43 protein-coding genes are annotated in these 46935 nt (G+C 70.3%); 10 read left to right on the forward strand and 33 right to left on the reverse strand.

Annotated elements, in window-relative coordinates; translation table 11 throughout:
• From IPV09_RS09905 to rimP, 4 genes are all read right to left on the reverse strand, one after another.
• Positions 1-615: translation initiation factor IF-2 N-terminal domain-containing protein (locus IPV09_RS09905; protein ID WP_207475082.1), on the reverse strand; the 615-nt coding region annotated here is incomplete at its 3' end.
• A gap of 176 nt (positions 616-791) precedes the next feature.
• Complete coding sequence (locus IPV09_RS09910) at positions 792-1049, reverse strand: YlxR family protein (RefSeq protein WP_207475083.1); 258 nt, start codon at positions 1047-1049, stop codon at positions 792-794.
• Complete coding sequence (gene nusA, locus IPV09_RS09915; RefSeq protein ID WP_207475084.1) at positions 1046-2038, reverse strand: transcription termination factor NusA; 993 nt, start codon at positions 2036-2038, stop codon at positions 1046-1048. Before nusA ends, IPV09_RS09910 begins: the two co-directional genes overlap by 4 nt.
• Positions 2038-2628: a ribosome maturation factor RimP gene (gene rimP, locus IPV09_RS09920; RefSeq protein WP_207475085.1), complete on the reverse strand. Its 591-nt coding sequence runs from the start codon at positions 2626-2628 to the stop codon at positions 2038-2040. Before rimP ends, nusA begins: the two co-directional genes overlap by 1 nt.
• Positions 2629-2750: 122 nt before the next feature.
• On the opposite strand from rimP, the gene IPV09_RS09925 reads away from it, so the two are divergent.
• Positions 2751-3710: a hypothetical protein gene (locus IPV09_RS09925; RefSeq protein WP_207475086.1), complete on the forward strand. Its 960-nt coding sequence runs from the start codon at positions 2751-2753 to the stop codon at positions 3708-3710.
• 35 nt (positions 3711-3745) lie between these two features.
• On the opposite strand, the gene IPV09_RS09930 is transcribed toward IPV09_RS09925, so the two are convergent.
• The 8 genes from IPV09_RS09930 to dxr form a co-directional block, all read right to left on the reverse strand.
• On the reverse strand, positions 3746-4519 hold the full coding sequence (locus IPV09_RS09930) for a sulfite exporter TauE/SafE family protein (protein WP_370590279.1): 774 nt from the start codon (positions 4517-4519) through the stop codon (positions 3746-3748).
• A 2-nt stretch (positions 4520-4521) separates the two neighbouring features.
• The gene (locus IPV09_RS09935) at positions 4522-6282 is read right to left on the reverse strand and encodes a proline--tRNA ligase (protein ID WP_207475119.1); all 1761 of its coding nucleotides are present in this window, start codon (positions 6280-6282) and stop codon (positions 4522-4524) included.
• 74 nt (positions 6283-6356) lie between these two features.
• A complete protein-coding gene (locus IPV09_RS09940) occupies positions 6357-6836 on the reverse strand; it encodes a VOC family protein (RefSeq protein WP_207475087.1) in 480 nt (159 codons plus the stop codon).
• A gap of 104 nt (positions 6837-6940) precedes the next feature.
• Entirely contained in the window at positions 6941-7774 is an 834-nt protein-coding gene (locus IPV09_RS09945; protein ID WP_207475088.1) for a GNAT family N-acetyltransferase, read from the reverse strand.
• A 1-nt stretch (position 7775) separates the two neighbouring features.
• The gene (gene ispG, locus IPV09_RS09950) at positions 7776-8918 is read right to left on the reverse strand and encodes a flavodoxin-dependent (E)-4-hydroxy-3-methylbut-2-enyl-diphosphate synthase (RefSeq protein ID WP_207475089.1); all 1143 of its coding nucleotides are present in this window, start codon (positions 8916-8918) and stop codon (positions 7776-7778) included.
• An 84-nt stretch (positions 8919-9002) separates the two neighbouring features.
• Positions 9003-12254, reverse strand: coding sequence for an ExeM/NucH family extracellular endonuclease (locus tag IPV09_RS09955; protein ID WP_207475090.1), 3252 nt, complete (start codon positions 12252-12254; stop codon positions 9003-9005).
• Positions 12255-12468: 214 nt separating this feature from the next.
• Complete coding sequence (locus IPV09_RS09960; RefSeq protein ID WP_207475091.1) at positions 12469-13755, reverse strand: RIP metalloprotease; 1287 nt, start codon at positions 13753-13755, stop codon at positions 12469-12471.
• Complete coding sequence (dxr, locus tag IPV09_RS09965) at positions 13752-14981, reverse strand: 1-deoxy-D-xylulose-5-phosphate reductoisomerase (protein ID WP_207475092.1); 1230 nt, start codon at positions 14979-14981, stop codon at positions 13752-13754. The genes IPV09_RS09960 and dxr overlap by 4 nt, the downstream gene beginning before the upstream one ends.
• Before the next feature lie 109 nt (positions 14982-15090).
• Here dxr and IPV09_RS09970 point away from each other — a divergent pair, with 109 nt between their 5' ends.
• From IPV09_RS09970 to IPV09_RS09980, 3 genes are read left to right on the forward strand one after another with little or no spacing between them, the layout of a single operon-like run.
• On the forward strand, positions 15091-15657 hold the full coding sequence (locus tag IPV09_RS09970) for a rhomboid family intramembrane serine protease (protein ID WP_207475120.1): 567 nt from the start codon (positions 15091-15093) through the stop codon (positions 15655-15657).
• 10 nt (positions 15658-15667) lie between these two features.
• Positions 15668-16843, forward strand: coding sequence for an LOG family protein (locus tag IPV09_RS09975; RefSeq protein ID WP_370590280.1), 1176 nt, complete (start codon positions 15668-15670; stop codon positions 16841-16843).
• Positions 16840-17415: an NUDIX domain-containing protein gene (locus IPV09_RS09980; protein ID WP_207475093.1), complete on the forward strand. Its 576-nt coding sequence runs from the start codon at positions 16840-16842 to the stop codon at positions 17413-17415. Before IPV09_RS09975 ends, IPV09_RS09980 begins: the two co-directional genes overlap by 4 nt.
• Here the strand turns inward: IPV09_RS09980 and IPV09_RS09985 are convergent.
• The 13 genes from IPV09_RS09985 to rpsB all read right to left on the reverse strand — a co-directional run bounded on the left by IPV09_RS09985 (position 17402) and on the right by rpsB (position 31814).
• Complete coding sequence (locus IPV09_RS09985; RefSeq protein WP_207475094.1) at positions 17402-18094, reverse strand: SDR family oxidoreductase; 693 nt, start codon at positions 18092-18094, stop codon at positions 17402-17404. The two genes, IPV09_RS09980 and IPV09_RS09985, sit on opposite strands and share 14 nt — an antisense overlap.
• Positions 18091-20031 carry an FAD/NAD(P)-binding protein gene (locus tag IPV09_RS09990; RefSeq protein WP_207475095.1) on the reverse strand — a complete coding sequence of 647 codons (1941 nt, stop codon included), beginning with the start codon at positions 20029-20031 and terminating at the stop codon, positions 18091-18093. Before IPV09_RS09990 ends, IPV09_RS09985 begins: the two co-directional genes overlap by 4 nt.
• Positions 20028-20945 carry a uroporphyrinogen decarboxylase gene (locus IPV09_RS09995; protein WP_207475096.1) on the reverse strand — a complete coding sequence of 306 codons (918 nt, stop codon included), beginning with the start codon at positions 20943-20945 and terminating at the stop codon, positions 20028-20030. Before IPV09_RS09995 ends, IPV09_RS09990 begins: the two co-directional genes overlap by 4 nt.
• Positions 20942-21670 (reverse strand): ABC transporter ATP-binding protein, encoded by a 729-nt coding sequence (locus tag IPV09_RS10000; protein WP_207475097.1) that lies wholly within the window; start codon positions 21668-21670, stop codon positions 20942-20944. The genes IPV09_RS09995 and IPV09_RS10000 overlap by 4 nt, the downstream gene beginning before the upstream one ends.
• Positions 21663-22535, reverse strand: coding sequence for an ABC transporter ATP-binding protein (locus tag IPV09_RS10005; protein WP_207475098.1), 873 nt, complete (start codon positions 22533-22535; stop codon positions 21663-21665). The genes IPV09_RS10000 and IPV09_RS10005 overlap by 8 nt, the downstream gene beginning before the upstream one ends.
• Positions 22532-24484: an ABC transporter permease gene (locus IPV09_RS10010; RefSeq protein WP_207475099.1), complete on the reverse strand. Its 1953-nt coding sequence runs from the start codon at positions 24482-24484 to the stop codon at positions 22532-22534. Before IPV09_RS10010 ends, IPV09_RS10005 begins: the two co-directional genes overlap by 4 nt.
• Complete coding sequence (locus tag IPV09_RS10015) at positions 24481-25650, reverse strand: ABC transporter substrate-binding protein (RefSeq protein WP_207475100.1); 1170 nt, start codon at positions 25648-25650, stop codon at positions 24481-24483. The genes IPV09_RS10010 and IPV09_RS10015 overlap by 4 nt, the downstream gene beginning before the upstream one ends.
• Before the next feature lie 524 nt (positions 25651-26174).
• Positions 26175-27395, reverse strand: a complete 1221-nt coding sequence (gene rlmN / locus IPV09_RS10020) for a 23S rRNA (adenine(2503)-C(2))-methyltransferase RlmN (protein ID WP_207475122.1) — start codon at positions 27393-27395, stop codon at positions 26175-26177.
• A gap of 156 nt (positions 27396-27551) precedes the next feature.
• On the reverse strand, positions 27552-28442 hold the full coding sequence (locus IPV09_RS10025; protein WP_207475123.1) for a phosphatidate cytidylyltransferase: 891 nt from the start codon (positions 28440-28442) through the stop codon (positions 27552-27554).
• Positions 28443-28463: 21 nt separating this feature from the next.
• On the reverse strand, positions 28464-29027 hold the full coding sequence (gene frr / locus IPV09_RS10030; protein WP_242681485.1) for a ribosome recycling factor: 564 nt from the start codon (positions 29025-29027) through the stop codon (positions 28464-28466).
• 125 nt (positions 29028-29152) lie between these two features.
• Positions 29153-29863: a UMP kinase gene (pyrH, locus tag IPV09_RS10035; RefSeq protein ID WP_207475101.1), complete on the reverse strand. Its 711-nt coding sequence runs from the start codon at positions 29861-29863 to the stop codon at positions 29153-29155.
• A gap of 147 nt (positions 29864-30010) precedes the next feature.
• Positions 30011-30820 (reverse strand): translation elongation factor Ts, encoded by an 810-nt coding sequence (gene tsf / locus IPV09_RS10040; protein WP_207475102.1) that lies wholly within the window; start codon positions 30818-30820, stop codon positions 30011-30013.
• Between the two features lie 43 nt (positions 30821-30863).
• Complete coding sequence (gene rpsB, locus IPV09_RS10045; RefSeq protein WP_207475103.1) at positions 30864-31814, reverse strand: 30S ribosomal protein S2; 951 nt, start codon at positions 31812-31814, stop codon at positions 30864-30866.
• A 342-nt stretch (positions 31815-32156) separates the two neighbouring features.
• Between rpsB and IPV09_RS10050 the strand changes: the two genes are divergently transcribed.
• Positions 32157-33125 (forward strand): peptidoglycan DD-metalloendopeptidase family protein, encoded by a 969-nt coding sequence (locus IPV09_RS10050; protein ID WP_207475104.1) that lies wholly within the window; start codon positions 32157-32159, stop codon positions 33123-33125.
• A 21-nt stretch (positions 33126-33146) separates the two neighbouring features.
• Here IPV09_RS10050 and IPV09_RS10055 read toward each other — a convergent pair whose 3' ends face one another.
• The gene (locus IPV09_RS10055; RefSeq protein ID WP_207475105.1) at positions 33147-34097 is read right to left on the reverse strand and encodes a tyrosine recombinase XerC; all 951 of its coding nucleotides are present in this window, start codon (positions 34095-34097) and stop codon (positions 33147-33149) included.
• On the opposite strand from IPV09_RS10055, the gene IPV09_RS10060 reads away from it, so the two are divergent.
• Genes IPV09_RS10060 through def form a run of 3 tightly spaced genes read left to right on the forward strand, consistent with a single transcriptional unit; the run spans position 34096 to position 36976 of the window.
• A complete protein-coding gene (locus tag IPV09_RS10060) occupies positions 34096-35115 on the forward strand; it encodes a beta-propeller fold lactonase family protein (protein WP_255521334.1) in 1020 nt (339 codons plus the stop codon). The genes IPV09_RS10055 and IPV09_RS10060 overlap by 2 nt on opposite strands.
• Positions 35116-35165: 50 nt before the next feature.
• Complete coding sequence (locus tag IPV09_RS10065; RefSeq protein ID WP_207475107.1) at positions 35166-36407, forward strand: amidohydrolase; 1242 nt, start codon at positions 35166-35168, stop codon at positions 36405-36407.
• Positions 36404-36976, forward strand: coding sequence for a peptide deformylase (gene def / locus IPV09_RS10070; protein ID WP_207475108.1), 573 nt, complete (start codon positions 36404-36406; stop codon positions 36974-36976). The genes IPV09_RS10065 and def overlap by 4 nt, the downstream gene beginning before the upstream one ends.
• A gap of 17 nt (positions 36977-36993) precedes the next feature.
• On the opposite strand, the gene IPV09_RS10075 is transcribed toward def, so the two are convergent.
• Together IPV09_RS10075 and IPV09_RS10080 are read right to left on the reverse strand one after the other, a co-directional pair.
• Complete coding sequence (locus IPV09_RS10075; RefSeq protein ID WP_207475109.1) at positions 36994-38352, reverse strand: hypothetical protein; 1359 nt, start codon at positions 38350-38352, stop codon at positions 36994-36996.
• Between the two features lie 34 nt (positions 38353-38386).
• A complete protein-coding gene (locus IPV09_RS10080; protein ID WP_207475110.1) occupies positions 38387-39187 on the reverse strand; it encodes an RNA methyltransferase in 801 nt (266 codons plus the stop codon).
• Between the two features lie 92 nt (positions 39188-39279).
• Here IPV09_RS10080 and IPV09_RS10085 point away from each other — a divergent pair, with 92 nt between their 5' ends.
• Positions 39280-40551 carry a citrate synthase gene (locus IPV09_RS10085; RefSeq protein ID WP_207475111.1) on the forward strand — a complete coding sequence of 424 codons (1272 nt, stop codon included), beginning with the start codon at positions 39280-39282 and terminating at the stop codon, positions 40549-40551.
• A gap of 6 nt (positions 40552-40557) precedes the next feature.
• Here the strand turns inward: IPV09_RS10085 and IPV09_RS10090 are convergent, their stop codons facing one another.
• Genes IPV09_RS10090 through IPV09_RS10100 form a run of 3 tightly spaced genes read right to left on the reverse strand, consistent with a single transcriptional unit; the run spans position 40558 to position 43259 of the window.
• Positions 40558-41898, reverse strand: coding sequence for an SPFH domain-containing protein (locus IPV09_RS10090; RefSeq protein WP_207475112.1), 1341 nt, complete (start codon positions 41896-41898; stop codon positions 40558-40560).
• A 9-nt stretch (positions 41899-41907) separates the two neighbouring features.
• The gene (locus IPV09_RS10095) at positions 41908-42414 is read right to left on the reverse strand and encodes an NfeD family protein (RefSeq protein ID WP_207475113.1); all 507 of its coding nucleotides are present in this window, start codon (positions 42412-42414) and stop codon (positions 41908-41910) included.
• Between the two features lie 11 nt (positions 42415-42425).
• Positions 42426-43259: an ABC transporter ATP-binding protein gene (locus IPV09_RS10100; RefSeq protein ID WP_207475114.1), complete on the reverse strand. Its 834-nt coding sequence runs from the start codon at positions 43257-43259 to the stop codon at positions 42426-42428.
• A gap of 62 nt (positions 43260-43321) precedes the next feature.
• On the opposite strand from IPV09_RS10100, the gene IPV09_RS10105 reads away from it, so the two are divergent.
• Positions 43322-44077: a hypothetical protein gene (locus IPV09_RS10105; RefSeq protein ID WP_207475115.1), complete on the forward strand. Its 756-nt coding sequence runs from the start codon at positions 43322-43324 to the stop codon at positions 44075-44077.
• Here IPV09_RS10105 and IPV09_RS10110 read toward each other — a convergent pair.
• On the reverse strand, positions 44018-45613 hold the full coding sequence (locus tag IPV09_RS10110; RefSeq protein ID WP_207475116.1) for a gluconokinase: 1596 nt from the start codon (positions 45611-45613) through the stop codon (positions 44018-44020). The genes IPV09_RS10105 and IPV09_RS10110 overlap by 60 nt on opposite strands.
• 5 nt (positions 45614-45618) lie before the next feature.
• The coding region (locus tag IPV09_RS10115; RefSeq protein WP_207475117.1) for a mannitol dehydrogenase family protein at positions 45619-46935 on the reverse strand (1317 nt) is incomplete at its 5' end.

A 46935-nucleotide genomic window follows, 5' to 3' on the forward strand; every position in this document is an offset into this window, starting at 1 on the left:
ACGCGGGGCCGGACGACCACCGGTCGCCGGTCGCTGCTGCTGGGTGCCGCGGGCCTCTGCGGCCCCGGGACGGGGTGCGGCGGCCGGGCGCGGGGTGCCCGGGCGAGGTGCCGAGGCGGCACCGGGACGGGGGGCTGCGCCGGGACGCGGCGGGGTCGGGTTGTCACCGGCACCCTGGGGGGCAGCGGGACGTTCGACCTCGACGGGTTCGGCATCAGCAACCGGAGCGACCGGGGCTGAGGCCTCGGGCTGGGCGACAGGTGCCGGCTCGGCGGCGACGGGGGTCGCTGCAGCGGGCTTGGCGCCACCGGGACGCGGTACCGAGGCACCGGGACGCGGCGCGGCAGACGGCCGAGCACCGGGACGGGGTGCACCGGGGCGGGCAGCACCAGCAGGGCTGGGGCTGGGCTTGGTGTCGGTGGAGGAGGATTCCTTGGCGCCAGTGGCGCCCTTGCCCTCGGTGTCCACGGCGTCCTTCAGACGCCGGACGACCGGGGCTTCAACGGTGGAGGAAGCGGAGCGGACGAACTCGCCCATGCCCTTCAACTTCTCCAGTACATCCTTGCTTTCGAGTCCGAGCTCTTTCGCGAGCTCGTAGACGCGGACCTTGGCCACTACTCTCCTTCAGGTCCGGGTCTTTGGGTCACCGAACCAGTTAGTTGTTGTTCTTGCTCATTGCTGGGTACTCATCGAGTGGTCATGAGCGTGAGCCCACCTTCTGGTTCACGTCGCCTGGCGGCGACGAGGTCGGAAAGCTCCGAGCACAAAGAAACTCGGATGCATCGGTCAGTTTAGCGCCCCGGGGCCCCATCCGGCCAATGGGAGTCCTGCAGGACACTCGCATCGACGCTGCGGCGGAAGCTTCGGGCGAACCCGCCGCGCTTGATCGCCAGCTCCAGGCAGTCGCCGCGGGGGTGCAGCCAGGCCCCGCGTCCCGGCTGCCGGTGGTCGGGGTCGGGCAGCAGCCGACCCTCGGCCAGGACGAAGCGGGACACCTCGGCCTGGTCCACGACAGCGCGGCAACCGACGCAGGTGCGCTGGGGTGTCACTGCGCCCCGGCGGGGCCGTCCTGCGGCTCGGTGTCGGGGCGGATGTCAATGCGCCATCCGGTCAGGCGGGCCGCCAGCCGGGCGTTCTGGCCCTCACGACCGATGGCCAGCGACAGCTGGTAGTCGGGGACGACCACCCGGGCCGCCCGGGCGGCCGGGTCGACCACGGTCACGCTGGACACCTTGGCCGGGGACAGGGCCTGGCCGACGAACTCGGCCGGGTCGTCCGACCAGTCGATGATGTCGATCTTCTCCTCGTTCAGTTCGTGCATCACCGCCCGCACCCGCTGGCCCATCGGGCCGATGCAGGCACCCTTGGCGGACACGTCGGGGCGCTTGGACTGGACCGCGATCTTGGTCCGGTGCCCGGCCTCCCGGGCGATCTCCATGATCTCGACGATGCCCTGCTCGATCTCGGGCACCTCCAGCGCGAACAGTTTGCGGACCAGGCCGGGGTGGGTCCGCGAGACGGTGACCTGGGGACCCTTCAGCTCCTTGCGGACCGCCACCACGTAGACGCGCAGACGCTTGCCGTGGCTGTAGTCCTCACCGGGCACCTGTTCAGCGGCCGGCATGATCGCCTCGATCTCGCCCAGGTCGACGCGCACCACCCGGGGGTCGCGGTCCTGCTGGATGACACCGGTCAGGATGTCGCCCTCCGACGCCATGAAGCGGCCGTACTTCTGGTCGTCCTCGGCCTCGCGCAGCCGCTGGAAGATCACCTGGCGGGCGGTGGCGGCGGCGACCCGTCCGAAGTCGGCGGGGGTGTCGTCGTACCAGCCGATGACCGCGCCCGATTCGTCACGCTCGGGGGCGAGCACGCTGACCTTGCCGGTCTTGCGGTCGAGTTCCACGCGGGCACCGGCGGCATGGTGCTCGGTCTTGTCGTAGGCATTGAGCATGGCGTCCTCGATCGCCCGGACCAGGTAGTCCAGGGGGATCTCCTTGTCCCGCTCGATCGCCCGCAGTGCACTCAGGTCGATGTCCATCAGTGGGTCTCCTCGTCATCTGCGTCGTCAGCGGCATCGGCGTCGTCGGCGTCGCTGTCGTCGTCGGCGTCGCTGTCGTCGTCCAGCTCGGGGTCGAAGGGACGGTTCAGCTCCACCTGGATGACCGCCTTGGTGATGTCGTCGAGGCCCAGCTCGCGCAGCTCCGGCTTGGGGTGCTTGACCTGCTTGGTCTGCTCGGGGGTGAACTCGACGGTGATGGTGGCGTCGGTGACGCTCTTGATCCGGGCCGTCAGCGACTCGCCGTCGACCAGGACCAGCTTGACCAGGCGTCCCCGGTTGCGACGGAAGTGCTTCAGTTCGGTCAGCGGGGTGCTGGTGCCGCGGCTGGACACCTCGAGGGTGTAGGGGTTGTTGCCGACGGCCGGGGACTCGTCCAGGGCCTCGGAGATGGCGCGGGTCGCGCGGGCAATGTCGTCGAGCAGCGGCCCTCGGCCCTTGGGGCCCTCACCGTCGACGGCGATGCGCAGCACGGAGCGGCGACCGGCCGCGATGATGGACAGGTTGTCCAGTTCCAGCCCCGCGGCGTCGAGCAGGGGCTCCAGCAGCGCCCGGATGGCGTCTTCCTTCATCACAGTCGGGTGCCCTTCATTCGTTTGTGTGTTGTGTTGTTGTGCAGTTGTGAATGACCAAGCATAGCCGCGCAGAGCGCCTCGGGACTGCCGGTCGGCGCCCACTCGCTAGGCTCGGGGTCATGTCGATGACGCGCCTGAACCGGCGCCACCTGCTGGGCCTGCTCGTCGCGGCACCCGCCGGTGCGGTGCTGGCCGGTTGCACCCGGCTGACCGACCCGGTGGTGCACGGGACCGCCGGTGGCACTCCCCCGCCGGTGCCCTCCCCCGACCCGGCGTTCGTGCGGGCGGCCGATGAGGTGGCCGCCGTGCAGCGCTTGGCCGCAGGGCTGCCGACCAGTGTCGGGGCGCCGTGGCTCCAGGGCGTCACCACCATGCTGTCCGCCCACCTGGCCGTGATCAGCGCGCGTCATCCGCTGGCCGGCCGGACGAGCCCGGCCCCGTGGTTCACCCCCCGGGCAACGCCCGCCTCCACACCCGTCGCGACAGCGGGGCCAGCCGGCTTCCAGCAGGCCGCCGCCGCGCTCGCCGCCGCCCACGCGACCAGGTCGCGGGACGCGGCGACACCCGCGCTGGCGATGCTGTGGGGGTCGATGGCCGTGGCCACCGCCCTGCACGAGGCGCCGGGGGGCCCGGCGCCGGTCGCCGGGCCGCCACCTGGCGAAGTGGCCATCGGCAGCGAGGTCGCGGCACGCAATGTGGTACTGGCCCACCTGCACTCGCTGGCCCAGTTGTTGGAGGTCGGCATCGGCGTCAACGAGGGTGAGGCCCGCACCCCGTACCGGAACCGGCTGGCCCAGGTGCGCACCCTGGTGACCGCCCAGCAGGCGCTGGTCCGCAGCCTGGGCGGTGACCCGGTGGGGCCGCTGCCGGGCTACGACCTGCCGGGGCCGTCGGTCACCGTCTCCGACGTCGCCGGCACCTGGACGCTGGTCGAGCACCAGGTGTTCACCGCCGCGGCGCCGGTGATCGGGGCCAGTGCCCCGTCGCGCCGGGTGCAGGCGATCACCGACATGGTGGGCCAGGGCAGGGTGGTGGCGTCGCGGGGGGCGGCAACCACCTTCTTCCCTGGCTGGGCGTGACCCGGCTCGGTCTGACCCCGGACGGCGGCGGACCCTCAGACCAGGATGGTGAGGGTGTCCCAGCCCAGGCGCACCACCAGGATGGCGATCACGACCAGGAAGACCTTGCGGACGAACGCATTGCCGAACCGCACCGCCATCTGCGCCCCGAGGAAGCCGCCGGTCAGGTTGGCCGCGGCCATCGCCAGCCCGATCGTCCAGTCAATGTCGTGGCGCAGCACGATGATGGCGGCCAGGTTCGTGGTGAGGTTGGCCAGCTTCGCCATCGCCGAGGCCTGCAGGAAGCCGTAGCCGAGCAGTGCCACCATCCCGATGACGAAGAAGCTGCCGGTGCCGGGCCCCAGGAATCCGTCGTAGACGCCCACCACGATGCCGATGGCCACCAGCAGGGCCACCATCTTCGCGCCGGAGTGCCGCGGCTGGTGCTCCAGACCCATCTGCTTCCTGCGGACCGTGTAGGTGCCCACCGCGACCAGGGCCACCAGCACGATCGGGGTGAAGGCCTCGCGCGGCATCAGGGTCACCAACCCGGCCCCGATGGTCGAGCCGACGTAGGCCGACCCCACCAGCGGCAACGCCAGCGCCCAGTTCACCTTGACCTTGCGCAGGTAGACCCCGGTGGCCATCAGGGTGCCGGCGAACGATGAGATCTTGTTCGTGCCACTGATCGTCGGAACCGTGGCCTCGGGCAGCCCGATCAGCAGGGAGGGCAGCTGGATCAGCCCCCCGCCGCCGACGACCGCGTCCACCCAGCCAGCCACCAGCGCGGCCACCACCAGGAAGGTGATGACCTGCCAGGCCAGGTCCACCCTCAGCGTCCGATCTCGGCGAGCACCTCGTCGACGGCTGCCTCGACGGGGACGCTGCGCGCCACCCCGGTCGCCCGGTCCTTGATCTCGAGGGTGCCCTCGGCCAGTCCGCGGCCGACCACCACGCTGGTGGGCATGCCCAGCACTTCGGCGTCGGCGAACTTCACCCCGGGCGAGGCCTTGCGGTCATCCAGCAGCACGGCCACGCCGCGCGCATCCAGGTCGGCGGCGAGCTTCTCGGCGGCGGCAGCGATCTCCTCACCCTTGCCGGTGGCCAGCACCACCACGTCGAAGGGGGCGACCTCGCGGGGCCAGGCCAGCCCCTTGTCGTCCGCGGTGCCCTCGGCAATGGCGGCCACGGCGCGGGAGACCCCGACCCCGTAGGAGCCCATGGTGACGGTGACCAGCTTGCCGTTCTGGTCGAGTACCTGCAGGCCCAGGGCGTCGGCATACTTGCGGCCGAGCTGGAAGATGTGGCCCATTTCAATGCCGCGGGCCAGGGTCATCGGTCCCGAACCGTCGGGGGCCGGGTCTCCCTCGCGCACCTCGGCGACGTCAATGACGCCGTCGGCGGTGAAGTCGCGGCCGGCGACCAGGTCGTAGACGTGGCGGCCCTCGACGTTGGCGCCGGTGATCCAGCGGGTGCCCTCGACCACGCGCGGGTCGAGCAGGTAGCGGACCTTGCTGGTGCCTGAGGCGCCGAGCACGGCGCCGTCCGCGTCGACCGGCCCGATGTAGCCCTTGACCAGCGCCGGGTGGGCGGCGAAGTCGTCGTCGGTGAACGGCAGCGCCTCGGCGGGGGCGACGGCGACCTCGAGGCGCTTGGCGTCGACCTCACGATCACCCGGCAGCCCGATCACCAGGGCCTCGGTGCTGCCGTCCAGGTGGCGCAGCGTGAAGACCACGTTCTTGAGGGTGTCGGCGGCCGACCAGGGCTGCTCGGGGCGCGGGTAGCGCTGGTTGCTGAGCGCGACCAGGGCGTCGATGGTGGTGGCGTCGGGGGTGTCCTCGACGTGCGCGGCGGGCTGGCCGTCGATCGGCACCGCGTCCGGCACCGGGGTCTGGACGGCCTCCACATTGGCGGCGTAGCCGCCCGGCGATCGGACGAAGGTGTCCTCACCGTTGTCGGCGACCGCCAGGAACTCCTCCGATGCCGACCCGCCCATGGCGCCGGCGTCGGCGCGGACGATGACGTAGTCGAAGCCCAGCCGGTCAAAGATGCGGATGTAGGCGTCGCGGTGGGCCAGGTAGCTGGCCTCCAGGCCGGCGTCGTCGACGTCGAAGGAGTAGGAGTCCTTCATCACGAACTCGCGGCCACGCAGCAGTCCTGCCCGGGGACGGGCCTCGTCGCGGTACTTGGTCTGGATCTGGAACAGGCTCAGCGGCAGGTCCTTGTAGGAGCGGTACAGGTCCTTGACGAGCAGGGTGAACATTTCTTCGTGGGTCGGGCCCAGCAGCAGGTCGTTGCCGCGGCGGTCCTTCAGGGTGAACAGGTTGTCTCCGTACTCGGTCCACCGGTTGGTCTGCTCGTAGGGTTCGCGGGGAAGCAGGGCCGGGAAGGCGACCTCCTGGGCCCCCATGGCGACCATTTCCTCACGCACGATGGTCTCGATCTTGTGCAGCACCCTCAGGCCCAGCGGCAGCCACGAGTAGATGCCAGGGGCGGCGCGTCGGATGTAACCGGCGCGCACCAGCCAGCGGTGGCTGGGCACCTCGGCATCGGCAGGATCCTCGCGCAGGGTGCGCACGAACAGGGACGACATCCGCGTGATCACGAGTGGTGCCTTTCAACGTAGCCGGGTGGGCATGGGTCACCCTATCGAACCGGTGTCCCTGCTCAGTCCAGGCAGAACTCGTTGCCCTCGGGGTCGGTCATCACGATGAAGGCCTCACTGCCCATCTCCGCCGGCATCACGCCCACCAGGAACGCGCCCTCGGCCTCGAGCCGGTCGGCCTCGGCCCGCAGCGCCGCCATCCGCTCGTCCCCGCGCAGACCCGGAGCGGCGCGCACGTCCAGGTGCACCCGGTTCTTGAAGTGCTTGCCCTCCGGCACCCGCTGGAAGAACAGGCGCGGCCCGACCCCGGTGGGGTCGGAGCAGGCGCTGCGCGCATTCCACATGTCCTCGGGGACGTGCCGCGCCACCAGGAACGTGTCCCAGGAGTCGAAGCCGGGCGGCGGGGGGTCCATCTCGTAGCCCAGTGCCACGCACCAGAACTGGGCCAGCAGGTCGGGGTCGGCGCAGTCAAAGGTCACCTGGACAGTGCGCACCCGGGGGGTCGGTGCCGTCTCGTCACTCGGTCTCGTCACGTCACTCATGGGCACAGCGTGCCACTCGTCGGTCCCGGTTGCAGCCACTGGTGCGGTCCCGCCGGTCGGGCACACCCCTGCGGTGCCGGCCGGCTCAGTACAGGGCCGCTGGCTCAGTACAGGACGGTGGCGAACTCGCCCACGGTGTCGAAGCCGACGGTCTGGTACAGGCGCCGGGCGCGGGTGTTGAAGTCGTTGACGTAGAGCGACTGGATCGGGTACCGGGGCCGCACCAGCCGCACCACTGCCGCCATGGCAGGGACCGAGGCCCGCTTCCCGCGCAACTCGGGTGCCAGCCACACCCCCTGGATCTGGCAGAACGGCCCGAAGACCGCGCCCACGTCCGCCTTGAACAACACCTTGCCGTCCTCGACGATGCCGAAGGCGCGTCCGCTGGTGACCAGTTCGGTCACGTACCGACGATAGGAGCCGGAGGCCTCCAGCGGTGAGACCCCGACCTCCTCGGTGTACATCGCCACCGCGGCCTCGAAGTAGGCGCCGAAGTCGGCCATGGTGATGGTCCGGACCCGGGGGTCGCCCTCGACCAGGGGTTCGCCGCGGATGGCCATCAGCGGTTGGCGGGCGCGCACCTCGCGCACCCGGGCCCAGCTGCCGCCGCGGGCGCTGAGCGCCTCCCACAGCCAGCGGACCTGGGCGGCGGGACCCATGATGGACGAGGCGACCCGGTGGGGGCCGAGTTTCTCGGCGAACAGCCGCGTCGCCTCCTGGTCGGCGCTGACGGGCACGACGTTGGAGCCGGCGTGGCACAGCGAGACGAGTTCGCCGTCACGCTCCAGTCCGAGCACCTCGCAGCCCAGCACCAGCCGCTCCAGGCCGAAGGCGCCGACCCGGGCCAGCACGAAGAGGTTCTCGATCGGGTTGGCATTGAGCAGGGCCATCGCCTGTTCCATGTCGGGTCTGCCGAGCACCCGAACCCGGGTGCGCATGTCAGCCGACCGTCACGTCGGGTGCGCCCACCTCGGGCATGTCTGCTGCCAACCGGTTGGCCTCGGCGATCAGGGTCTCGACGATCTCGGCCTCGGGCACGGTCTTGATGACCTCGCCCTTGACGAAGATCTGGCCCTTGCCGTTGCCGCTGGCCACGCCCAGGTCGGCCTCGCGTGCCTCGCCCGGGCCGTTGACGACGCAGCCCATGACGGCCACGCGCAGCGGGACGGTCATGCCCTCCAGACCCTTGGTGACCTGTTCGGCCAGGGTGTAGACGTCGACTTGGGCGCGCCCGCAGCTGGGGCAGGACACGATTTCGAGGTGGCGGGGGCGCAGGTTGAGCGACTCCAGGATCTTGATGCCGACCTTGACCTCTTCGACGGGCGGGGCCGACAGTGAGACCCGGATGGTGTCCCCGATGCCCTGGGACAGCAGCGCCCCGAAGGCCACGGCGCTCTTGATGGTGCCCTGGAAGGCCGGGCCGGCCTCGGTGACGCCCAGGTGCAGCGGGTAGTCGCACTTGCTGGCGAGCTCTTCGTAGGCCTGCACCATGACGACCGGGTCGTGGTGCTTGACCGAGATCTTGAAGTCGCCGAAGCCGACGTCCTCGAACAGGCTGGCCTCCCACAGCGCGGACTCGACCAGCGCCGCCGGGGTGGGGGCGCCGTACTTGGCGAGCAGACGCTTGTCGAGGGAGCCGGCATTGACGCCGATGCGGATCGAGACGCCGGCGTCGGCGGCGGCCTTGGCGATGTCGGCGATCTTGTCGTCGAACTGCTTGATGTTGCCGGGGTTCACCCGGACGGCCGCGCAGCCGGCCTCAATGGCGGCGAACACGTAGCGCGGCTGGAAGTGGATGTCGGCGATCACCGGGATCTGCGACTTCTTGGCGATGATCGGCAAGGTGTCCGCGTCGTCCTGGCTGGGCACCGCGACCCGCACGATGTCGCAGCCCGAGGCGGTGAGCTCGGCGATCTGCTGCAGGGTGGCGTTGATGTCGGTGGTCTTGGTGGTGGTCATCGACTGCACCGACACCGGTGCGTCCCCGCCCACCATCACCTTGCCAACCTTGATCTGGCGAGTCCTGCGACGGGGGGCCAGTACTGGAGCCGGGCGCGCGGGCATGCCGAGATCAATGCTCATGGCTCCACCCTACTAGCACGACGACCCCGCCACAGAAGTGGCGGGGCCGACGTGGGCGACGCGGGCGTCGCTCAGTTGCTGGGGTCAGGCGAACAGCTTGTCGGTGGCAAAGCCGTCAGCCAGTTGGCGCTGGTAGGTCCAGCCCCCGTTGCCATTGTTGAGGTAGCCCCACATCCGGCCGGAGCCGTCGACCCCGACCAGGTCGAAGCGACCGTCCTTGTTCAGGTCGCCGGGTGAGAAGGCGGCCTTGAAGCCGTCCCAGTGGCGACCCACCTGGCGGGCGTAGCCGATCCGGCCGTCGCGCTGCCCGAGGTAGAGCCACAGGGTGGCGTCGGAGGCGCGGATGCCCATCAGGTCGGCCAGTCCGTCACCGTTGAAGTCGCCCACCGAGAACAGGTGACTCATCGAGTCCCAGTTCTGGCCGATGATGGCGGCGCGGGTCAGACCGTTGGTGGTGAGGGTGTAGCGGTAGAGGCGGTGGTTGTCCTTGTTGCGGGCCACCACGTACCTGGCGCTGGAGCCGTCGAGGGAGCCGACGTAGGTGATGATGTCCATCCCCTGCCAGTTCTGCCCGACCTGCTTGTACGCCACCAGCGCGCCGGAGGCGTCCGAGGTGTAGAGCCACAGGTTGCCGTCGGCAGGACGGACCAGGGCGTCGGAGCGCCTGTCGCCGTTCCAGTCGCCGATCTGGGCGATGGCCACCACGTTGGCCAGGCCCTTGCCGCGGGTGCCGAGCAGGCTCGCCGAGGTCGCCGAACCCTTCCACAGCTCCAGGGTGCCCGAGGCGGTGATCACGTAGATGTCGGCGACGCCGTCACCGTCGTGGTCGCCGAAGACGCCCGAGGCCGGGTAGGTCGGCAGCGGGGTGGTGTCCGGGGCCGTGATGCCGACGACCACCGGGTCGTGGTCGGAGGAGGCGAACTCGTCGTCGGCATGGAAATCGGTGATGTTGTAGTTGCGACGCGAGTACTGGAAGGCGATGGACTCATCACCGTTGATCTCCCACACCGCGGCATCGCTGATGAGCGCCCGGGCGGCGTCGTTGGCGAGGATGTGGTCGAGCGAGCCCAGACGTCCACTGAACTGGTAGGTCGCCTGCCAGTCGGTGATGACGTTGGCGTAGCCAGCCTCGTAGAGGATCTGCATGGGCTCTTCCATGGTGTAGGCGTTGAAGTCGCCGGTCAGGAAGACGGCCTGGTTGGCGAACACGCTGTCGGCCCAGGCAGCCAGGGCGGTGGCCTGCTCCTTGCGGGACTGGTTGGCATTGCCCTGGCCGGTGCCGTCGTCGTCACCGGAACCCTTCGACTTGAAGTGGTTGGTGATCACCACGAACTCGACGTCGGAGCCGTTGACGGAGAACTTCTGGGCCAGCGGCTGGCGGGCATTGGCGAAGGCCGGGTCCTGCAGGATCAGCGAGCCGTCGACGGGGGTGACCTCGGCGGCCCGGTAGATGAACGCCAGCCGAATGTTGTCCTCGTTGGAGGGCACCTGGCCGGCGTTGGTCGGCACGTAGGCCCATCCCTTGGTCGGGTCGTCGGCGTTCAGGGCGTCGACGAGCTTCGAGAGGGTGTAGTCGCGGGGGTGGCCGAAGTTGGCCGAGTTCTCGATCTCCATCAGCCCGACGACCTCGGCGTCCATGCCATTGATGGCAGCCACGATCTTGGCCTGCTGGTCGGCGAACGCCTCGGGGCTGTAGGCGCCACGGACCTGGCAGTTGTTGGCCCCCACCGGGTTGCCCTCACGGTCGGTGTAGGCGCGGCAGCCGGCCTCGTCCTGGCCCAGGCTGGTGAAGTAGTTCAGCACGTTGAAGTTGGCGATCTGGATGTCGCCGCCGACGGCAGGCACGGTGGACGGACGGTCGTTCTCGCTGGTGATGAAGTCGGCGGTGGCGCCGACCACCTGTCCGGTCGGCTGGAAGTTCCACTGGAAGCGGTAGTCCAGGATGACCGGCTTGGTGAAGGTGACCTGCGAGTTGGTGCGCATCGGGGTCGCGGCCGACAGGTACGGCAGCGGCGAGTTCTGGGCCGTGGCGTTGCGCAGGTAGTCCCACGAGGAGCCGTCGTCCAGGGTGATGGCCCGCTTGACCTGCTCGGCCTCGTAGGCGGGGGCCTGCTGGTAGGGCACCACGTCGGTGGCCTGCTTCAGCGGCTCGGTGCCCTGGGCCAGCCCGAGCTGGCCGTACTGGTTCAGGGCGTAGTTGTTGGTGATGGTGTAGGGGCCCTTGGGCAGCACCAGCATGCCCTCGTAGACCTCCTTGTCGGCGTCGGTGACCGGCAGGGTGGCCAGTTCGGTCGGCACCACCGGGTCGCAGGCCTCGGTGGCCGGGCTGATCGTGGGGCCGGTGATCTGGGTCAGGGTGAAGTACTCGGTGGCGGTGCCGGTGACGACGACGCAGGCCCCGATGCTGACGCTGGGGGCGGCACCGGTGAAGACGAAGATGCCGTCCGAGGCGTCGGTACCGGCGGTCTTGGCAGTGCCACCCGAGCCGGGGGTCTGCAGGTAGAAGCCGTTGAAACCCCCGGACGGGTAGGTGGCCGTGACGACGCCCCTGGTGGTGACGGTGCCGCCGGCGGTGGCGGCCCCGGTGCCCTGGATCTCGGCGATCGGGGTGATGGTGCCGGGGGTGGTCGGGGTGGTCGGCGTCTCCACCGGGGTGGTGGGCGTGCCGGTGGCATTGCCCAGCACCTGGTCGGTGTTGATGGTGCCGGGGGTGGGTGAGGTCTTGAAGACGAAGTCGGTGGCGTTGTTGTTGGTGTCGTTGTCGCTCAGCCGGTTCAGCGAGCCGGCGTCGCTGTTGCCGCCGGTGTAGGTCGCGGCGGTTCCCTCAGGGGAGTTGGAGGTGCCGAAGCCCAGCTTGTCGATGACCTGCCCAGGGGCGGTGTCCGGGTTGATGGCGGTCGCCGAAGTGGCAAGGAAGACGGTGCCGTTGGCACCACCGGGGTTGAAGCCGGCGGCCACCTGGTTGACCTTGTCGGTGGGCAGCGCAGCACCATTGCTGCCGTTGCTGCCGCCCTGCAGGACGAAGAAGGCTCCGGGGGCGAGGTCGACGTTGTCCAGGGCGACGGCGGTGTTGGCGTCCGCCGTGCCGGTGGCCGAGCGGTACTGCAGGCTGAGCCCGCCCAGGTTGATCGTGGCCGAGGTGGGGTTGTACAGCTCGACGTACTTGTGGGTGTAGGGCTGGGTGGCGGAACCACCCCGGGCATAGACCTCGTTGATGAGCAGGTGGCCGGCGGCCGCGGAGGCGGACGTGGTGGTGGCCACGAGCCCGGCGGCGACCAGCGCAGCCGCAACAGCGGTGGCGGTCACCGCCCGCAGGCGGCTCAGGGGAACTGACATGGGGACATCCTTCTGGTGTCGAACAGGGGATTCGGGCACAGCAGGGAAAGCGCCACCCGACACCATGAGGCTAGGGCCGGTGCGGGCCCCAATGCCCTGTGTCACCGACCATTCACCCAGACTTCGCCGGGGGTTCCACGGATTATGGACGACACCGGTGGCCGCTGTCTGGAACGGGGCCGGATTGCCCGGTCCGGATCGTCAGAAAAGCTCTCTAGAAAAGCTGGATGGGGCTGACGATGTCGGCGATGATCAGCACTCCCCCGGCGAGCACCAGAAAGCCTCCCACCAGGTAGGCGACCGGCAACATCTTGGCGGTGTCGACGTGGCCGGGGTCGGCTCGGCCACGCAGCCTGGCCCACCAGCGGCGCAGCCCCTCCCAGATGGCTCCGGCCATGTGGCCGCCGTCCAGCGGCATCAGCGGCACCAGGTTGAGCAGCGCCACGAAGAGGTTCACCGAGCCGAGCATCATGAACCAGCTGGCGACCCGGTCGTTGACCGGTATCGACTCCTCGACGGTGATCTCGCCGGCGGTGCGGCTGGCGCCGACGATCGACATGGGCCCGTTGATGTCGCGGGGCTGGCCGGTGACCACGTCGGCGGCCACGTTCCACACCTTGGCGGGGAAGTTCAGCAGGCCGACCACCGACTGTTTGGTCATCAGCCAGATGTCCTGGCTGGTGCCGATCGGCCCGGTGGTCTGTCGTTCGTAGGTGGGCCCGACGCCCAGGAAGCCGGCCTCGAGGGTGCGCGACGGGTTCAGCCTGTCGCTGACCCCGGTGATCATGGTGGGCGTGGTCGGCAGGGTCAGCTGCTGGCCGTCGCGTTCGACCACGACGGTGGCGGGCCGGTCCCGGTTGTCACGGATCAGCTCGGTGAACTGGTTCCAGGTCGACGGCGTGACGCCATTGAACGACACGATGCGGTCGCCGGCCCGCAGGCCCATCCGGGCGGCGGGGGCGGCGGGGTCGCCGGCCTGGCAGGTGCGGTCGCTGCGGCTGGCCGGGACGACGCACTCACTGACGGTGGAGACCACCAGCTGCGGCCGGTACTGGCCGTGGACGCCGTTGACGGTGCCAATGATCAGGAACGCCAGCAGGATGTTCATGAACGGCCCGCCGAACATGATGACCAGCTTCTGCCAGGTCTTCTTCTGGTGGAACAGCCGCCCATCGTCGGCGGGGGTGATGTCGAGGTACTCGGCCTCGCGGGCGCTGTCGGCCAGCCGAGTGACGGCGCCGACCTTGCCCTGGTGCGCCCTGGCGGGCGGGTACATGCCGACGAGCTTGACGTAGCCGCCCAGCGGGATCGCCTTGAGCCCGTACTCGGTCTCACCGCGGCGGCGTGACCACATGGTCTTGCCGAAGCCGACGAAGTACTGGGTGACCTTCACCCCGAACAGTTTCGCGGGCACCATGTGCCCCACCTCGTGCAGCGCGATCGAGGCCATGATCAGCGCGAAGAACAGCAGCGCCGAGGCCACGATGATGACCACGCTCATGCTGCGCCCTCGTCCCGGGTGATCCGCTCACGTGCTCGGGCGCGTGCCCACGCGTCGGCGGCGAGCACGCCCTCGACGCTCAACTGGTCGTCGGTGAGGTGTCCGTCGCCGAGGCCGTTGACGTGGTCCTCGACGACCTGGGCGACCGTGTCGACGATGCCGAGGAAGCTGAGCCGGCCCTGGCAGAAGGCGTCGACGCACTCCTCGTTGGCGGCATTGAAGACCGCCGGTGCGCTGCCGCCGAGCATGCCGCAATGGCGGGCGAGGTCGACGGCGGGAAACGCCTCGTTGTCCAGCGGTTCAAAGGTCCAGGACGCCGCCCGGGTCCAGTCGTTGGGTGTCGCGGCGCCGGCCATCCGGTCGGGCCAGGTCAGGCTCAGCGCGATCGGCAGCCGCATGTCCGGCGGTGAGACCTGTGCGATGGTCGACCCGTCATGGAACTCGACCATGGAGTGGACGATCGACTGCGGGTGCACCACGGCCACCACGTCATCGAGCGGCACGTCGTAGAGCAGCCCGGCCTCGAGCAGTTCCAGACCCTTGTTGACCAGGGTGGAGGAGTTGATGGTGATCACCCTGCCCATCGCCCAGGTCGGGTGCGCCATCGCCTGCTCGGGGGTGACCGCGCCCAGTTCGTCGCGGCGCCTGCCGCGGAACGGGCCACCCGACGCGGTCAGGATGAGTCGGCGCACCTCGTCCTGGCGGCCGGAGCGCAGGGCCTGGGCGAAGGCGGAGTGTTCGGAGTCGACGGCGACGATCTGGTCGGGGGCCGCGGCCTGGGTGACCAGGCGTCCACCGATGACCAGGGACTCCTTGTTGGCCAGCGCCAGGGTGGTGCCCGCCGCCAGGGTGGCCAGGGTGGGCAGCAGTCCGGCCGAACCAGTGATGCCGTTGAGGACGACGTCGGCGGGCATCCCGGCCAGTTCGGTGGCGGCCCGCGGGCCGGCGATGATCCGCGGCAACCTCAGGTCACCCTTGTTCCAGCCCCGCTTGCTGGCCTCGGCGTAGAGGGCGAGCTGCAGGTCCTGGACGACGGTGGGACGGGCCAGGGCCACCACGTCCGGGGACAGCTCCAGGATCTGGGCGGCCAGCGTCGGGATGTCGGAGCCGCCGGCTGCGAGACCGCTCACCCGGAACTGGTCACGACGAGTCGAGATGACGTCGACGGCCTGTGTGCCGATGCTGCCGGTGCTGCCGAGGATGATGACGCTGCGCTGGTCTGCCACGGGTCAAGTGTGGCACGGGGTCTTTGTGCGTGCTTCTTGGTGCTCTTGGCACACTGGGAGGGTGACTGTTGCTCCTCGCTCTTCGACGTCCCTGCGGCAGAAGTCGCAGATGGCCCAGGCTGCCATCGTCAACGGTGTGCTGGTCGCCGTGATGTGGGTGCTGGAGGCGATCGACACCCTGCTGCGCGGCACCCTGGACCTGCTGGGCATTCGTCCCCGTGACCTCGACAACATCTGGTCGATCTTCACCGCACCGTGGCTGCATGTGGGCTGGGACCACCTGATCAGCAACACCATCCCGTTCTTCGTGCTCGGCTTCTTCGTGCTCTCGTCGAGCTGGCGCGAATGGCTGGGTGCCACCGCCGGGGCGGTCCTCGTCGGCGGACTGACGGTGTGGTTGCTCGCCCCTGCGAACTCGTTGACGCTGGGCGCCAGCGGCATCATCTTCGGTTGGTTCGGGTACCTGTTGGTGCGTGGCTTCATCACCGGGCAGGTGAAGCAGATCGTGGTCAGCATCGTGGTGGGGCTGCTCTACGGCGGCATCCTGCTGGGCGTGCTGCCGGCCGACAGCGGCGTGTCCTGGCAGGGCCACCTGGGCGGTCTGGTCGGCGGCGTGCTGGCGGCCTTCGCGATGCATCGCGGGCGACCGGCCTCGGCGAGGGTCAGCGCACCGTAAGCTCTGCCGGGTGCACCTCGAGATCGACACCCTTGACGCCTTCGATGCCTGGGCCGCCGACCAGTCCCCGACCCCGCACCAGTACTTGCGGCCGGGCGCCCAGTCGGGTGTCTCGGTGCAGTCGTTGGACCTGACCGATCGCGGCCCGGCGCTGCGGCGAGCCCAGGTCTCCGGCGTCATCTTCCTGGGCTGCGTCCTCACCGAACCGGACGTCGACAGCCTGCTGGACCGCGGCGCGCTGATCTTCCCGAAGCTGCCCGACCTGCCCTTCGACGCCTACCGCAATGGCATGCACGTCGGCGCCGAGCTGTACGCGGGACTCGACCACGGCTACGCCGCGACCCCGGACGCGCAGGTCTACGCCTGGTTCCAGTCACCGGCCGCCAGCAGCCTGGCCGGCACCCTGGCCCAGTCCCTGCACGACCACGGGGTCAGTGACGCCCTCGACGAACTGCTGGCAGGGGTCCCCGCCGACCACTGCGTCGGCATCATGGGGGGCCATGCCGCCCAGCGCGGCGGCCAGACCTATCGCGAGGCCGCCCGACTCGGGGCCCTGTTGGCGCATCACGGCCGGATGGTGCTGACCGGAGGCGGTCCCGGAGCGATGGAGGCCGCGAACCTGGGGGCGCGACTCACCGCCCCCGGTGACGCCGTCAACGCCGAAGCCCTGGGTCAGGCCATCGACCTGCTCGCGGAGGTTCCCGGCTTCGCCCCTGTCGAGCAGGGCGGTCCGGGGATCACGGCGTGGGCACGACGAGCCGTCGAGGTGCTGCGGGGCTGGTCGGCGCCGGGCACCTCGGTCGGCATCCCCACCTGGTTCTACGGCCATGAACCGCCGAATGTCTTCGCCACCCACATCGCCAAGTACTTCTCCAACGCGATCCGCGAGGACGTGCTGCTGCAACGCTGCCGCGGTGGTGTCATCTACCTGCCGGGCGCCGCAGGCACCGTGCAGGAGGTCTTCCAGTTCGCCACCGGCAACTACTACCTGCCGCCGGGCACCCCGCCCGCACCCATGGTGCTGGTGGGCCGGGAGCACTGGACCCGGACGCTGCCGGTCCATCCGCTGCTGCAGGCCCTGGGCCACGGCCGCCCGATGGGGGCCGTCGTGCACCTGGTGGACACCGTCGACGAGGCGCTGGCCCTGGTCTGCGACGTCGCCGACCCGGACGGGGCCCGGGCGTGACCTGGCCGGGGCTGCTGGACGACGTGCACGGTCTGCTTCGCGGGTGGCCGACGTCCGAGCCGGGACAGGTCGCGCTGCTCGAGCGGTACCGGCACGTGGCCGCACGCGACGGGGTGGGGGCCCTGCGCAAGGGCGAGTTGCCCGCTCACTTCACCGCCGCGGTCGTGGTGCTCGACGACCGGCTCGAACGGGTGCTCCTCACCCACCATCGCAAGGCCGGTGCGTGGCTGCAGTTCGGCGGTCATCTCGAGGCCGGTGACGCCTCGATCGAGGCCGCGGCCCGGCGTGAGGGCACCGAGGAGTCCGGCATCGCGCTCACCCGCCAGTTGGTGCCCGTCGAGTTGGATGCCCACCGTCTCGGCGCAGGGTTCGGTGCCTGCGCCGAACACCTGGACCTGCGCTGGGTGACCACGGTGCCGGGCGACGCCGTCCCGGTGACCTCGAACGAATCCCACGACGTCGCCTGGTTCGAGGTGGACGCCTTGCCATCCGACATCCGCGCCGAGGTGCGCGACTTGGTCGGGCGGGCGGTGGCGGTGGCCCGCGCGTCCGAGGACCTCAGAGTCGACTGATCTCGACCCGGGGACGGACCGCGACGTCGGTGATCTGCACGTCGGGTGGGGCGTCGACCACGTAGCGCACGGCCGCGGCCACCGAGGCGGGGCTGATGTAGCGCTCGGGGGTGTACGGCTGACCACCGGCGCTCATGCTCGCCTGCAGCATGGGGGTGTCGGTCTGGCCGGGTGCCACGGTCGCGACCCGCACCCGGTGCGGCGCCTCGTCAATGCGCAGCACGTCGGCCAGCCCGCGCAGGGCATGCTTGCTGGCGGTGTAGACGGCACTACCCGGCACCGGTCGGGTGCCGGCACCGGACCCGATGAAAATGACGGTCCCCTGCCGGGCCCGCAGTCCGGGCAGCAGCCGGCGGGTGAGTTCGGCGGGGGCAATGACATTGGTCGTCAACTGGTCGTGCCACTGCTCAGCGGTGGCCTCGGCCACGCCCAACGGGTGCCCGATGGCGGCGGCATTGATCAGCACGTCGACCTGTCCGACGGCCTCGACCACCCGGTCGAGGTGCGCCGGGTCGCGCAGGTCGCCCAGGTGCACCCGGACGTGCGCCGGCAGGTCGGCGACCGAGTCGGCGCGTCGGGCCAGGGCATGCACCTGGTGGGTGGCTGCCAGGTCGAGCACGATGGCCCGGCCCATGCCGCCACCGGCGCCGGTGACCACCGCCACCGGGGGTGCGCTCATGAGGCCTTCTCCAGGTCCTGTGCTTCCTGGACGAGGAGCAGGTCGAGCAGGCGGGCCGCCACTGCCCCGGCCTCGCGCAGGGTGCTGGAGTCAATGCCCGGCACCGGTGCCTGGATGGTGTCCCGGCGGGCCCCATCGACCGGAATGCCGACCATGAACAGTCCCGGCACGGGGTCCCCTGTGGCGCCGATGAGTTCCCCGGTGGCGGGCAGCACGTCGAACGAGCCGCCATGGACCCGCCTGCCGGAGCCGTCTGGTCGTGACAGTGGACGCGCCAGTCCGGCGTCCAGCAGTCCGCTGACCAGGGGGTCGGCGCTGCGGGTCGCATGCGGGCTGCGCATCCAGGCGTCCACCAGGGCATTGGACGTCACCGTCGAGTCGGGGACCTGCGGTGACCACATCTCGAAGCCCTGCTCGCCGAGCCTGACCTGGGTCCGGGGCCCGACGAAGTGGACCAGGCCCGCCTCGTGCAGCGCCAGCAGCTGCTCGTTGCGGAAGGCGGGCGGGCCGGAGCCGAGCATCCCACCCCAGCGCATCAGCCGCTGCAGGTCCTGCTCGCCGTGGGCGTCGACATCGTCAAAGGTGCAGGCCAGACCGACGTGCATGCGGGCCGCCGAGATGGCCCACAGTCCCGCCTTGATGGCCGAGTCGTGGCCGAGGTCGGCCTCGGCCAGGTCGCGCTGCAGCAGCCCGACGACGAAGGCGTCGAAGGCGTCCGGCCCGTCAAAGGTGGCCTGCGCGGCGGGGTGCTCCCAGTCGGTGGGTTCGAACCGCCACCTGCTGGGGACGTGGCGGGCGATTACGCGGCGGACCACGTCGAGGTCGGCATCCTGGGGCAGGGACTCCAGCGCCGGCACCAGCTGGTCGGGGTCGGTGAGCTCGTCGGGGCGGGTGCGCACCAGGACGGCGGCATGGGCGGTGATGGCGTCGCGCAGGATGGCCGGCCACAGGCGCCCGACCGGCAGCGGCCGGGGAGCGCCGGCGATGGCGGCGCGCAGGTTCGTCATGGCCGGCCGCGGCGGCATCGAGCCGTAGCGGGTCTTGGACAGGAACGGGACGCCACGGTCGCTGCCGACGTGCAGCACCGGTTCACGGCCGCTGGGGTGGTAGACCAGCCCGGCGCCCGAGGAGTAGTCGTCCAGGGTCTCGAAGCGTCCCCCGCGGCCAATGGTGAGCTGGGACATCAGGTCGAAGAAGCCCATCCCGATGCCGCGCACCAGCACCTGCTGGCCGGGTTGCAGCCGGCTGAGGTCCTGGTCGATGGGTGAGTCCGGGCCCACCCAGGTGAGGTCCTCAGCGTCGGGGCGGGCGGCCAGGTCGGCGGCCAGGGCGGCATCGGCGGCGCCGGGCAGCACCGGCACCCAGCCCAGCGCCAGGACGACGGCGCGGACCCGTTCCTGGCTGCCGTCGGCCAGCCCGACCAGGTAGTGGTCGCCGTCGCGGTCCAGCGCCACGGCCCGGGTGCGGTGCTCGACGATGGTGACCCGGCCGGTCTCGGCCAGGGTGCGGGTGGCACGCCGGAAGGCCCACGAGCTGTAGTGGCCGAACAGGGCCCGGCTGGGGTGGGAGTAGGGCAGGGTGAGGTCGAGTTCGTGGGCGAAGGCGGCCAGGTCGACCCCGTCGTCGGTGCGGCGGGCCCCGCGGACCTGCTGGGCCCAGTCGTAGAAGGTGGGGCCAGTGACCGTTGGCCCGGGCCCGGTGTAGGAGTCGTCGGTGAACAGCGTGGAGCCCGCGGCCAGCGTGTTCATGCACAGGTCGCCGGGCTGGTCGGTGCGCCACACCGCCCCGGCCCCGAACTGGGTCGGTTCGACCAGGTGCACGGTGATGGGGTCCACCGAGCCGGGGTTCTCGGCCAGGTGGTGATCCAGCAGGGCGGCCAGGCGTTCCAGCACGATGGTGCCCCGCGGCCCGACCCCGACGATCATCAGCGCGTTCACAGCGCCACCTCGACGGCGCTGCGCAGGGCGGTGAACACTTCGGGGTTGGCGTCGGTGTGCATGGTGCAGTTCGGGCCGACGATGATGCGGTCGCCGGCCTCGCGGCGTTTGGCCAGCACCGCGTCGTGCACCTGCTGGGTGCTGAGGTAGCTGGCGGTGCGTTCGTCCAGGCCCAGCAGCGGGATGCGTCCGGCGGCCAGCACCTGGGCGATGGTCGGCGCCGAGACCGCGTCGGACCAACTGGTGACCTCGTGGGGGTGTCCGGCGTAGGCGTCCACGTCGATGTCGTCACCGTGCAGGTGGGCGATGCGGACCAGGCCGTCGGCGGCGGTGAGCACGGTGATGTCGTGGGGTGCGACCCAGCGGCGGTGCTGTTCGGTGGTGAGCCCGAACGAGGTCCAGTCGACAGACGCCCCGGTCAGCGCCAGGAACAGTCCGTCGACGCCGCTCTGGGCCAGGCCGGCTGCGTAGTCGGCGAGCAGCACGGCGGCCCGTCCGATGACCCGGTCGGCCAGGCCGGGGTCGGCCTGGAACACCGGGACGACGTCCTGCCCGAAGGCCCGCACCAGGCTCTGGAACGGCGAGAACAGGGTCTCGACGATGGCCACGTCCGGGGCCTGCCGGCGCAGTTCGGCCAGCACCGTACGCTGCCGCTCCAGACTGGCCGCCTCGGTGCCGAGGGTGCCGAAGGCGTCCAACCGTTCGGCCAGGCTGCCCTGGCTGGGGGTGGGCAGCCGGAAATCGTGCATGACCTTCAGGTAGTCCCACTGGTAGGCCCGCAGGAAGTCCAGGTGTACGGCGGCGGCCAGGTCGGGCTCGGCCAGTGCCGTGCCGAAGTGCACCCAGGCGCCGACCGGGGGCCGGTCGACGGCCTGCCCCCGGGCGGCGGCCAGGAAACGTTCGCGTCCGTTCACAGTGCCGGCGCTCCGCCCAGGTAGGCCTCCTGCACGGCCTCGTCGTGCAACAGTTCCGCGGCGGTGCCGCTGAGGCTGAGCCGGCCGGTGGTGAGCACGTAGCCGCGGTGGGCGATGCTGAGCGCCAGTTCAGCCATTTGCTCGACCATCAGCACGGCCACCCCGAGGTCGCGGTTGAGCCGGGCGATGGTGTCCAGCACCTCGTCGACCAGCCGCGGCGACAGACCCATGGTGGGTTCGTCCATGCAGATCAGGGTGGGGTTGCTCATGCAGGCCCGGGCAAAGGCCAGCATCTGCTGCTCGCCGCCAGAGAGGGTGCCGGCGGCCTGGTGGCGTCGCTCCCGCAGCCGCGGGAAGCGTTCCCACTGTTCGGCCAGGTCGTGCTGGACCTTTTTGTCCCGGCCGCGGCTCCAGGCGCCGACCAGCAGGTTGTCCTCGACGCTCATCTGCGGGAAGACCCGACGGGCCTCCGGCACCGAGGCGATGCCGGCGGCGATGCGACGGGCGGTGGGCCATCCGGTGATGTCCTCGCCCTTCCACAGCACCCGCCCGGCGGTGGGTCGCACCAGCCCGAGCACGGTCTTCATGGTGGTCGACTTGCCGGACGCGTTGCCGCCCAGCAGCGAGACGATCTCACCCTCGCCGACGGTGAGGTCGACCCCGTCCAGGGCCCGGGCCTCGCCGTAGTGGACGTCGACGCCCTCGAGTCGCAACAGCTCAGTCATTGTCTTCTCCGTGTGTCTGCTCGTCCTCGGTGACCTGGTGACGTCGACCCAGGTAGGCGCTGATCACCTTGGGGTCGTGGCGCACGTCCTCGGGTCGACCCTGGGCGATGATGCGGCCCTCGTCCATGACGATGACCCGGTCGGACAGGGTCATCACCAGGTCGAGCTTGTGCTCGACCAGCAGGATGGTCTGCCCCGAGGCCTTGAGGTCGAGCAGCTGCTGCAGCACCTCACCGGTCTCGGACTGGTTCATGCCGGCTGTCGGTTCGTCCAGCACCAGCAGCTGGGGTTCGCTGACCAGTGCCCGGGCGATCTCGGTGCGGCGCCGGTTGGCGTAGGACAGCGTGTGGGTGCGGTGGTCCACCCGCGGGCCGAGCCGTTCGGCGAAACGCTCCACCTGCTGGGCCACCCGCCCGTCGGTGCCGGCACGCTCGGCCTTGATGGCCGGGGTGGTCACCAGCGCGGTCGCCACCTCGCCCAGCAGGGTGAGCCAGCGCAGCACCGGCAGGTGGGCGAACTTCGCGAACGGACGCTGGGCCCGGATCTGCGAGTGCAGGCCGACCTGGATGTTCTGCGCCACCGTGAGGGTGGCGAAGACACGCCCGTTCTGGAAGGTGCGGGTCAGTCCGTGCTCGGCGACCTCTTCGGGGCTGTGGCCGGCGATCTCGCGTCCGGCCAGCCTGACCGAGCCGGCGTCCGGCTTCAGCGTGCCGGTGACCAGGTTGAGGGTGGTCGTCTTGCCCGATCCGTTGGGGCCGATGATGGCCAGGGTCTGGCCCTCCTCGATGGTGAAGCTGACGCCGTTGACGGCGTGGACACCGCTGAAGGACTTGTCCAGGCCGGTGACCTCCAGTGCGGTGCTCATGCCGTGGCCCCTTCCAGGTGACGGGCGCGGTCGCGGACCAGCACCGGGTCATCAGCCCCCGTCGAACCGCCGCCGGGCGGGCCGGACGCGGTGGAACCGTCGTCGGTCTGGCCGCCCCGACGACCCCTGGCCGCCTCCGAACGGGTGAACAGCCCCTGGGGACGGAACCGGATGATGACCAGCAGCAACAGGCCGTAGCCGAGGATGCGCACGTCCGGGGTGATCCGCAGCAGTTCGGGCAGGCCGACCAGCACGATGGCCCCGAAGATGGCACCGATCGGGGAGTTGATGCCGCCCAGCACGATGATGGTCAGCGCCAGCACCGAGGTGGCGATCAGGAACAGGGTCGGGTCGATGTAGCCGTTCTGGTGGGCCATCAGCGCCCCCGAGATGCCGGCGAAGAAGGCGGCGATGGCGAACGAGAGCGCCTTGTAGTCCCGGGTGCGCACCCCCAGGGACCGGGCCGCCACTTGGTCGGAGCCGACCGCGTTGAGGGTCAGGCCCAGGTGCGACTTGCGGATGCGCATGGTCACCCACAGCGCCAGCACCAGAAAGGCCAGGTCGACCAGGTAGAACTCCAGCGGCAGCGCCAGCACGTGCCCGCCGATGCTGAGCGGCGGGATGCCGGGCAGCCCGTAGGCACCGCGGGTGAGCGGTTCGGCGGCACGGATGAGTGCGACCACGACGTAGCCGACGCCGAGGGTGGCAATCGAGATGTAGTGGCCGCCCAGCTTCCAGATCGGCAGGGTGAGCAGGGTGACCAGCAGCGCCGAGATGAGCCCGGCCGCCGGGATGGCGATCAGCGGCGGCACCCCCAGGTCGAGGGCCAGCAAGGCCGAGGCGTAGGCCCCCACCGCGAGCGGGGCCACCTGGCCCAGCGAGACCTGCCCGGCCGAACCCGACAGCAGCGTCATCGGGACGGCCACGATGGCCATCAGCACCACTTGGTAGGCGACGGCCAGGAAGGGTGCGGTCGCCAGCGCCGGGATCAGCACCACCCCGACGAGGGCCAACCCCACCCAGGTCTTCCGGCCCAGGCGCAACGGCCGGCCACCCCCGAAGAAGGTGCCGGTCATGGGTTCGGTGGCGATCGCCGACCTCGACCCGAACAGGCCGTGGGGACGGACCACCAGGATTACCAGCAGCGCACCGAAGGTGAGCAGGTCACGAATGCCCTCCCCCAGCCAGTAGACCCCGAAGGCCTCCACGACGCCGAGCAGGAATCCGGCCAGCACCGCACCGCTGATCGAGCCCAGCCCGCCGATGGTGGCGGCGACGAAGCCGATCATCCCGGTCAGGATGTGCGAGGTCGGCGAGACGCTGGTGGTGTAGAGGGCCACGAAAATGCCGGCCAGGCCGCCCAGCGACGAGGCGATGGCAAAGGCCAGCGCCTGCACGCGTCCGACGGGGACACCCATCTGGCGGGCGGCGTCCGGGTCCTGCGCGGTCGCGCGGATGGCGCGCCCGTAGCGCCCGTAGCGCAGGAACAGCGCCAGGGTGGTCATGACGACCAGGGTGACGCCGAGCATGACGACGTCGGAGGTGCCGAAGGTGAGGATGCCGATCTGCAGGTTGTTGTTCGGCAGGGCCTCGGGGAAGGACCGGTACTGCGGGCCGAAGATGATCTGGGACAGGTTGTCCAGGATCATCGAGACCGCGAAGGTGGCCAACAGGGCCGCGATGGCCGGTGCCCGGGACAACGGTTTGACCGCCACCGCATTGATGACCAGGCCCAGGATGGCGGTGGCGACCAGCACCGCCGCCACCGACAGCACGAAGGGCCAGTCCAGCACGGCCAGGAACCACCAGCCGAGCATGGCGCCGAACCCGAAGACCGAGCCGTGGGCGAAGTTGACGACATTGGCCACGCCGAAGACCAGCGAGACGCCGACCGCCACCAGGGCGTAGGAGTTGCCGTGGATCAGGCCGGCCAAAAAGGTCTCGATCATTTGAGGACGCCCTTGTTGACGAACTCACCGTTGACGACCTCGAGTTCCTTCAGGACGACCCGCTCGGGGCGGCGCTGGGCGCTGAAGACCAGGTCGCCGAGCAGGATGGTGTGGAAGGACTTGCCGGCGCTGAGCCCCTTGAAGATGCCCTCGCGGCTGGCGCCGCCGATGGCCACGGCCTGGGCGAGCACCTGCAAAGCGTCGTAGGCGTAGATGTTGAACGCGCCGGGGTCGATGCCGAACTTCGTGCGGAACTTGTCCACGAACTCGACCTGGCGTGGGTTGGAGGTGTCGGACAGGGTGAAGTTCTCGGCCAGGACGACGCCCTCGGCCGCCTTCCCGGCGATCTCGAGGAACTGCGGGGTGGTCTGCCCGGCCAGCGTCTTGCCGGTGAAGCCCAGGGAGCGCAGCTGCTTGACCAGCAGTCCCCCGTCGGGTCCGTAGCCGAGGTGGGCGACGGTCTGCGGCTTGCTGTCCAGGGCCCGCAGCAGCACCGGACGGAAGTCCTGGGACTCGGGGTTGATGGCGCTGGAGTAGGTGACCTTCAGCCCGGCCTGGCCGGCGTACTTCTCGAACAGCTCGAAGGAGGTCTTGCCCCAGTCGGTCTGTTGGTAGAAGACGGCCACGGTGTCGCCGTACTTCTTCAGCAGCTTGACGTAGTGCTCCTGGTAGTTCTCCTGGGTCAGCGAGGTGGTCCAGGCCTTGTCGCCGCCGGCGGTGAACCGGGGGTTGGAGTTGGTGAACCCGAACTGCACCAGTCCGGCCTGCTGGTAGACCGGCGTCGCGGCCATGGAGGCGCCGGAGCTGAAGTCGCCGAGTTCGGCGATGATCGAGGAGTCGGCGACGAACTTCTGGGCGACCGGCACCGACTGCTTCGGGTCGGACTGGGAGTCCTCCCAGACCAGTTCGACCTGCTTGCCGTCGACGCCGCCAGCGCCGTTGATGACGTCCAGGGCGACGGCGAAGCCCTGTTCGTAGTACTTGCCGTACTCGGCCAGCGGGCCGGTCCTGGGCGCGGAGACGCCGAACTTGATCACCGCGGAGGCGGCGGCGCCGGTGGTGCCGGCGCTGGACTGCAGCACGGAGCAGCCGCTGAGGGCCAGGGCGGAGCCGGCGGCCCCGAACAGGAAGCCGCGGCGGCCGAGTCGAGTCAGGTTGGAGGTCATGGGAGTTCCTTCGTGCAAGCGCCGTGGTGACGCGTGATGGCCGACGAAAAGTCGGTTCTGGAGGGTGCGAACCTCCCGCGGAGGTCACTGGGGCTCACCAGGGCATGGGCTGGTGGCCGTGGGTGTGGCGGGTGGTCAGTCGGGTCGACCGTCGAGGCCCGGGTGGGGCGACGGGACCAGCTGACCGGGCGGCAGTGCCGCGCGGGCAGTCGACGGGCTCAGCCCATCGACGTCCGGCTACGTCAGTGACAACACACTGGACGAGCGTTGGTGGGACGATCGGAGCTCGGGTGGCAGAACCGGGGCATGCCCAGCACGCGCATGTTGGCGGCACCCGGATGGGTGGTGCCACTGCGACGCGGTGAGCTGTTCACGGCTGCTCCTTCTCGATGCTGTCCTCACCGCAGAGACTAGACGACTGCGCGGGCACCGTTCCACCGACGGCCAGCAGGTGGGCCGTGAGGGTGCCCCGTTCCGCTACCGGCGAACAGCGGGCGCGGCGGGCGTCCCGGGGTGCTGGACCCTCAGGGGGTGACCGTGGCCGCCAACTGGCCGCAGGCACCGTCGATGTCGCTGCCGCGGGTGTCACGGATGGTCACCGGCACTCCCCTGGCCTCCAGGCGACGGACGAACTCGGCCTCCACGGCCGGGTCTGAGGCCGTCCAGATCGACCCGGGCGTGGGGTTGAGAGGAATCAGGTTGACGTGGAACCAGCCCCAGGTGCCGCGCTTGGCCAGCACCTTGGCCAACAGGTCGGCACGCTGCGGCTGGTCGTTGATGTCCTTGATCATGATGTATTCGATGGAGACCCGGCGGCGGGTCTTCTCGGCGTAGTGCCAGGCCGCGTCCACGACCTCGTCGACGCTCCAGCGGGTGTTGATCGGGACGAGTTCGTTGCGCAGCTCGTCGTCGGGGGCGTGCAGCGACAGCGCCAGGGTCACCGGGATGCCTTCGTCGGCGAGCTGGTCGATGCGCGGTGCCAGACCGACGGTCGAGACGGTGACGCCGCGGGCGCTCATCCCCAACCCGTGCGGGGTGGGGGTGGTCAGGGCGCGGACCGCTCCGATGACCGCCTTGTAGTTGGCCAGGGGCTCGCCCATGCCCATGAACACGACGTTGCTGACGCGTCCCGGGCCGCCGGGCAGTTCACCGCGGCTCAGCTTGCGGGCCCCGTCCAGCACCTGCATCACGATCTCGCCCGTGGACATGTTGCGCTGCAGGCCGCCCTGGCCCGTGGCGCAGAACGGGCAGGCCATGCCGCAGCCCGCCTGGGACGACACGCACATGGTGGTGCGTGCCGCGGAATGCTCACCGGCGCGGTAGCGCATCAGCACCGACTCGACCAGGGACCCGTCGTGCAGCTTCCACAACGTCTTGATGGTGGCGCCGCGGTCAGCACGCTGCTGGTTGATTTCCGTCAGCAGCTGCGGGAACAAGGCACTGGACAGCTCCTCGCGGGAGTCTGCGGGCAGGTCGGTCCACTCCTGGGGGTCGTGGGCCAGCCGCTCGAACCAGTGGTGCGAGAGCTGGGTGGCGCGGAACTTCTGGTGTCCCAGAGCCTCGACGGCGGCGATGCGCTCCTCGGTCGACAGGTCGATCCAGTGCGCCTCGGGCTTGCGGCGCCGGGGCGCCTTGAACACCAGCGGCAGCGCCTTGCCACCCTCTGCCAGGGGCTGGGCGGGCATCGGCAGCGGCGCGGCCGCGTGGTTCTTGCCGTGGCCGGCCCGGTTCTCGGCGGCGGGCATCGGCGCCACCTGGTGAGCGGAGCGAGGGCGGGGCGCCACGGCCTGCGCCGCACCGGCGTGCTGGGAGCGGTGGCTGGGCCCTGACTGCTCCTCGGGGATCTCGCCCAACTGGGTGATGCTGTTCACGAGTGACTCCTTGGTTGCTGCAGAGAGGGTTCAGCCGCCGGGGACGGTCAGGTAGAGCACCAGCCACGCCACGGGGGCGCCGACCAGCAGCGAGTCCAGACGGTCCATGACGCCGCCGTGGCCGGGCAGGAAGCTGGACATGTCCTTGATGCCGACGTCACGCTTGATCATCGACTCGATCAGGTCGCCGGCGGTGCCGAAGACGACCATGGCCACCGCCAGCACGACCCCGACCCACCAGGACGAGTCGAGCAGCCAGGTGGTCATCAGGATGCCGGTGGGCACGGCAAACAGCACCGAGCCGGCCAGACCTTCCCAGGTCTTCTTGGGTGAGATGACCGGCGCCATCTTGTGCCTGCCGAACAGCACGCCCAGGACGTAGCCACCAATGTCGTTGGCGGCCACGCAGGCGATGAAGGTGACGATGCGCTCGCGCCCCAGTTCGCTGCCGAGCATCAGCGGCACCGAGGCGCCCAGCAGCGCCACGTAGGCAATGATGAACAGGCTGGCGGCGGAGTCCATGACGAAGCCCTGGGGTCCGCGCAGCATCCGGGTGATCAGGACCACCAGCACCGTCAGGCACAGCAGCGCCAGCAGGGTGGGCGCCGCCCCGATGCCGGCATTGGGGTGTCGGCTGACGTAGAACGCGGCGAACTGGATGGCGAGGATGCCCACGATGATCGGCACGATCGTCGCGTCCAGGCCCAGCCGCCGCATCGCGCTGTGCAGTTCCTTGGCGCCCAGGGACAGCGCCACCGCGACGAACAGCGTGAAGCCCCAGTGCCACCACCCGAGGGTGGCCACCAGGGTGCCGGCCAGTCCCACCGCGACCGCAATCGCTGCGGGCAGGTTCCGTCCGGCCCGACTCGCGGGTTTGGGCGGGTCGCGCAGCAGTTGGGGGTCGAGGTGTTCCTGGCTCATGGGCGACGAAGGGCTCAAGGATCAGACCTCGAGCAGTTCGGCTTCCTTGCCCTTGAGGAGTTCGTCGATCTGGTCGGTGTACTTCTTGGTGACCACGTCGAGGTTCTTCTCCGCGCGCGACAGGTCGTCCTCGGAGATCTCCTTGTCCTTCTGTGCCTTCTTCAACTGGTCGATGGCGGTGCGACGAATGTTGCGGGCCGCCACCCGCGCCTCTTCGGCCTTGTGCTTGGCCAGCTTGGTGTAGTCCTTGCGGCGGTCCTCGGTCAGCGCCGGCAGGGTCACCCGGATGACGTTGCCGTCGTTGGACGGGTTGGCGCCCAGGTCGGAGTCACGGATCGCCTTCTCGATGGCGGTCATGGCCGACCGGTCGAAGGGGGTGATCATGATGGTGCGGGCCTCGGGAATCTGGAAGGTCGCCAGCTGCTGCAGCGGGGTGGGGGCACCGTAGTAGTCGGCGGTGATCTTGTTCAGCATGGCGGGGTGGGCCCGGCCGGTGCGGATGGCGGCGAAGTCCTCCTGCGCATGCTCGACGGTGGCCTTCATCTTTGACTCGGCGTCCGCGGTGATTTGGGCGATCACGGTCATTCCTTCCAGGGTGGTCATGGCCTGCATCAGCACAGGCATCAGTGAAGAGACTACCGGTCGCGCGCACGGGACACCGACCCCCGCGAGCGTTCGCGGGGGGTCGGGGGCAAAACCCGCTGGGCGAATCAGCTGACCGTGGTGCCGATGGGTTCCCCGGCGATCGCCCGGGCAATGTTGCCCTCGGTGTCGAGGTTGAAGAAGATCATCCGCAGCTTGTTGTCGCGGGCCAGGCTGATGGCGGTGGCGTCGGCGATCTTGAGGTCGCGGCTGAGGTACTCGTCGAAGCTGAGCGTGTCGAACTTCTTGGCGCCCGGGGTGGTGTTCGGGTCGGCGTCGTAGACACCGTCGGTGCCCTGCTTGCCCATCAGCAGGACGTCGGCGCCGATCTCCAGGGCGCGCTGCGCGGCGACGGTGTCGGTGGAGAAGTACGGCATCCCCGAGCCGGCGCCGAAGATGACGACACGTCCCTTTTCCAGGTGGCGCTCGGCGCGGCGGGGAATGTAGGGCTCGGCGACCTGCCCCATGGTGATGGCGGTCTGCACCCGGGTCGCAACCCCGGCCTTCTCGCAGAAGTCCTGCAGCGCCAGGCAGTTCATCACGGTGCCCAGCATGCCCATGTAGTCGGCGCGGTCACGCTCGAAGCCGAGCTGCTGCAGTTCAGCGCCACGGAAGAAGTTGCCGCCGCCAACGACGATCGCCACCTGGGTGCCGCTGGCGACAACCTCGGCGATCTGGCGGGCGATCGACGAGACAACCTTGGGGTCGACGCCGAGCTGGCCACCCCCGAAGACCTCACCGGATAGTTTCAACAGGACACGGTTGTAGGCCTGGGGCATGAATTCTCCTTCGATGGACCGACTGCTCGCAGCAGCCTACAACCCCACGACCCTCGAGGGCGCCATCAGGTCACCGGCCTGCGGACACGAACAGGCCCCGCGTCCACTCCGGGACGCGGGGCCTGCACAGGTACTCCTGGGTGGTGCTCAGGCTGCCGAGAAGCGGGCGAACTTCTTGACGGTGACGCCGGCCTGCTCGAGCAGCTTGCCGACGGTCTGCTTGTCGTTGGACACGGCCGGCTGGTCCAGCAGGACGACGTCCTTGAAGTAGCCGTTGACCCGACCCTCGACGATCTTGGGCAGCGCCTGCTCGGGCTTGCCCTCTTCACGTGCGGTGGCCTCCGCGATCCGACGCTCGTTCTCGACCGCGTCGGCCGGGACGTCCTCACGCGAGACGTAGCTGGGGTTCATGGCAGCGATCTGCAGGGCGACGCTGTGGACGAGCTCCTCGTCGTCACCGTCGTACTCGACCAGCACACCGACCTGCGGGGGCAGGTCCTGGCTGCGGCGGTGCAGGTAGACGTGGGCGTTGCCCTCGGCGTAGACCGCGTTCGACAGCTCCAACTTCTCGCCGATCTTGATGGCGAGCTCATGGACGGCCTCGGCCACGGTCTGACCCGAGGCCAGGGTGGCGGCGTTCGCGGCCTCGACACCGTCGGCCTTGGCGGCGTCGACCGCGGCGGCGATCGCGTCGGCCAGGGCGACGAACTCATCGTTCTTGGCGACGAAGTCGGTCTCGGCGCCGAGCTGGATCAGCGCCTTGCCGCTGGCGGCGACCAGGCCGTTGCTGGCCTCGCGGTCGGACCGCTTGGCAGCCTTGGCGGCGCCGGTGACGCGCAGAACCTCGATGGCCTTGTCGAAATCGCCGTCAGCCTCGGTGAGGGCCTTCTTGGCGTCCATCATTCCGGCGCCGGTGGCGTCGCGGAGCTTCTTCACGTCGGCAGCAGTGATTGCCATGAATTTCCAATCTTTTGTGAGTCGTGGGGCGGTGGGGTGTGACTCAGGCCTCGGTCGGCTCGGCCTCGGCAGCGACCGGGGCGTCCTCGACGGCGGGAGCCTCGTCAACGGCAGGTGCCTCGTCAGCGACGGGGGCATCCTCAGCGACGGGGGCCTCGTCAGCGACAGGGGCGTCCTCAACGGGGGGAGCCTCGTCAGCGACAGGGGCGGCTTCCGGGGCAGCGGCCTCGGCCTGCTGGCCGGCGAGCAGGTCACGCTCCCAGTCGGGCAGCGGCTCGGACTCGGTGCCCTCGGCGGACTGGCCGGAACGGGCCAGCAGGCCGTCGGCGGCGGCGTCGGCGACGATGCGGGTCAGCAGCGCGACCGAACGGATGGCGTCGTCGTTGCCGGGAATCGGGAAGTCGACCTCGTCGGGGTCGCAGTTGGTGTCGAGGATGCCGATCACGGGGATCTTCAGCTTGCGCGCCTCGTCGACGGCCAGGTGCTCCTTCTTGGTGTCGACGATCCAGACGGCCTGGGGCAGGCGGGTCATGTCGCGGATGCCGCCCAGGGTCTTGCCGAGCTTCTCCGACTCGCGCTTGAGGCCGAGCAGCTCCTTCTTGGTGAGGCCACCGGCGACCGGGTTCTCGAGGTCCATGCCCTCGAGCTCCTTGAGGCGCTGCACGCGCTTGATCACGGTCTGGAAGTTGGTCAGCATGCCGCCGAGCCAGCGCTGGTTGACGTAGGGCATGCCCACGCGGGTGGCCTGCTCGGCCACGGCCTCCTGCGCCTGCTTCTTGGTGCCGACGAACATGACGTGGCCGCCGCGGGCGACGGTCTCACGGACGAAGGCGTAGGCCTTGTCGATGTAGGTCAGCGACTGCTGCAGGTCGATGATGTAGATGCCGTTGCGCTCGGTGAAGATGAAGCGCTTCATCTTGGGGTTCCAGCGACGGGTCTGGTGTCCGAAGTGGACACCGCTCTCGAGAAGCTGGCGGGTGGTGACGACGGCCATGGCCGGTCCTTTCTGTGGGGCACGGCGCTGCCGACCCCGGGGGTTGCGTCGCGCCGAACGATTCGGCGCTGCCTGGTGCAGTGGTCCAACCCACCCAGCTCTGTCGCTCCTCTCGGAGCACAGCTCAGGGACCTCGGGGCCGGCCAGTTTTCTGCACGGTGAAGTCAGATCGATGGACGACCTGCTGGGGTCATTCTAGGCAGTGCCTACCTGTCGGCGCCAATCGCGGCGGCGCCCACCCAGGGCTCGGACCCGCAAGCCAATCACGACCCAGGTGCAGTAGTTGTCCACAGAGTGTTGTCCGTGCAACGGCGGAGGCGGCGGATCCATCATGACAGCAGGGTGAGAACTGATCGAGTTGAACGCATCGCAGCGCCGCTGCTGGCGGTGCTGGTCGGGCTGGTGGTCGTGGCCGTCGCCGGACCCGCCCCGCCCGCCGCGGCCGACGGTCGGCTGCCCCAGGCCGTTCTGCCCCGCGTGCGCCTGGCCGCACCGGTCGACGGCCGCGTCCTGCGCCCGTTCGCCCCCCCGCTGTCGGCCTACGGGGCGGGTCATCGCGGGGTCGACCTGGCCGCGGCGGTGGGCGACCGGGTGCGGGCCGGCGCGGCCGGGGTGGTCACCTTCGCAGGTCAGGTCGCCGGACGCCCGGTGCTGACCATCCACCACGGCGACGGCGTCGACACCACCTACGAACCGGTTCGTGCACGGGTGGCGGCCGGTGACCGGGTGGGGGCCGGTGAGGTGGTTGGGACGGTGTCCACGGGCAGCCACAGCCGAGGCCTGCACTGGGGCCTGCGTCGGGCCGGCGTCTACTTCGACCCGATGCTGCACCTGGGCGACCCCGTGCCCAGAGCCGGACCGATTCGGCTGCTGCCACTGGATGCCCAGCCGACACCGGTGGCGGCGGCACTGGTGTCGGCTGGGCCGGCCGGGGGTTCGGGGGCCGGCGGCCTGCCCGTCCCGGGACCGGTGACCAGCCGCTTCGGGATGCGCCTGCACCCGGTGCTCAAGGTGTGGCGGCTGCATGACGGGGTCGACTACGCGGCTCCCTGCGGGGTGCCGGTGGGATCGGTGTCGGCCGGGAGGGTGGTGCTGGTGGAGCGGCACCCGGCCTACGGCAATCGTGTCATCGTCGACGGTGGCGGCGGCATCCGCCACGGCTATGCGCACCTGGGGGCGGTCAAGGTCCGGGCGGGCCAGCAGACCAGAGCCGGTGATGTCCTGGGGATGGTGGGGTCGACGGGCTACTCGACAGGGTGCCACCTGCACTTCATGGCCTGGCAGGACGGTCGGCTCATCAACCCCGGGTGAGAGGTTTGGTGCGGCGGTCGGTCAGGCGCGCGGGTGGGCCTGCTGGAAGGCGGCCCGGAGTCGTTCGCTGCTGACGTGGGTGTAGATCTGGGTGGTGGCCAGGGACGTGTGGCCCAGCATCTCCTGGACCGACCGCAGGTCGGCCCCGCCCTCGAGCAGGTGGGTGGCCATGGCGTGGCGCAGTCCGTGGGGCCCCAACTGCGGGGCGTCGGGGACGGCCTGCAGCCGTTCATGGACGACGCGCCGCACCACGCGCTGGTCGATGCGCCCACCGCGGGCGCCGAGGAAGACGGCCGGGCCCGAGGCGGCCGTGGCCACCTGTGGGCGCACCGCCAGCCACCGGTCGGTGGCCGCCAGGGCGGGTTGACCCAGCGGCACGGTCCGTTCCTTGGTGCCCTTGCCCAGCACCCGCACCGTCCCGCGGTCCCTGTCAACGTCGTCAATGTCGAGGCCGCACAGTTCGGCCACCCGCACCCCGGCACCGTAGAGCACCTCCAGCAGCGCCACGTCCCGCAGCCCGAGGGGGCCTGCATCGGGGTCGGCTGCTCGGTCCACGGCTGCCCGGAACATGGTGTCGAGGTGGGCCTGGGACAAGTCCGGCGGCAGTGCGCGCGAGACCTTGGGGCTGGCCAGTGCACCGGCCACGTCGACCTCGACCAGGCCCTCGGCGACCAGCCACCGGTAGAAGACGCGGACGGCGGCCGTGCGGCGCTGCAGCGTCGATGAGGCGGCACCGACCCGGTGCATCCGCCCCAGCCAGGCCCGCAGGTCGCTCAGGCCGACGTCGGTCCATCGGGTCAGGCCGCGTTCTTCCATGAAGGCGGTCAGGTCGACCAGGTCGCCGCGGTAGGCCCGCAGGGTGTGGGCGGATCGCTCGGCGGCCAGGTGGTCGAGGAAATCCTCGACCGGTGTGGTGAGCGCTGGAATGGGCACCGCTCCAGCATGACCCATCCGCGCTAGCGTGAGCGTCATGACGCGAACTCTGTGGATAGGTTGCATGACCGACGAGTCCGGCCACGGTGGCCTTGTCCGGGTGGAGGTGGAGGGCGCCGAGGTCGTGGAGCAGTCCGGCTCGTGGGACCTGCCCTCCCCCGGCTGGTTCGACTCCCACGACGGCATCGTCTACGCCGCACTGCACACCGATGAGTCGTCGGTGGCGAGTTTGCGGCTGACCGACCAGGGGCCGCAGGTGCTGGACCAGGTCCCGACCGGCGGGTCGGCCGCCTGCCACCTGACAGTCAGCCCGTCCGGGCGCCGCATCGCGGTGGCCCACTACGGTTCCGGGTCGGTGGCACTGGTCCGGACGGGGCGTGAGGGCACGCTGGAGCTGCTGGATGTTCTCGAGTTCGACGGCCACAGCGGTGCCGTGCCGGACCGGCAGGAGGCGCCGCACGCCCACTATGTCCACTGGCTGTCCGACGACCAGCTGTTGGTGTGCGACCTGGGCGCTGACCTGGTGCGTCGCCTGCAGGTGGTCGATGGCCACTTCATCGAGGACCTGCCCGTTCGGCTGCCCGACGGGTTCGGGCCGCGGCACCTGGTCACCCGCACGAGTCGCGAGGGCCTCGAGGTGGCCGTGGTCGGCGAACTCACAGGGCAGGTCGCCGTCATCGCGTTGGACCTGGAGGGTCAGGCCGCCGTCGTCGGGGTCTTCCCCGGCTCGGCCGACCCGCAGGCGCAGCCATCCGGGATTCGCCTGGACCAGCGCAACCGGTTGTGGGTCGGCCAACGCACGGCCGACACCCTGTCGGTCATGCAGTGGAATGACGATGCCACCGTCGGCGGCTTCACCGAGTACCCCACGATCGGCGCCGGTGTCCGCGACCTGGTGCTGAGTCCTGACAGTTCGCCGGTGACGGCGTGGGTCGCGCTCAAGGCCGGCAATGAGTTGCGCGCCTTCACCGAGACCGGCGATGACCTGGTCAGCGGTGCGCCGTTCACGGTCCAGGCGCCGATGGCCCTGCTGTTCGCCGACCAGATCCGGGACTGACCCGGCCGCGGCTGGACAGCCGCACGGCGCCGCCGAGTAGGTTCAGGGGCATGAACATTGCCATTACCAATGCCCATGTGGAACCGGTCAGCGGGGAGCCCTTTGACGGGGCGGTCCTGATCACCGACGGACGCATCGCCGCAGCCGGGGTCGACATCGACATCCCGGCCGACGCTGAGGTCATCGACGCCGGCGGCCAGTGGCTGTCCCCCGGTCTGGTGGAGGCCCATGGGCACGTCGGCATCATGGAGGAGGGCCACGGCTGGGCCGGGGAGGACACCAACGAGGGCACCGACCACAACGGGGCACGCTTCCGGGCCCTGGACGGCATCCACCCCACCGACGAGGGTTTCCGTGACGCCCTGTCGGGTGGGGTCACCACCATCGTGGTCAAGCCCGGCTCGGCGAGCCCGATCGGTGGCCAGACGGTGGCAGTCAAGTGCTGGGGGCGCATCGTCGACGAGATGGTGCTGAAGCAGCCGGTGTCGATGAAGTCGGCCCTGGGTGAGAACCCCAAGCGTTTCTACGGCGCCGACCAGAAGAAGTTCCCCAAGACCCGCCAGGGGGTGGCCAGCGCCATCCGTGAGGCCTTCACCGCCGCCCGCAACTATGGCGCCAAGAAGGCCGAGGCCATCCGTGACGGCAAGGCCTTTGACACCGACCTCAACAACGAGGCCCTGCTGCTGGTGCTCGACCAGGGCATGCCGTGGTGCCAGCACTGCCACCGCGTCGACGACATTGCCACCGCGATCCGGTTGCAGGAGGAGTTCGGTTACAAGCTGATCATCAACCATGGCACCGAGGCGCACCTGATTGCCGACGTCATCGCCGAGAAGGGGTTGCCGGTCGTGATCGGCCCGCTGTTCACCGCTCGCACCAAGCAGGAGTTGAGCCAGCGCTCCCTCGCCAACCCGGGACGCCTGGTGGCGGCCGGGGTGAAGATCGCGATCACCACCGATGCCCCCGTCGTGCCCATCAACATGCTGAACACGCAGGCCTCGATCGCCGTCAACGAGGGGCTCGACCGTGACGCCGCGCTGAAGTCGATCACCCTGTGGGCCGCGCAGATCATGGGGTTGGACGACCGGGTGGGGTCCATCGAGGTGGGCAAGGACGCCGACCTGGTGCTGTGGAGCGGTGACCCGTTGCAGACCACCAGCCGGGCGACCGCCGTGTGGATCGATGGCCGACGCGTCTACCACTACGATGACTCCACGTCGGAGGGCATCACCCTCGACCCGTACGCCACCCTGGGCACCACCGTGGCCGAACCCGGAAGAGAGCGCCGATGAGCGAGGGCCGAATCCTGCCGATCACCCGCTGGGGTGAGCCCGTCATGCACGAGACCACCCGGCCGGTGACCGACTTCGACGACGAGTTGCACCAGTTGGTGGCCGACATGTTCGCCACCATGGAAGCTGCCGAAGGCGTCGGGCTGGCCGGCACCCAGGTCGGTCGGGACCTGTCGATCTTCGTCTACGACTGCCCCGACGAGAACCAGGTGCGCCGCCGCGGGGTGGTGTGCAACCCGGTGGTGACCCTGCCCGAGGGCCGCAACCGCAACATGGACTCCATCGACGAGGGCTGCCTGTCCTTCCCGGGCGCCTACCAGCCGCTGGCCCGTCCCGACCAGGCCACCTGCACCGGCCAGGACGAGTTCGGCAACCCGGTGACCGTCGTCGGCACCGGCCTGTTGGCCCGCTGTCTGCAGCACGAGACCGACCACTGCAATGGCACCGTCTTCGGTGACAAGCTGTCCTCCCGGGTGCGGCGCAAGCTGGACGAGCAGCATGCCGAACTGGTCAAGCTCTACCCCGACGACTGGCCGGTGACCCCCAAGCTCAAGCGCCACGAGCTCTGAGGCCCAGGACGACCGCCTCAGCGGTTCTTCTTCGCCCCCGGGCGGTCGTCGATGGGCCACGCCGCCCGGAAACGGTCACGCACGCGGGGGCTGGTGTGTTCGTCCACGGCGGTGGACAGCACCGTCAGGGCCAGCAGTCCCAGCCCCACCAGCAGCAGGGTCCAGCCGATTTGGGCGAACTCGGCGTAGATGGTGTGGCCGACGTCGGCCACCAGCAGCCACACGGCACCGACCAGCAGCGGTCCCATCGTCCACAGGCTGGCATGGTGGCTGACCACCGCCCACGGACCGGAGTGCTGGGTGCCGACCACCGCCCGCAGCACCGTGTCCTCGGGGCGGGCCAGGTCGGCCTCCCCCGCGTCGATCCGGCGCACCAGTTCGCGGCGGGTCAGCCAGGACGCCATCACCTCGACCACGCTCCAGACCAGCAGCACCACCGCGGTGACCAGCGCCAGCGCGCCGATCACGATCCAGAACCGGTCCAGGGTCATCTCGACGCCGGGACCATAGCTGCGCGGTTCGCAGCTGCGGCACGGCTGCCGGGCGAAGACCCCCATGACCGCCAGCAGCGCCGTGAGGGTGAACAGCGCGTACTGGGTCGCCGACAGGACCCTGCTGGTGATTCGCCAGGCACGCACCGAGGCCGGCAGCCGACGTTCCTGCTGGTCGTCGGCGGTCTGCGCCATGTCCTCGATGACGGCCACCTGGTCGTCGGACCAGGTCTTGCGCGGTGAGTGGGTGCGGCGATCCCCGCGCAACCGTCGGGCGAAGTACGTGACGAGCAAGCCCAGGGCCAGGGTGATGCCGCCGATCCACACGGCCTGGATGCTGTCGGGGACGTCGTCGGCCAGCCCCACGAGTCCGACGATGAACAGCAGGCCCCCGATCCCCCCGCAGATGCCGGCATAGATCCACAGGCACAGCCGCAGCGCCTTACGGGATTCCCGTGGGTCCCGCTTGAGCTGTTCGGGGGTGGCCACCAGGTTCGGGTGGGCGGGTGCCTGCTCCTCGATGGCCCGCCGGATCGAGACGCCGGCCCAGTGCCAGGCGGCGACCGTCGGCGGGACCAGCGCCACCAGCGCCAGGAACGCGATGCCCATCACGTAGCGGCCCAGCGCGTCCATCTGCTTCCAGTCGCGGCCCAGCACAATGGCCCGCTCCTCGAGGATCAGCAGCGGCAGCAGCAGCACGATGAACGCCAACAGGGCACTGGTGAGCAGCGAGGTCAGGACCGCCTCAGTGATGCGGGGCAGTGCCGGGCTGCCGAACTCGGCGTAGCGCAGCGGGAACCAGGTCTGCCCCGCCGTCGCGGACTCACGCCTGCGTGAGGATCGTGCCGGACGCTTGACCGTTTCAGGAGGCTCGCTCGTGGGCATGGGGACGATTGTGCCGTGCGCGGGGGTCGGACGCTCAGCCCGCCAGCGTGTGGCAGGCGATGGCCGCCGCAGCAGCCACGTTCAACGAGTCGACGCCGCGCGCCATGGGAATGGTGGCCACGATGTCGGCGGCCGCCATCCAGTCGGGGCTCAGACCGTCGCCCTCGGTGCCGAGCATGATCGCCACCCGCCGGTCCCCCACCAACGCCGGGACGTCGTCGAGACCGACGGCGTCGTCGGCCAGCGCCAGCGCCACCAGCACCACCCCGCCGTCCTGCAGGCGACGCAGGTCGTCGGTGCTGGCCATCCGCGCCCAGGGCAGGTCGAAGACGGTGCCCATGGCGGTCTTGACCGCGCGGCGGTACAGCGGGTCGGCGGCGCGCGGTGACAACACGACCGCGTCCCAGCCCAGTCCTGCCGCGCAGCGAATGATGGCCCCCAGGTTGGTGTGGTCGACGATGTCCTCGACCAGCACCAGCCGGCGCAGGCCCAGCACGTCGTCCAGCGGTCGCGGCGTCGGCCGGTGGAAAGCGCCCAGCGCCCCCCGATGGACGTGGAAGCCGGTGACCTGTTCGGCCAGGGTCTCGCTGACCACGTAGACGGGCACGTCCCATGCGTCGACGGCGTCGCGCAGTCCGTCCCACCAGCGGGGCGCCAGCAGCAGCGACCGGGGCGCGTATCCGGCCCTCAGGGCCCGCTCGATGATCTTGGCGCCCTCGGCGATGAACAGGCCGTGCTCGGCCTCCAGGCTGTGCCGCAGCTGGGTGTCGCGCAGCCGCAGGTAGTCGGCCAGACGCGGGTCGGCGGGGTCGGAGATCTCGATCGGCGTGGCCACCCGACCACCCTAGGGCCCAGCACAGCAGCCGTCGGCCGCATTGGGCACCCCTACCCCGAAGCCGGCCCTGACCGGGGTCATACGGTGGCAGCATGTCGCAGACCATCACCCTCAGCACCGCTGGTGCCAGCTTCGACCTGCCCGTCACCGACGGAACCATCCGCGCCACCGACCTCAGGCAGGTCACCACGGCGGACGGTCCGCTGGCCACCTACGACCCCGGATTGATGAACACCGCGAGTTGTCGCAGCGCCATCACCTACATCGACGGCGATGCCGGCATCCTCGAGTACCGCGGCTACCCCATCGACCAGTTGGCCGCCCACGCCAGCCACCTCGAGGTGGCCTACCTGCTGCTGTACGGCGACCTGCCCACGCCCGACGAGCTCGCCGACTGGCAGGACAAGGTCAACACCCACCGCTTCGTCCACGAGAACGTGCGCGGCATCATCCAGTCCTACCGCTACGACGCCCACCCGATGGCGAAGCTGACCAGTGGGGTCGCCTCGATGCACACCTTCTATCCCAGCGCCCGCCAGATCGACGACCCCGAGGCTCGCGAACGCAACATCGTGCGACTGCTCGGCAAGATCCCGACGATCGCCGCCTGGGCCTACCGGCAGTCGATCGGGCGCCACTACGTCTACCCCAACGACGAACTGGGCTACGTCGACAACTTCCTGGCGATGCTGTTCCAGAGCCAGCAGCGGGTCTACCGCGCCGATCCCCGGGTGACCCGGGCGTTGGAGACCCTGTTCATCCTGCACGCCGACCACGAGCAGAACTGCTCCACCAATGCCGTGAGGGCCGTGGCCTCGGCCGGCAACGACGTCTACACCTCGGTTGGTGCCGGCATCGGGGCGCTGTTCGGTCCGCTGCATGGCGGCGCCAACGAGGCGGTGCTGAAGATGCTGGGCGAGATCGGCAGCGTCGACCGCGTCCCCGAGTTCGTCGAGGGCGTCAAGGGCGGACGGGCCCGGCTGATGGGCTTCGGCCACCGGGTCTACAAGAACTACGACCCGCGGGCGCGGATCATCAAGCAGGCCTGCCAGGACGTCTTCGAGGTGACCGGGACCAACCCGCTGCTGCAGGTCGCCCTCGAGTTGGAGAAGTACGCCCTCGAGGACGACTACTTCATCAGCCGCCGGCTCTACCCGAACGTCGACTTCTACTCCGGGCTGATCTATGAGGCGTTGAAGTTCCCCCCGGAAATGTTCACGGTGCTGTTCGCGGTGCCCCGGGTCGCCGGCTGGGCCGCGCAGTGGCTGGAGGCCGTCACCGACCCGGAGCAGCGGATCGTGCGGCCCCGCCAGATCTACACCGGCCAGCGTGGCCGCCAGTACGTGCCCGGCGACCTGCGCTGAGCGCTGCTACTGCGGGGGCTCGGTCCGCCGCGGGTCCTCCATCGGCACCGGATGCGGTTCGGGCTGGGAGACATGCCAGTCCTGGGACGGACGGGAACTGGCGTCCCAGTCCTGGCGGGGAGCCGAGACATCCTCGGCCCGGCCCTCGGTGGCCTGGAACGGCGACCCGTAGGCCTGCCCGGCGTCCTGCTCCGGCACCGCCCCGGCCTCACTGCGGGCGTCGAGCGCCGGCTGGTCGGATCGGCCAGCCACCGATGCCTTGCCGGGCCGCGGCTTCAGCCCGCCCGACCTCTCCAGCGCCTGCGCCTCGGCGATGGCCTTCTCGACGGCGGCATCGGAGTCGGCCTTCTCGCGGTGCTTCTGCGCCTCGATCTCGGCGAACACGTCGACGCGCTCGGGGGCGCTGAACTCCCCGGTCGGCATGTCGAAGGACCGCGGCGCCCCACCGCCGTCACCGCCGCCGATGACCTGCCCGAGCCCCTTGAGGGCCTCGTTCAACTCGCTGGGCACGATCCACATCTTGTTCGAGTCGCCCTTGGCCAGCGAGGGCAGCATCTGCAGGTACTGGTAGGACAGCAGCCCCTGGGTCGGCTGGCCGGCGTGGATGGCCCCGAAGACGGTGGTGATGGCCTGCGCCTCGCCCTCGGCGCGCAGCATCTGCGACTGGCGGTCGGCCTGGGCGCGCAGCACCGTGGCCTCCCGTTCGCCCTGGGCCCGCAGGATGGACGACTCGCGGTCGCCGCTGGCCGACAGGATCTGCGACTGGCGGTGGCCCTCGGCCAGCAGCACCTGGGCCCGCTTCTCGCGTTCGGCGCGGGCGCTCATCTCCATGGCATCCCGGATGGTCGGCGGCGGTTCGATCGCCCGCAGCTCGACCCGGTTGACCTTGATCCCCCACTTGCCGGTGGCCTCGTCCAGCACGGCCCGCAGCCGGGCGTTGATCTCCTCCCGCGAGGTGAGCGCCGCCTCCAGGTCCATCCCGCCAATGATGTTGCGCAGGGTGGTCATGGTCAGCTGCTCGATGGCCGCACGGTAGCTCTGCGCCTCGTAGGCGGCCCGGACGGGGTCGACGATCTGGAAGTAGATGACCGAGTCGATGTTGACCATCAGGTTGTCCTCGGTGATCACCCCCTGCGGCGGGAACGGCTGCACCTGCTCGCGCATGTCCAGGGTGTGGCGCACCCTGTCGAAGATGGGGATGACCAGGTGCGGCCCGGGTTCCAGCGCCCGGCGGAACTTGCCGAGCCGTTCGACCAGCCCGATCCGCTGCTGGCTGATGATCTTGAGGCTCTGCGCCAGCGCGATCACGACGAAGGCGATCAGCACGCCGATGATGATGTATTCCATGGTGTTCTCCTAGTGACCCAACGCTGGGTTCTGCCCGAACGGGTGGGCGTCATTCGAGGGGACGTCGAGCGGGTAGACCATCAATGTGGTGCCGTTGACCTCCTGCACCTCGACCTTCTGGCCGGGGTCCACCAACCCGGGAATGACGAGTCGGGCGTTCCAGAGCTGGCCGTCGACCTTGACCTCGCCACCGTCGGCGGTGATTTCGGCGGTCGCCACCGCCTGGCTGCCCACCAACTGGTTGAGCGAGTTGCGGTAGCCCGGTGCCCGGCGGATCTTCTCCAGCAGGGTGGGCCTGGCCACCAGCAGCAGCAGCACCGCGACGGCCAGGGCGACCACGACCTGCACGACGACCAGGCCGGGCAGGACCAGGGCGGTCAGCCCACCGGCGACGGCCCCACCGGCCAGCATCAGCAGGGTCAGGTCCAGCGTGAGCATCTCGGCAGTGCCCAGCACCAGTCCCAGACCGAACCAGCCGGCCCAGAGGTTCTGCCGCAGCCACTCCCCGAATTCCATCTAGCCCCCGTTCATGAAGGTGGCGCCACTGCCACGGCTCCAGTGTCCCCCACGACACCAACACGGTCGGCCCGGGCAGTCCAGCGGCCCTCGCTGTGGCCCACCCGCAACGGCAGCCCGAAGGTGTCGCTCAGGTTCTGGTCGGTGAGCACCTCGACCAGGTCGCCCTGGGCGACCACCGCGCCGTCGCGCAGCAGCATCGCGTGGGTGATGCCCTCGGGGATCTCCTCGATGTGGTGGGTGACCAGCACGGTCGCGGGGGCGTCGGGGTCGACGCAGAGGTCGCCCAGGGTCGTCACCAGCGCCTCCCGGCCGGTCAGGTCGAGGCCGGCGGCCGGTTCGTCCAGCAGCAGCAGTTCCGGGTCGGTCATCAGGGCGCGGGCGATCTGGACACGCTTGCGCTCTCCCTCCGACAGGGTGCCGAAGGTGCGCGTCCGCAGGTGGTCGACGCGCAACTGGCGCAACAGATGGTCGGCGCGTTGCAGGTCCAACGGGTCGTACTCCTCGCGCCAGCGTCCCATCACGGCGTAGCTGGCCGACATGACGACGTCATCGACGCGCTCGCCCCGAGGGATCCGCTCGGCGATGGCCGCCGACGAGACGCCAATGCGGGGCCGCAGTTCGAAGACGTCGACAGCGCCCAGCACCTCGTCGAGCAGGCCCACCACGCCGGCGGTGGGGTGGATCTGGGCCGACAGCACCTGCATCAGGGTGGTCTTGCCGGCACCGTTGGGTCCGATGATGACCCACCGCTGTCCCTCGTCCACCGTCCAGGTGACATTGTTCAACAATTTGGCGCCACCACGGACGACGTCGACACCGGCGAGTTCCACCACTGAGCTCATGGGCCCAACCTACACAATCGCCACCGTGGAGCCGTTGCGGCCCGCAGGCATAGGGTGGGGCCGTGACTTTGGTGCTGCTGCGGCTGGCGGTGCTGTTGAACAGCCTCGAGGCCGGCCATCTGAACCCGGCCGAGGCCGAGCATGCGCTCGGTGCCCACGTTCATCTGGTCGACGACCGCCACGAACTGCTGGGGCAGGGCCCGGTGCCGAGCCTGCGCATCGCGATGGCGCAGATGCCGCGCCTGGGCGGTGCCGGGTGGGCGCTGGCCCTGGTCGCCCCGGGACGGCTGGGCGGCCTGCGCGGCCCGGTCGCCCTGACCCGTGCGGCACTGGCCGCTCCCACCGAGCCGGAACTGGACGTGGTGCCGGTGGTGGTGCGCCACGACGGCGTCCTGGCCTGGCTCGCCCAGACCGGGATCCCGCAGCAGGAGTCGCTGGACGGCGAGGTGGTGAACCTGGTCCCGGCGGTGGCCGAGCGGCCGCTGTCTCCGCCGACCCCCACGGAGGCGAGCCGGCTGCTGACCTCGGCCATGGTCCAGGCCACCGGTGCCCTGGAGTCGCTGGGGCTGACCGGGGGCAGCCGACCCCGGCCAGCGGGAACGGTGGCCCTGGGTCGCAGCTATTCGACGTCGAACCAGTCGCTGCTCGACCAGGCCATGACGGTGCTGGCGATTGTTGACGCCGCGCGGGACGGTGAGGTTGACCTGCCACACTCACATGCGGTCACCACCCGCGCCGCCCGGCTGGCGCCGCTGCGTTCAGCCGCCCTTGATGCGGTGCAGGCTGCGGTGTCCTGGCCCACCCACCTGATGGTGTGAGTCCCCGGCCGGGAAGGCGGCCGCCAGCTGCAACTGGTCCTCCAGCAGGTTCGGCACCTCCGCGCGCAGGGACCGATAGAGCGCGACCTCGTCCGGGTCGGTGACGATGGCGGCACCGGGGCCCAGCGCCTGGGGCTGCAGGGACCGCACCGCTTCGGTGAGGGTCGTGGCCCGACCCAGCGCCAGCAGGCCCAGGGCGGCGGCGCCCAGGCTGGGGCCGTCGGACTCGCCGATGACCGTCGTCGGCCGGTCGACCATCGACGCCACGATGCGACCCCACAGGGGTGATCGGAAGGCGCCGCCCGAGGCGCGGACGGCAGTGATGGGGCTGACCTCGTCGAAGGCGTCCACGATGGCAGCCAACTGCATGGCGACGCCCTCCATGGCGGCCCTGACCAGGTGACCACGGCCGTGGCTGCGTCGAAGTCCCAGCAGGGTTCCGTGCAGTGAGGGGTCCCACAGCGGGGCCCGTTCGGCGATCAGGTAGGGCACCATCACCAGGCCGTCCGACCCCGCCGGGATGGCCTCGGCCAGTGCCACCAGCGCGTCGTGGGCATGGTCCGGGTCGTCCCGGCACAGGTCGGCGCCGACCAGGTCGAGGGCCCAGGTCAGCACCATCCCGCCATTGGACAGGGGCCCCCCAACGACCCAGGTGTCCTCGGTCAGGGCGTAGCAGAACAGGGTGCCGCGTTCGTCGACGCCGGGTTCACGTGCCAGGGTGCGGACCGCCCCGCTGTTGCCGAGGGTCAGCGCGGCGACCCCGGGGGCCATGGCGCCGGCCCCAATGTTGGCCAGTGGTCCGTCGCCGGCGCCCAGCACCACCGGCAGTCCCACCGGCAGCCCGCAGGCCTGGGCGGCCTGATCGGTCAGCGGGAAGGTGGCGGTGACCGGGTACACCTCGGCCAGCTGGTGCTCGCTGATGCCGGCCAGTTCCAGCAGCCCCTCGTCCCAGGTGCGGCTGTGCATGCCCAGCAGCCCGCTGGCCGAGGCGCTGCTGACCTCGCTGGTCAGTCGCCCGGTGAGCCGCAGCACCAGGTAGTCCTTGAGGCCCACCCACCAGCGCACCTGCTGGCACAGCTCCGGTTCGTGCTGGGCGAACCACATCAGCTTGGTCAGCGGCGACATGGTGTGCACCGGGATCCCGGACAGGTGGTGCAACTCGAAGGCCTGGTGGGAGGCGTACAGGCTGGCGCACTGCTCCCGGGAGCGGTCATCGGCCCAGGTCACCAGCGGGGTGAGCGGATGGTGGTCGGCGTCCAGGCCGACCAGGCCGTGCAGCGCGGCGCTGCAGGCCAGCGCCAGCACCCTGCGCTGCCCCAGGCCCGCGACCAGGTCGCCGACGGTGGCCAGGGCAGCGGCCACCACCACGTCGGGGTCCTGCTCGGCGAAACCCGTCTCGGGGTGCAGCAGGGGGTACTGGCGCACGGCGCTGCCGACCCGGCCCCCACCGACCGCATAGGCCGAGGCCCGGACGGTGGTGGTGCCGACGTCCAGGCCGATGATCACCTCGGCCGTCCCGGCACTCCCCTGCGGCATCCCCGTCACCCCCGTTCGAGTTCGGCGACCAGGTCGCTGACCAGGGTGACCAGGGTGGCGTCAGCGGCCAGGTCGGCGTCGAGCAGGCGCAGCACGGCCGCCACGGCCTGGGTGCCGGTGCCGCTGGTGGCGGCCTCGACGAACGGCTGGGCGCCGGCGTCGGTGACAGGGGTGGTGTGGCCCTGCAGGTGACGGATCCACGCGGCGATGCCGCGGGCGGCGCCGCGTCCCTCGCGACCGGCGGCCCGTTCGGCCCGCAGGGTGGGCAGCAGACGCACCGGCACCTTCTGGGAGCCGTCGGCGGCGATCTGGGCGAGCAGGTGACGAATCTGGCGGTTCTCGAAGCGGCTCACCAGTGCCGCCCGGTAGGCGACGATGTCGGACTCGGGCACCGAGAGGTGCCGGGCGGCCTCGTCCCACCACTGGTCGACCCAGCCGCGGACGACCGGGTCGGTGATGGCCTCGCTGATCACCTGGTGGCCGCGCGCCGGTGCGGCGTAGGCCATCAGGGTGTGGGAACCATTGAGCAGCCACAGCTTGCGACGTTCGAAGGGTTCGACGTCGTCGACGAAGGTCGCATCCCACTGCGGTCGTCCGGCCGGGAAGGTGCCGGCGATGACCCATTCGGTGAACGGTTCGGTGACGACCGGGGCGGCGTCGCTGATGCCGGTCTGCTCAGCGACGGCGGTGACCTCGGCGTCGGTGATCCGCGGGGTGATCCGGTCGACCATGGCGGTGACGAAGGAGTGCTGGTTGACCAGGTCGGCCAGCGCCGGGTCGACGGCCTCGGCCAGCGCCCGGGTGACGCGGGCGGCGACGCCCCCGTTGTCGGGCAGGTTGTCACAGGACAGGATGGCCACCGGGCCGTGGTCGGCGCCGCCGTCACGTCGGGCGATCATGCCGGCGAGCAGCTTGCCGGGAGCGGTCCGGACGGCTTCCAGGTCACCGGCGGCGATGGCCGCGCGGTCGGCGCTGACACCGGCGTCGGCCAGGTCGATGCCGCCGTCGGCACCGCGCAGGTAGCCGGCTTCGGTGACGGTCAGGGTGACGATGGCCAGGTCGGCGGAACGCCAGTAGTCGAGCCAGGCAGCCAGGTCGGTGCCGGCGTGGACGGCCGACACGGAGCTGATCACCTCGGGGCGGTCCCCGTCGTCGGCGCGCACGAGCAGGGTGTACAGGCCGTCCTGGGGGCCCATCGCGTCGGCCAGGGTGGACGAGCGTCCGCTGAACGCCGCGATGCCCCACTGGTCGGCGTCGGCGGCGTGCTCGGTGTACCAGGCCTGGTGTGCCCGGAAGAAGTTGCCCAGGCCCAGGTGGATGAT

The sequence above is a fragment of the Tessaracoccus sp. SD287 genome, from assembly GCF_017355265.1.
Classification (GTDB): Bacteria; Actinomycetota; Actinomycetes; order Propionibacteriales; family Propionibacteriaceae; genus Aestuariimicrobium.

Bases quoted from the DNA above. Each gene is read 5' to 3' on its own strand.
- IPV09_RS09935 (WP_207475119.1), bottom strand. From the start codon at position 6,282: ATGTCGTCCCTGTTCGTGCGCACCCTGCGCGAGGATCCTGCCGATGCC.
- IPV09_RS10010 (WP_207475099.1), bottom strand. From the start codon at position 24,484: ATGATCGAGACCTTTTTGGCCGGCCTGATCCACGGCAACTCCTACGCC.
- IPV09_RS10055 (WP_207475105.1), bottom strand. From the start codon at position 34,097: ATGACGCTCACGCTAGCGCGGATGGGTCATGCTGGAGCGGTGCCCATT.
- IPV09_RS10005 (WP_207475098.1), bottom strand. From the start codon at position 22,535: ATGAGCACCGCACTGGAGGTCACCGGCCTGGACAAGTCCTTCAGCGGT.
- IPV09_RS10075 (WP_207475109.1), bottom strand. From the start codon at position 38,352: ATGCCCACGAGCGAGCCTCCTGAAACGGTCAAGCGTCCGGCACGATCC.
- rlmN (WP_207475122.1), bottom strand. From the start codon at position 27,395: ATGCCCGCCGCCGAGAACCGGGCCGGCCACGGCAAGAACCACGCGGCC.
- IPV09_RS10060 (WP_255521334.1), top strand. From the start codon at position 34,096: ATGACGCGAACTCTGTGGATAGGTTGCATGACCGACGAGTCCGGCCAC.
- rpsB (WP_207475103.1), bottom strand. From the start codon at position 31,814: ATGGCCGTCGTCACCACCCGCCAGCTTCTCGAGAGCGGTGTCCACTTC.
- def (WP_207475108.1), top strand. From the start codon at position 36,404: ATGAGCGAGGGCCGAATCCTGCCGATCACCCGCTGGGGTGAGCCCGTC.
- IPV09_RS09945 (WP_207475088.1), bottom strand. From the start codon at position 7,774: ATGCGCACCCGGGTTCGGGTGCTCGGCAGACCCGACATGGAACAGGCG.
- IPV09_RS09940 (WP_207475087.1), bottom strand. From the start codon at position 6,836: ATGAGTGACGTGACGAGACCGAGTGACGAGACGGCACCGACCCCCCGG.
- IPV09_RS10100 (WP_207475114.1), bottom strand. From the start codon at position 43,259: ATGAGCTCAGTGGTGGAACTCGCCGGTGTCGACGTCGTCCGTGGTGGC.
- nusA (WP_207475084.1), bottom strand. From the start codon at position 2,038: ATGGACATCGACCTGAGTGCACTGCGGGCGATCGAGCGGGACAAGGAG.
- pyrH (WP_207475101.1), bottom strand. From the start codon at position 29,863: ATGCCCCAGGCCTACAACCGTGTCCTGTTGAAACTATCCGGTGAGGTC.
- frr (WP_242681485.1), bottom strand. From the start codon at position 29,027: ATGACCGTGATCGCCCAAATCACCGCGGACGCCGAGTCAAAGATGAAG.
- ispG (WP_207475089.1), bottom strand. From the start codon at position 8,918: ATGAGCATTGATCTCGGCATGCCCGCGCGCCCGGCTCCAGTACTGGCC.
- IPV09_RS10065 (WP_207475107.1), top strand. From the start codon at position 35,166: ATGAACATTGCCATTACCAATGCCCATGTGGAACCGGTCAGCGGGGAG.
- IPV09_RS10110 (WP_207475116.1), bottom strand. From the start codon at position 45,613: ATGCCGCAGGGGAGTGCCGGGACGGCCGAGGTGATCATCGGCCTGGAC.
- IPV09_RS10095 (WP_207475113.1), bottom strand. From the start codon at position 42,414: ATGGAATTCGGGGAGTGGCTGCGGCAGAACCTCTGGGCCGGCTGGTTC.
- tsf (WP_207475102.1), bottom strand. From the start codon at position 30,820: ATGGCAATCACTGCTGCCGACGTGAAGAAGCTCCGCGACGCCACCGGC.
- IPV09_RS10025 (WP_207475123.1), bottom strand. From the start codon at position 28,442: ATGAGCCAGGAACACCTCGACCCCCAACTGCTGCGCGACCCGCCCAAA.
- IPV09_RS09925 (WP_207475086.1), top strand. From the start codon at position 2,751: ATGTCGATGACGCGCCTGAACCGGCGCCACCTGCTGGGCCTGCTCGTC.
- IPV09_RS10085 (WP_207475111.1), top strand. From the start codon at position 39,280: ATGTCGCAGACCATCACCCTCAGCACCGCTGGTGCCAGCTTCGACCTG.
- IPV09_RS10090 (WP_207475112.1), bottom strand. From the start codon at position 41,898: ATGGAATACATCATCATCGGCGTGCTGATCGCCTTCGTCGTGATCGCG.
- IPV09_RS09960 (WP_207475091.1), bottom strand. From the start codon at position 13,755: ATGAGCGTGGTCATCATCGTGGCCTCGGCGCTGCTGTTCTTCGCGCTG.
- rimP (WP_207475085.1), bottom strand. From the start codon at position 2,628: ATGAAGGAAGACGCCATCCGGGCGCTGCTGGAGCCCCTGCTCGACGCC.
- IPV09_RS09955 (WP_207475090.1), bottom strand. From the start codon at position 12,254: ATGTCAGTTCCCCTGAGCCGCCTGCGGGCGGTGACCGCCACCGCTGTT.
- IPV09_RS10000 (WP_207475097.1), bottom strand. From the start codon at position 21,670: ATGACTGAGCTGTTGCGACTCGAGGGCGTCGACGTCCACTACGGCGAG.
- IPV09_RS09970 (WP_207475120.1), top strand. From the start codon at position 15,091: ATGGCCCAGGCTGCCATCGTCAACGGTGTGCTGGTCGCCGTGATGTGG.
- IPV09_RS09985 (WP_207475094.1), bottom strand. From the start codon at position 18,094: ATGAGCGCACCCCCGGTGGCGGTGGTCACCGGCGCCGGTGGCGGCATG.
- IPV09_RS10015 (WP_207475100.1), bottom strand. From the start codon at position 25,650: ATGACCTCCAACCTGACTCGACTCGGCCGCCGCGGCTTCCTGTTCGGG.